This is a genomic window from Flavobacteriales bacterium (assembly GCA_020435415.1).
Lineage (GTDB): Bacteria > Bacteroidota > Bacteroidia > JACJYZ01 > JACJYZ01 > JACJYZ01.
The window spans coordinates 1-57,671 of sequence record JAGQZQ010000003.1; the positions used below are offsets into that span (position 1 = coordinate 1).

Genomic DNA, 57,671 nt, shown 5'->3' on the forward strand with positions numbered 1-57,671 from the left:
TTTTCTTCGGAATAAATTCTTGATTTTCTAATGCGGGATAACCCCAGCTAATACATATAGTTCAGCGCCAAAAGCGCTTCCTAATGCATAATCTGGGGTAAATGGCATTGTATTTGTCTGGATTTTGTAGATTGTAACAAACAAACGCTACCACATGAAAAGAACACTGACCATGGCCATAGGCACAATGATGTTCCTGGGCCTGACCATAAATGCACATGCACAAAGCCCGGGTGCACCCGGTACTCCGGTTGATAAAAAACTTGAAAAGCAACAAGGCAACAAACCTGTAAAAAAGCAGGCGGACCAGAAACCTCAGTCCACGCCTAACACACCTAAAAAAGAAGAACCGGCACCCACTTCACCACAAGACAACAAACCGGCCCCTCAAAACCCGAATGACAAAAAAGGAAATCCACCCGCACCGGTGAGCCCGGAAAAGAAAATGGGTGGCCATGATCATGATCATAAAGGAATGCAGGGACACCATGAAGGTCATCCGCATGGAAAAGATAAAATGCATGGCCCACCCGATTGGGCGCCGGCACATGGTTATCGTCGCCGCTTTGTATACTTCCCCAAACAAGAGGTCTACTACGATAACGAAAAGAAAGTGTATGTTCAGAAAGATCCTGCGAAGCCCAATACATGGAAGGAGATAGAGGAAGTACCGGAGAAAATGAAGAACATCGACCTTAAGAAAGAGGTGAAAGTGGAGGTTGAAGAAGAAGTCAACAAAATAGATGAGATCCACCAGGATATTAAAAAGAAGTACCCGGTGACCTACAAACCTTCATCCACCGCACCGGGTAATGAATAACCCTGATTCCCCACCTGTAGGGACAGTCCGGAAGCGTGTTGCTTTCGGACTGTTTATTTTTGCAGCGATTGTTAAGTAAATGGACAAACTCAAAATAGCCCGGCTGGAAAAAAACGGCGGCCCGGAAATCTTTCGCAGCATTCAGGGAGAAGGTCCCCATGCGGGACAGGAGCGCACCTTTGTCCGCCTTTCATTATGCAACCTGCATTGCGTATGGTGTGATACACCTTACACATGGAACTGGCAGCAGACCAACTTCAGACATGATGACGATGAAAAATTCCGGCGTGAAGAGCAGATCATCGAGTTATCTCCTGAGGAAGTGGCGGAAATCATCAGGGAACTCGGGTGTAATAAAATTGTGATCACCGGAGGAGAACCCATGCTTCAACAGGCTGTTCTTGTACCTTTCATGGCATTGCTGCGTGACGTTGATCCGGACTGTTTTTTTGAAGTGGAGACCAACGGCACCATTCTGCCGGAACCTGCCTTTGATACCCTGGTAAACCACTACAATGTGTCACCGAAGATGACCGGTGCGGGGATGACGGAAAAGCAACGCATCAGACCGGAAGTATTGAATGTGTTTTCTACATCACCAAAAGCCATATTCAAATTTGTGGTAAGAGATGAAGAGGACCTCAGGGAAGTGGAGCGTTTTACCGCGCGCTTCATAACTGATCCTTCTGATGTTTTTCTGATGGCGAAGGGAAGGACTGTAGAGCAACTGGATATGATGGAACCTCGCGTACAACAATGGGCTGAAGATCGCAAATGGGGATTCTCTCCACGCCTGCATGTGCGAATGTTCGGAGACAAACGCGGGGTTTAGCTTCCTTACACCCTGACAGGGTTCTGAACCCTGTCAGGGTGTAAGGAGGAATGTGAATTCCGGCGCGAAATTTGTAAATTGACGTGCATTGATCTGACATAAGAACCCAAATTCTCCCAAATGAAACACCTTTCCGCCTCCCTGGTCGTGCTTATGCTTGGGGTTACAACCATCGCCTCCGCCCAGCTGAATTTCAGCGAACACATCGCTCCGATCATCTATGAGAATTGTACTTCATGCCATCGCCCCGGCAACATCGGTCCGTTTCCGTTGCAGACATATGACGATGTGGATGCCTATTCATCACTTATCAGAGTGGCCCTGGAAACCGGGATCATGCCTCCCTGGCCGCCGGATACAAGCTTCCAGCGTTATGCCCATGAACGCCTTCTGACCCAGCAGGAAAAGGATGATATCATCAGTTGGATCGGTAACGGAACACCCCAGGGTGACCCGAACCTGGCGCCACCAATCCCTGTATTTCCGGATGGGTCCGTGTTAGGTACGCCTGACATGCAATTGCAAATTCCGGCATATGCCAGTCAGGCAGGAGCGGACGATGAATACAAGTGTTTCTATCTGGCTACGAATCTTCCCACCGACCGGAAGGTACGTGCGATTGAGATCATACCGGGCAACAGGGCTGTGGTTCATCATGTGCTGGTCTACGCCGGCGATGCGAACAGCGCACCTTCTGACTCTGCCTGTAAAACGCAAGGGTTGAAACTGATGACAGGGTATACACCAGGGGCCGGCCCCACTGTCTTTCCCAATGGTCAGACGGTAAAAATGGGAATGACCCTGGCCGCCAATTCCGTTATCCTGTTGCAGATCCATTACCCTGCCGGAACCATTGGTGAGGTGGATCAGACCGCAGTAAACTTCTTCTTCTACCCGGAAAATGAAACAGGCGTACGCGAGGTGAGTGCCGATGCCATTCTACAGAACTGGACGCTGTTCATTCCTGCAAATACCCAGAAAGATTATACCGCCCAATACCCTGCCGGTACCTCAGTGATTCCGGTAGACTTCTCCGTGTTATCCGTGTTTCCACATATGCACCTTATCGGAGATTATATCGATTCGTATGCTGTAACGGGTCAGAATGATACGGTACCGTTTGCACGCATTCCTCACTGGGATTTTGAATGGCAGGGCTTTTATAATTTCAAGAAGATCGTCAAGCTACCCGCAGGCAGCCAGATGTTTGCCAATGCACACTACAATAACACCACCACCAATCCACATAACCCCAACACGCCACCGAAACTGGTGACAGCTGGTGAGGCAACAACCGACGAAATGTTCCTGGTGTATTTCCACTACCTGCCATATCTTCCTGGAGATGAGAACCTGGACCTGGACTCTCTGTTGAATGTGCCTACGTCGATCAACACCGGTCAAAAGCAGGGTAATGCAGGGCTTTCCGTTTTTCCGAATCCTGCTACCTCGTCTGTTAATATTCAGTTTGAAGTGGCCAAGGAGGGGTCTCAAACCCTGGATGTGGTTAGTGCCAGCGGGCAGGTTATCGTGTCCTGGAACATCACCGGATGGGTTCCTGGCATGCATGAGCTTCGCTGGGATGGCAGGGATTGCTCAGGAAGCAAAGTATCGCCGGGAATATACTTCGTAAGGCACCGTTCACCTGCAGGCCTGCAGACCATACGGCTGGCATGGATGGAATAGGGTGATCGGGTGGATGGAATGCAGGCATTGTGCGCAAAACCATCTCCCATAAAACCCCTTATCCTGATAAAAATCATGCTTTTAAGCCGGGTTTGTGACAAATTCATGACAAAAGAACCGGCACTTCTCTTCATTTTTGTATGGCTGTAGCGCTGACCGAATGAAGAAGTTCAAGATCATTGCATTTACCCACAAAAACCTTCCGCTTGATGAAGTCGGGAAATTTCATTTTTCCGAAGAGGACTGGAAAGACCGTTTCACATCACTGAAGGATTCCCTGAATATTTCCGAGATCATGTATCTGTCCACCTGCAACCGGGTGGAGTTTCTTATCAATTCGGAAGAAGCGGTAGATGATACCCTGCTACATCGCTTCATTTCAGAGCTACAACCTTCCTGGTCATCGGAGCGGATAGAGGCGGTTGCTGCGGGTACCATGGTGTACCGTGAACAGGACGCATTGAAACATATTTTCCAGGTCACCGCTTCCATGGACAGCATGGTGGTAGGTGAAAGAGAGATCATCACACAGGTTAGAAGTGCGTTTGAAAAATGCAGGGACCTGGGTCTCACCGGGGACCTGATACGCCTGGTCATTCAGCATGCTGTCCAAACAGCAAAGCGCATCTTCACTGAGACACACATTGCGGACCGGCCTGTTTCCGTTGTGTCTCTGGCTTATCGTCGTCTTCGTGAGTTTCAGCTGAATGGTTCAACCCGTTTTCTCATCATCGGTGCAGGTCAGACCATTGCCTCCATGGCCAGCTATCTGAATAAACATGGTTACGAACATTTCTCCGTGTTCAACCGCAGCAAAGAAAATGCGGAGAAGCTTGCCGCATCATTGAACGGCAAGGCATATTCACTCAGCGAACTTCAGGACTTCAAGGAAGGTTTCGACGTCATGATCACATGTACCGGCGCTACAGAACCCATCGTTACCGAGAATGTTTATCGCGATCTCCTGGGAGACGACGAACATCAGAAAGTCATCATCGATCTGGCCATTCCGCATGACGTGGATCCTGCCATCAATACGCGTTTTAATACCAAGTTCATCCAGGTCAATCACCTGAAAGCCGTAGCCGCAGAAAACCTTGCGGAAAGAGAAAAGGAAGTGGCCAATGGCAACCTCATCATCGATCATGAGACGGATGCATTCATGCAGGTACTTCGCAGCCGCCGAGTTGAACTGGCCATGCAGCAAGTTCCTGAAAAAGTGAAGGAGATCCGTGAGCACGCGCTGAACAATGTGTTTGCAAGGGACCTGGAAGGCATGGACGACAAGTCCAAAGAAGTCCTTGACCGCATGCTCAGCTACATGGAAAAGAAATACATCAGCGTACCTATGCGGATGGCACGCGATATTATTCTTGGCAATGAGGCATAAACAAGTTTGCCCATTCATAGTCCCCTCCTCGATTGTTGATTTCCTGCAATGAATAAAACATGGATCATAGGATCCAGGGGCAGTGACCTGGCCCTCTGGCAGGCCCGCTTTCTCGAAGAAAAATTAAGGGCGCTCGGTGCCACCTGCACCATTCGCATTATCAAAACACAGGGAGATGCCATTCAGGATCTTCCTTTTGACAAGCTGGAAGGGAAAGGTTTTTTCACCAAAGAAATTGAGGAAGCTTTGCTGGCCGGGGAGATAGACATCGCCGTACATTCTCATAAAGATCTGGAGACATCCGATGTTCCGGGATTGGTGATCGCTGGCGTATCATACCGTGAAGATCCTTCCGAGCTGCTTCTGGTAAGAAAAGAATCCGTTGATCATTCGATGTCTTTGGCCTTGAAGAAAGGCGCCGTGCTTGGCACTTCTTCCGCGCGGAGAAAGAATCAGACCATGCTCTTCCGGGATGACCTGCACATCAAAGACCTCAGAGGCAACGTTCCAACCCGTGTTCAGAAATTACGCGATGGAGATTACGATGCCATCCTGCTGGCACGTGCAGGTGTGGACCGCCTGAAACTGGATCTGGCCGATCTGCATGTGGAAGTGCTGGATGTCAGAAAATTCATTCCTCCTCCGGCACAGGGGGTTTTGGCATTTCAGGTGAGGGAAAACGATGCCGAAGCCAGGGAACTTATCGGCCAACTGAACAATCCAGAAATAGCGCGGATCATCGGTCTCGAGCGTGAAGTTTTACGTTTACTGCAAGGTGGTTGCCAATTGCCTCTCGGGGTGATTTGCAGGAAAGAGGAAGATCGGTATGCTGTTTGGGCATCCCTGGCCAGTCAGCATTGTCACACCCCCCGAAGATACTTCACACAACTGACCGATAGCGAATTGACCGGTGCGAGGATCCTGGAAGGCCTCGTGAAGCCCGTGCCGGCAAAGGTGCTGATCACAAGAGAACTGGCACCGGATTCGGTTTTTGTAAAATTACTTGAATCCGCTGGTGTTGAGATCACCTGCCGGTCGTATATATCCTTCGCTGAAGTTGGCTTCCGGGACGTACCGTCCACGTCCTGGATTTTCTTTTCATCGAAAAATGCTGTCCGTTTTTTCCTTGGAAAAGCGGGTAATCCGCATGGAGCAAAGATTGGTGCCATTGGTGCAGCCACCGCAGCGGCCATCAGAAAAGCGGGCTTTGATGTGGCGTTCACTGGTGAGGGAAACGATACCATGAAGATCGGGAAGGGCTTTGCAGAACGGGTCGGGCATGGAACCGTGTTGTTTCCTGTCTCGGATATCAGCCTTCGCAATGTTCAACAATGTTTCCCGGAAGAGCAGGTAAAGGATCTGGTCACCTATCGTACGCTGGCCAGAAATACGACGCCCTTGCCAGACGCGGATGCGCTCGTCTTTACCAGTCCATCGAATGTCAAGGCATACTTGAAACAACATCAGGTTCATCCGGACCAGAAAGTGATCGCCATGGGAAAGACCACCGCCGGTGTATTGGAAGATGCCGGTGTGTCGGGCGTCATACTTCCGTGGGGGCCGGAGGAAGTGGCACTGGCAGATGCTGTTTTGAGTTAAAAGAGAAAATCATGCAAACACAACGTCCTCGCAGACTAAGAAAGAGTGCGGCCATTCGTTCACTGGTGGCAGAAACCCGGTTGTCCCGGGAAGCATTGATCTATCCCTACTTTGTAATTCCGGGCATCGGAAAAAAGGATGCCATTAACGCCATGCCGGGTATTAGCAGATTCAGTAAGGATATGCTGTTAACGGATGTGGAGGAAGGTCTCCGGTTGGGACTGAATAAGATCATTCTCTTCGGAGTGGGAGAAGAAAAGACAGAAGATGCATCCTCATCTTATGCAAAAGGTAGCGTGGTGGCAGATGCCGTACGCCTTCTGAAAAAATCCTTCGGTAAGGATCTGGTCGTGATCACCGATGTATGTCTTTGTGCTTATACCACCCATGGTCATTGCGGATTGATCGAACATGATCATGTAGTGAATGACGCCTCCGTGGAGGTTCTGGCGAAGATGGCGCGTGCCCACGCAGAAGCCGGTGCAGACATGGTGGCACCCTCAGATATGATGGATGGAAGGGTGGGTCGAATCCGCGCGATGTTGGACAAACATGGACTTGAAGAGACTGGGATCATGTCGTATGCGGTGAAATACGCATCTGCATATTACGGACCCTTTCGTGAAGCCGCAGACTCCGCACCATCATCCGGTGACCGGAAAAGTTATCAGATGGATGTCAGGAACCGGCGTGAAGCATTACGTGAAGCGCAGCTGGATGAAGAAGAAGGTGCGGATATTCTCATGGTCAAACCTGCACTCGCATTTCTGGATATCATCCGGGATGTTCGTGAGAACACGGACCTGCCTGTTGCCTGCTATAACGTGTCCGGAGAATATGCCATGGTAAAGGCCACTGCCGCTGCCGGCCTGGTGGATGAACGCCAGATCGTTACTGAGAACATGACCGCCTTTCATAGGGCCGGTGCGGATATCATCCTTACCTATCACGCCAGGGATATCGCTGCGAACAATTGGTTCTGATCCGGTTTTTTGTGGCCGGGGTTTTTCGCTAAATTTCACGCCACGGAATGAATCAGGTCAAACATATTCCCGAAAAGGACAGACTTCTTCTTATTGCATTCCTGTGTTCCGGGTTTGCGGCCCTGGGCTATGAGTTGATGTGGACACGCTTACTCGCATTGGCTTTGGGCAATGAAAGCATGGGAGTGTCCGGTGTTCTCATGGGCTTTTTCGGTGGCATGGCACTTGGTGCCTGGCTTGTCAATAAACGAATCAGCCAGTCACCAAGCCCGGTCAGGTTGTTTGCCATCCTGGAATCGGTGATCATCGTTTATGCATGTATCAGTCCGTTTCTTTTTAAAGCCGTTGCTAAATGGTTGCCTGTTCTGCTGGGGCCTGTAGCAGGGAACAATCACTCCATTGTCGCATTGATCATCACTGTGCTTTTTTCAGGCCTGATGCTGTTACCTGCCACTGCATGCATGGGCGCAACACTCGTCGCACTCACCGAGGCACGCAAAAGAATCGTGGGTTTACAGCAGGGTCGGGGCCTTGCACGTCTGTATGCTGCGAATACATTGGGTGCTGCATTGGGCATCGTGGTGACCGTTTATCTTTTTCTACCTGCAGTGGGGTTTGTTGTCACGGCCATTTTGCTCGCATCGGCAAGCGCGATTTCTGTTCTGCTTGCTTTGATATGGGAGAAGAAATTTACCATTGAACAGTTTACCGTTCCGGAAAGTGATGTGAAAAAAACATCTGCCAGATCAGGCAGAAAAGATTATGTACTCGCATGTCTGCTTGGTCTGGCCGGCATTGGAGTAGAGATTGCAGCCATGCATCTGATGGCGCAGGTATTGGAAAATACGATCTACACCTTCGCGAATATCTTAACCGTTTACCTGGCCGGAACTTTTACGGGTGCATGGTATTACCAGCGCAAGGCACGGGGTAATGGAGATGTGAACAAGGTTGCTGGTAAATATTTTCTGATGCTGATGCTGGCTGTTGCCTGGTGTGCGGTGATGATGCGTGTGGCGGATGGTCTTACAGATTATGCACGTGGAAACGGCATGGTCATGGCATGGATATGTGAATGGAGTTACGCAGCACTGGCATTGTTTCCCGTAACGATATTCATGGGCTTTACCTTTTCCTGGGTGATCGGTCAATTCGAGCAGGCGGACCTGGGAAAAGCCTATGCATTGAATACGGTGGGAGGAAGTCTTGCATCCATCATCTTCGGCGTACTAGGTGCACCGTTGCTGGGATTCTGGTATACACTGTATCTGGCCATGGCTGTCTATGCGGTGGTTCATGCGAAGTGGTTCGGATTATCGGGGAAGAAATGGGTAGCTCCTCTGATATGTGCGGTATTCTGGGTCATTGGTCCGCACCGTCCGTTATTCGAACCGGAAGATCAGTGGAAGGTTCTTTTTCAGAAAGACGGGCATTACGGTACCGTTGTAGTTTCGGAACGACCCGATTCGAGGACCATGGATGGTGTTCCGGAACGCCGTCTGCAGGTAAACCGTCACTTTCGCATGGGAGGAGGCGCATCCTACGCTGAAAAAAGAATGGGACACTTTTCAATGCTGCTCGCGCCTGAAGCAAAAGAAGTACTCTTTCTGGGCATCGGAACCGGAGCTACCCTGGGAGCCGTTGTCCAATACCCAGTCGCTTCGGTGGATGCCGTGGAGTTGGTGCCTGAGGTGACCGAAGCGTTGGAATGGTTTGATGCGCCATCCAATAATGTGCGCAATGATCACCGGGTACATATCCTCGCAGCCGACGCCCGACGCTATGTGGCAGCACAGAAAGAATCGTACGATCTGATTGTGGCCGATCTGTTCCATCCGGGAAGGGATGGTGCGGGTAACCTGTTCTCCCTCGAACATTTTCAAACACTAAGAAAGCATTTGAATCCAGATGGCGTGGCGATCCAGTGGGTTCCTTTACACCAGTTCGACACCGATAATCTCAAGGTACTAATCCGCACGTTTCTTTCTGTGTTTGAAGATGCACATGCATTCCTTGCGCTTTACAATCCGGAAACACCCCTGTTGGGATTGGTTGGATTTAACGGTCGTCACACATTTCCGGACCACGCAACGCTGGATAAAAACCTGTCGCCGGAACTGCCCGGAGGAAGAGCGATCAGAAACGCCCGCGACTTCTGGGCTGCATACATGGGCAATGCAGGCATGCTGACTGCATTTGCCGGAGAGGGACCGCTCAACACCGACCTTAAGCCATACATTCTGTTTCACGCACCCGATCTGGTGTACAAACATGGGGAAATTACCACGGCAAGTGTGACGGCGCTTATGAAATTCCGGACGATCTTCACGAGGGAGATGGTGGGCGATTCGGTATTGTATGGTCAATCGGCTGCCACCTTTGCGGCAGCACAGTATTTTATGGACGGACAAATTCAAAGCATTCTGGACGGTACATATTCCATCAGTCATGCGTCACTACCTTATTTTCTGAAATCGTACCAGGCTGACCCGGACTTTGCTCCGGCTGTGGGAAAATTAATGCAGTTCGGACAGGAAGGATCGGGGCAGGCAGAGGCCATTCTTCCCTATCTTCAGGAGAAGGAAAGAAGACGGTTGCTTAATTCCCGGAATTAGGAAGGGGAGTATTCCGGTCACCTCTGATCGTCATCTGATCCACCCGGAGTTCCGTTTTTCCGGCATTCCAGATGTACACCTTCAGTATGTCTGAAGTGTGCCAACCGGGCGGGATGGTCATGGTCACAAAAGGATGTATCCACCCGATGGGGTCCGATCGGAATTGACGTACCTGCTTTCCCAGGATATAGGTGTCGGCGTTGGTCCCATCCTTTTTCCAAAGTGAAATGGTTAAATGGGCATCGCCGTTTGGTGGCGGCATCCAAACATCCGCATTGACATAGATCTGATCACCCGGTTGTAAAGGATCCATTGGCATTTCATAGGTAATGCCGAATTCCTCCCCGTCAGCAAAACGGTACATGGGCCCGGCTTTTCCTAAAAGGGAATCAACCACATGGTCTTGCGGATAGTTCCAACCGGGATTATCTGTAAGGCCTGTACCGAAGTCCAGTCTGGTATCCAGCAGCCATTCACTTTCCGAACGGTCGCCGGCTTCCTGCGAATAGAGTTCCACCCCGGCACCCAGAAAATACGTTGCCTTTTGCCGGTAAGGAAAGTAGTTTCTCACGGTGGTATTGATCTCTATGGGTTGCCATCCCATCACCCAGGTATTCAGCACCATTTTTTTATCTGTAACCTGCATCAGGCTATCAAGCTGACCGATGTCCAGGTCATGGGAATTATACATTTCCGGAAAAACATCCCACTGGTTGAGGTAGAATTGCAGATACTTCACGTGATGTACATTGGCAAGGACCAGGGTCTGATCAGTGCCTGTTTCATCAACTATTTCTTTGATCTGCCTTGCGACACCTTTAAACTCTCCCTGGGTTTTCTGATAGTCATAAATTGAAAACCCTAACATGGTAGAGCATAGCACCAGCACTGAAAAGGTAAGAGCCACCGGTTTTACATACCACACAAACCGATCCCCTGCAAATGAGAACATGAGAAGAAGAAAGAACGGAAATGAAAACAGCAGGGCCCGGGGCTGTAGGATGGGGTTCACCTGGATGGAATACAGGTATCCGAAAGCGGCAGGTACAAATGCCCACAGCAAGAGCGCCATGCGAAACCGCTTCAGATCCTTGTCATGCCCCACGCGGAAAAACGCTATGACAAATGCCAGTGTGATGATGATAAGCATCCAGGACTGGTTCATCACATCCCAGAGAAAGTCCTTAAAAAAGGAAGGCTGCGGTGGTCCGAGCCATCCCTCCTCTCCTCCTATTCCCCCGATATGGAGGTGCAGAAAGGTAAGCGATAAGTGAGGCAGAAAGACCAAAGCAGCCAGCACCCACGGGATGCAATAATATACCAACGCACGTTTCCGAAGGAATAAAAGACCGCTTGCCCCAGCTATCGCTGCTGATAAACCGGCAAAATAATGACTGTAAAGACACCCTGCTGCAGCGATCATCATCAACGCATAGACATGCCATTTCCGTTCACCCAGAAGAACAATGCGGCACCAGAACCAGGCCAGCATCATCACAAACATCAAACCGATGGCGTAAGGGCGGGCATACTGGCTGTACTGAACCGGAAAGGCCAGAAAGGCGAGAAGTGCGGTAACCGCAAAAGCAGTATGTTCTGAAAGAAAGCGGCGCGCTATCAGGGAGAAAAAAACAACAGCCAGGGTTCCGGCGATGGCGAAGGGCAAACGTACGATCCATTCATCATATCCGAAGGCATGGAGCCAATAGTAAATGAAAACCTGGACACCGGCCGGATGTACGTCGGTAAGGATCCCATGGGTAAACAAGCTGTTAAGATCATTGAAATCTGCCCGTGTAATAGCGCTCAGTTCATCATTGATGAAAGAGAAATCCCCCAGGTGGATGAGACGCACAACGGCGGCAGCAATCCAGAGGATCCATATGGGAAGGGAGCGTTTCAGCACGAACTCATTTGTATTTACATGAGTCCAAAATTACAGAAACCATATAAACCAGATTGACAGTTTTTTATGTGTAATTTGGTGATGTATGATTTGGTGATGTGTGACGCAAACCAGAAACTACAAACCCGGGGCAACCCATGCCAACCGGTGGATCAACCTTAACCCCTAACCGTTAAAAACAAAATCAATACAGAATTTGCGGCGCTACATATCGCCGCCACCGTCGAAGTCACCTCCCTCGGAACCGTTTCTTCCGCGGTCTTCCTTCTTTTTTTGGTTCAGGCGGTAGCTGAAAGTGAGTGTGGTGGTGCGTGATTGCCATTGGAAATCCGTGTATGAAGAAAAGTAATCCCCATGGCTCTCAAACCGTCTGCGTCTGGTATTGAGTATATCGCGCAGTCCGAGGGTGAGGGTACCATTGCCTTTCAGGATATCAAGGGCAGCGCTGGCGTCCCAGTTGTACATGGCAAGTCTCTTTCCCTGGGCGGTGGTGCTGGGAGAACGGTAGTTGAAAGATGTTTGGATGTTCAGTTTCTTTTTCACTTTCCACTTCGAACTGAACCTTGAAGACCAGGCGTAGGCATCGTTGTAGTACCTCACATCCTCATAAGTACCGTCAGAAATGGCGCGGTAGAAATTAAAACTACCGTTCATATTCCAGTTTTTCATGGGTTTGTAGGAGATGGTAAACTCCAGTCCGAATGCATTTTCATACCCCAGGTTGATGGGGAACATGCGGGTAACACCGATGGAGTCGTTGACGACAACCCGCTCGATCTCGCCATCGGTATGCCGGTAATAAACACTGGAAAGAATGGAACCTTTGTCTCCCTGGCTCAGCCAACCCAATTCCATAGAGTGCGTGAATTCTGGGTTGATGTTCGGGTTTCCGGAGAAAATATTCCGGCTATCAGCCAAACCGAAAAACGGGATCAGCCACCAATGTCTCGGGCGACTTACCCTGCGGCTGTAGCTGAGTTGGATGGACCGGTCTTCGGTAAATTCGTAAGAAAAATGAGCGGAAGGAAAGAAACTGGGGAATACCCTTTTATTCGCATAGTTGTTTTGGGCGTACACCGTGTTCAGCTCTGCCTGCTCAAAACGCAGCCCTGCCTGATACGAAAACTTGTTCTTCTTTTTACCTGCCATGACATAAGCGGCGTACACATTATCCGTATAGGTGAGCGTGTTGTTGAATTCGGAATTCACCACCCAAGTCTGATCGCTGAGTTGATCTTCCAGGGAGTAGTCATACGTGACATCCTTCAGGTTGATCTTCACCCCGGCTTCGAACTTGCCATCTTTGCCCAGCGGATAAATGTAGTCTGACTGAAACAGCCAGGTGGTCTGGTCATTGACTTGTGATGTTCGCTGATAGATATCCTCCACCCCGGCTTCGGAGGATTTTTCAGTAAGGTCAGCCAACTCTTCTTCACCGTTGTTTTCCCATTTCAGATCAATGGTCCACAGCTGTTCTTCTTTTTCAAAGGTCTTTCGGAAATTCAGATTCAGTTCCGCATTCTGATCCGTTGCGTTTTCATCTTCTTCTCTCCAAACGGTTCCCGTACGCGTCCTGAGTGAGTCAAAATCCTGGTATGTATTTCGGGAGATATTTCTGCCCTGGGAGGGGTTAAAACCACCGGACAATGTCAGGGAGGATTTTTTTGTCAGATAAAAGTCGGTACCCAACCGGATGTTGTGTGATAAGCTGGTCCTGTTTCGATCCTGGATGCGATCGTAGTAGTAGGTCGTATCAGGATAGAAAAAATGCTGATTCATTTCTCCCCCGCCCTGCCGATCCTGGTAACCTACACCGTACGTGAGAAAGTAGTTGAATTTCTTTCTGCGCACATTAAGTGTTGCAGAAAGGCCATAGTTGGCAGGATATCCTACGCGGGCTTCTATGCTTCCATTGAATCCCTGGGTCTTTTCTTTTTTAAGCACGATGTTGATGATACCCACCTCACCTTCGGCGTCGTATCGGGCGGATGGATTGGTGATCACTTCCACGCGTTCCACCAGGTCGCCTTGTAGCATGCGGAGCGCATCCGTGCTACTCAGTCCGGTGAGGCCGGAGGGTTTTCCATCGATCAGGATTCGTACATTCTCGCTTCCCCGAAGACTCACATTGCCTTCCACATCCACCTCTACGGAAGGGATGTTATCCAGAACTTCGGCCGCCGTTGCACCGCGGTTATTCAGGTCCTGACCTACGTTGAACACACGTTTATCCAGCTTCAGTTCCATCTGTGGCTTGTCGGCTTCGATGGTTACGGCCTCCAGATCCGTAAAGCTGGATTCGATCTTAATATCTCCCAGGTCAACATTCTTATTCACCTGGATATCTGAAATGAATCTGTCCTTGTAAGAAAGAAACCGGACCATCAGATAGTATCTGCCTTCCGCAGCGCGGATGCTGAATTCCCCCAGATCATTGCTTGCAGCACCGGTAACCAGGCTTGAATCGGAGGGCAGATAAAGTGCTACCGATGCATAGGCTACCGGATGTCCGGCCTGGTCCACAATGCGGCCTTTCACCTCGTGGTTCGCCACGCCATCATCCGCCTTAACGGTTACAGCTACTGCCAGCAGGCATAGCGATAGGGTAAAACATCTGAGCGAGTCCCGAAAGACTGACAAAAGGCGCATGATGGAATGTGTTTGTTGACTCAGGCGACAAAGGTAAGGCGAATAAACAGAATCATCCAGCCACGGAAGGTTTTTGCGATGAGCGTTGACGATCTCACGACCAGTTCGGGTGAAACAACGGCGGGAAATGCGATGGTAAATGTAAGAAGTTCACGGGCCTCGAAGTGGTTATTCCACTACTGTTGAGTGGCTTAAGGAAAATGGACATTGAAGATATGGTCGTTCGGAATTATTACAGAGGCGCCAGGGGATTTTTTTTAGTCCGTATTTAGCGTGGACATAAACAATCAGTTACACCTTTAATGGCTCATGTTTCAATTAAATACAAAGATTGGTATTGGCTCTATTATCCTTTTAAAAGTGATTTCACCATTTGTATGAAATACATCTATTCTTACGAATGAACAAAATTAAAATTACAAAAATGTAATATTGCGACAATCAAATCAAGTTTCACTTAAATCAACAAAACAATGAAAAAAGTAGTGCTCATGAGTACGGTTGTCATACTTGGTATGACAGCATGTAAAAAAGAAAAAGTGGCAGAGGTTGCAGCTGTAAGCCCGACACAGGTTCCGGAATGGTTGGCCGCAGAAGCCGGAGGGTTGTGTATTCATTATGGATACGAATTGCTCCAAAACTCCCAGGGAGATTATGCCTGCCTCGTTGGAAAGTTGGAGAACTGCGCGAAAATAGGCCCTTGTCCGGCAACTCCGGGAAACAAGCGGGACAATGACCGGAAGCAATTGATAAGAGAGTTCATCCATGCGTTTGATTTGAACAATGTATCTTCGTTCTTTGACATTCCCGGATGGCAGGAATTGTTTCCGGGTGTGGCATCGGATCATGCGTTACTCGGAAAAATAAAATCCGGTGAGATGATCTTCCAACGTTCACAATCCTCCGCAGGTAGTACAGTATTCCAACTGGTTACATCTGGTTCTGGAAAGCAACAGTTATCGCAGACAGTAGCCATCGAAATTGAGGGTTAGGAAATGATACAGGTTCTGAATTTCCATGCATTGAAATGTGCATTTTGGCTTTGTTTATTTATGGCTGTATGCACCAGATGCAGTCCACAGAATAATCAGCTAGCACATGTCAGGGACTATGTGATCACGCCCGTGGAACGCGGTCAGGTGGTATTGTATGATCTGCTTGACACGGATTCTGGTGTGTTTGCCTTGACCTGGAACGCACCATTGCGTGATGTCACTTTTCACGCTTTGTCTGATTCCGGTTATGAATCACACGTGTCTCTGAAGGTTTTCGAACCTTCAATGTTTGGGAGTCAGGAAAACCTGTACATTCTTCCGCACAATCGTGATAGTTTGTTTGTAGTGCCTGAAATAAGTACGTCGGTATACCTGCTTGATCACCAGGGAGCCGTGCAGGATACTTTCAGGTTGGATCGTCTGAGTCCATCAGGAAATGACAGATACAGGCTCTCTGTAAATCTGTATAGCCCTATGTTATACATACCTCCGTACCTGTATTTGTCCATGGTGAAAGAGAGGGAACCCGGGTCGGAACGAACGAATGATGGGTGGTACCCGGGTACCCTTCCTTTCAAAGTAGTGAATATCAAAGGTGATAGTCTTGTCGCTGATTCCATACCCGTGAGTTGGCCGGAATTGAAAAATGAGAACATGCAGTTTTCCCTGATCGGGCCTATGTGCACGCAGTTGCCGGATAGTCAACTGATCTTTCATTATACCAACGTACCGTTGCTACAGAGATGGGACCGGGACAATGGGTTGGAAACATATGATCCGCAGGGAAAGTTCTTTGGGAGAATTCCGCATTATGATGAGGAATCGGCTCGCGCGGATCTGGACTATATCCGGCGATTCATTCTGGAATGCCCTTCTTATTTGTACCTGGTTTACGATCCTTATCGACATCTCTATTTCCGGTCGTACTACCCCGAAATGAGGTTGAAAATAAAAGATGATATGTTACCAAGACCGGATGATCAGTCGTGGTATTTGATGGTGATGGATGAGCAATTCAATGTACTTGATGAGATTCCTATGACATCAGACTATAACCCATACTTCATCAAGCCGGTGCGTGAGGGGTTGTTGATCGCGCAAAAGAAGACGAACCGATTTTCCAACCAATTCTCTATTTCACTTTTTACATACCATCAACGATGAAATGGTTTCAAAAATCCATAGTTGCACTTTTCCTGCTCATGGCTTGTCACAGTGCCAGGGAAAGAAACATGGTTGAGCAAAGGCAGATGTTTGCCTCTTTCGTGAAGGAGCAATATCAGTATGAAGTCCAACCTGGTGATGTATTCATTCTCATACCCCGGCTGATCTGTAAAGGTTGTGTGCAAATGAAACTCATTCAGCTGGAGGAGATGCTGGCCTCAGATACCCTGGAGCATACCCGCATCATCACTTCAAATCCGGGGATAGTTTCCGATTCCCTGGAACAACGTATCGTTGTATGGAAGGACAAGGAAGGCTGGCTCGATCGCGTGAACCTGCATATTGCAAATATGACCATGGTGCACATCGGGCCGGACGGGAATTTTCTGATTCGCTCCATCCCAACCACAGATAATCAACATGTGAAGGTATGGCTGGAAATGCCGGACAAATAAATCAAATTCAACTTTTTCAGTTGGTTCAGTGGTGCTAAGATGTAGTTGATTTTCATTTCCGGAGATAAGAAGGAGATCCTGTTGGATGACCAACGGCAAATACGTTCGATCGTTGTAAACTTTTAGTAGAATTCATACATTCGTTCGGCCTTCTTTTTATATGAACTTACTCCCAATGCCATGAAAAACCGGGTACTATTACTCGCGTGTATAGCTTTATCATGTGCTACACATGCCCAGGTTATTAACAATATCCATCTTTCCAATCCTGCAGCAAAAGACATCCTGGAAGGGAACTATACGCCATCAACTTACAGCGCCTCCAATGTAATCGAGCATCCGGAAACCATCCTTGACGGACTGATACAGGATATTCGCCCTGACTCGTTGCATTCCTACATGGAACACCTGGGCACCTTTGGCAACCGCAATTCCGGATCGGATACCTTATCGGATACCATAGGCATAGGTGCGGCAAGGAACTGGGCCCTGGCAAAGTTTGATGATTTCAGTTCAGCCAATGAGAACCGCCTGGTGACCTCATTCCTGCAGTTTGAAACCACGATGTGCAACATCCTGGAACATAAAAATATCCTGGCCATTCTTCCCGGTGCAGATGAACAGGCGGGTGTTATTATCATAGAAGGTCACATAGACAGCCGGTGTGAGGATGTTTGCGATACGGCATGTGTTGCCCAGGGAATTGACGACAATGCAAGTGGTACGGCGCTCGTCATGGAACTGGCAAGGGTCATGAGCCGGTATACATTTCAGAAGACGATTGTGTTCATGATTACCACCGGGGAAGAGCAAGGGCTGTTGGGAGCTGAAGCCATGGCAAGATATTGTAAAGACAATGGAATTGATGTGAAGACCGTGCTGAATAATGACGTGGTTGGCGGCGTACTATGTGGTCAGACCGCATCCCCACCAGCGTGCCCTTACAACCAACCTATTGACAGCTTAAACCTGAGACTCTTTTCTTTTGGTGTGCACATGTCGGCCTCCAAGCAACTGGCACGTTTCTCAAGACTGGAATATAACGAAATGGCAAAACCCAAAGAAAGTGTACCGATGGAGTTACATGTGATGGGTGCAGAGGATCGTCAAGGCCGGGGAGGTGATCATAAGCCATTCCGTGAAGAAGGTTATCCGGCCATCCGGTATTGCTCTGCCAATGAAAACGGAGATGCAAACAGCACCGATCCGAACTATACCGACAACCAGCACTCGTCCCGTGATGTTATGGGATATGATACGGATAACGACGGAAAGATCGATTCGTTCCTGGTGGATTTTAACTATCTCCGGAGAAATGCGCTGGTCAATGCCAATACTGCTGTGATGGTGGCTCAGGGACCGGTTCCTATTGATAAACCTGTCTTGGAAGCCGTCCCGGGTGGATTGGTGGTCACACTAACAGATCCCAACAACTATGGCAAATACAGGGTGGCATGTCGTTATAATGTGTCGCTTGACTGGGATACTTTGGTCACTTTTGATGGCGTGCTTACGGATACCATCTGGGGTTTACCGGACCTGAAAGAAAGGATAGATTCAGGGAGCGCGAACAACACCTGGTGGATCAGCGCTGCATCCATGGATTCTCTGGATATTGAGAGTTTGTTTTCCAATGAATCTTCCAAATCAGTCACCACCGGCCTGAATGACATTCCGGAAGAGGCCTTACCCCCATTGGAATTACTACAGAACCGACCCAATCCATTTGAAGAGGGCACCACCATTTCCGTTGCGGTGCACCGGCCGGTGAATTATGACAAAGCAGAGATTGTCATCGTTGATCTTGCGGGCAAAGAAGTGGCAAGAATGCCGGTTTCGCTAAAGCTGGCAATGAATGAAGTGGTATTCTGGCATGGCTTCGGCGCTCAGGGCACATACCTTTATAGTCTGGTTGTCGATGATCGGATCGTAGAGACCAAACGGATGTTATTTGCATTCTGATGATGTTGCTTAGTGGTAATCAACCACCAATGTACGTTGGGGACTTTCATAAATCCCCCGGATCACCCATCTGTTTCTGAAGATACCAAGTTGCGTTTGTTTCAATGAAGTGCCACGCAAGGTGGGTGGAACGGTGTGCTCTTCCATCTTTTTTCCGTCAAGGAACATGGTGAGTTTACATAATGATTCGGGTTCCTGGGTCAATACGAGAAGGGTATCTTGCCATTCCATAAAGTCAATGATCTTTCGGTTCAGGGCATTCTGAAAATCCAGTACATAATTCAATGGGCTGTCGAAGTCTTCTAACTTCCGGGTTCCAGGAGAAACCTTGAAGATGCTTAGGCTGTCCAGAAGCTGATCCATATCCGAATCATTGTAACGACGTATCCATCCGGTCCGGGATTCAGCCACCATCAATCCATTTGATCCGTGTCTCACCATCGGAGATTCATAGAGGTAACCCAGGTGGTTTTCTATAAAATGGTTATCCAGTCTACCAGCGAGTCTTATAAAATTTCCGGTCGCGGTGAATTCCGCCAGCACAGGCAGATGCTTTTCAAAGGCGGGATTGAACGGGTTGAACCAGGGTTCATATTCCGAGGTGTCTGCGAGTGAGCCAACGGCCGGCCAACCTTTACTGAGTGGCATCCAGATGCTGCCCGTCTCCATATCAAACCAAGCCGAAGTATGATCTAATGTAAACATGGAATCCGGCATAGTGTCGATATCTGTGAGTGACAAATACGTGGAGTCATTAAGGTGTTTTTCCACAAATGCGATGTGATTGCTATAGCTGATCTCCTCTTCATCAAAGGTCACTTCAGGAAGTGAAGCGGAGATCAGGAGCGTGGAGTCATTCCGAAATACGGATGAGAAGTACATGCTATTTAATATATGGTTGCTCCGCAGGAAGGTCAGGTATTTGTCCGGCAGTTCATCGGATATGAACCATGTTTCTTCACGTGTCCCAGGCGACAGGGATGTTATGAACTTTCCGGATTCCAGGTCATAAACGAGGATCCCAAGACTGAGGTCATCGTTGAGTGCAGCAAACCTTCCGGATGGGCTGTAGGAGGCACCAAGTATCCTGGACAGGGGATAATCGGGATGATCTTCCAATTCGGTTATCCGGATCCCGGTGAAGTTGGAAATATGAGTGGATGGTGATTTGGCCGGATCATTATTCGGTGGCTCGCCAACCGGTTCAATCATTTCGTTTGCGTGTGTGATTTGCATGGTCGTCTGACTATTTACGTTCATTCCCATCAGGCTCCATGAGCCGTATAATTCTCCGGTCTGAACATTGCATTTGATCAGGAAGGGCACCGATAACGGCCTGCCGGTAAAGCGATAGTGTTGTAACAAACTATCACTGGTTTGTGTGATGATATAGTCTGTTTGAAATGGACGGTTTTTCAGGTAGGCGATGTGTGCTTTCTCCCTGGGATAAAATGATGCAAGCATGACGTCCGATCGGATACCTGCTTCGCGAAGGTAGGTGACCAAAGGATTGATACTGCCTTCACAACGTGGACATGACATGGGCCTGATGAGGATCAAATAAGCGGTATCCGTATTAAAATGGATTCCGGTCTTTCTCAGAAAACTTTTCATGGCATGCGAAGCTCCTGCGTATGGCAACATGTTTTGCAGCGACTGTCCATAGAGATGTGTTTGAGTCAGCCAGCAAAAAATTAGCAAACCGTAACGTAGAAAAGAAGGTATAGGGGCAACCATATGTTTCAGGATCAACACGGCAGGGTTGAACGGGGAGATTCCAACAGGAGGGCTATTCTGCGATCTCCCCGGTCCAACCCAATCCGTATGTTCATTGTTCAAACTTTGCTATTAACTATTGCAGTGAAGGAATTTGTGATGAGGGCAATTGAAGCTCACTGCCGGAGATTCCCGTACTACTCCCTTCAATCACCATACCTGGGGTCAGGAATTCTCTTGGAAACCGATACACGATCATACCTGTTTCCGGATTTGCAGCATACAATTCTGCATCCTGAGACATTTCCTTATCTCCATGATCAATCCCTGGCCCGACCAGCTTGTTCCACATGAAAATAACGCAGTCGCTGATGCTGCACTGCACAATGGCGCAAGTCTCCCTGCTTCTCAAAGGGCATACCTTTACATCACTGCCACTGGTCACCACTCCTCCGCTTCCGGTGATCTTCAGCTTGATGGCCCGGGCATCGTAGGATGAAGCACAGAGCAGTCCCAGGATCATCATCCATCCAAAAATATTTCGGCTGTTCATCGTTGTAGGGAATTTTGCATGGGTGGAGTGAGTATTTGAGCCAGATGCATGCTTCCATCGGGCATCCGTACCTCAGCCCAGACATATCCGTTGTCAGTCCTTATTTCTGTCATCACGGTGATATAGGCGCAGACTTCGGAGGCGCTAACAGGACAGACGCGCGTAGTATTATCGTTGTCGTTGGAAATAATTCCCCCTTTGCCGTAAACGGTTACCTTGATCTGTTCCTTAGCAGGAAGATCTGTGTTATGAGGCGTAGCCTTCATGGACAAGGTGGACGCTAACATGCCCGTGAATGCGAGCATGAAGGTTGTCATTTTTCTTTTTTTCATAGGAATATAGATTTTGGTTAAACATCGAAAGCAAAGGTAGAGGTGCAGTTACGGGGGTGGAGAGAAAGTGACGTGGGAACTTACGGGTGTAAGAAAATCGGTTTACAATTTATTAAGTCGGCCGTGTAACATTTTGGGGAGCCAGCCGTTTCACTATATAAAGGTTTAATCGCCACATCGATTATTTAGGGTTTTGAGGGTCCTGTCTGAAAAGGCGGGACTTTTTTTTGTCCGGGATGGCTCCCCTTCGATTTTTCTATATGGGCTGCTTGAACAATGAAATTCTTTTAGGAAATTTGACCGCCTTTTTGAAATGATTTTCAGCCGGGGTAGCTCAGGGGTAGAGCGACGCTCTCGTAAAGCGTAGGTCGTGGGTTCAAATCCCATCCCCGGCTCATTTATCGCCGGTGGTGGCTCGAGAATGGTCATTAGACATTAGTCAATAGCCATTGACCAACCCCCAATCGCCTTTCTATTTTCTAATGTCTATTGTCTTCTGACTAACTACTAACTACTAACTACTTGGTACTAGTACTAGTCTACATTGGGAACAGCCAGGTCACGGGATTCAGTTTTTCTGATCCGCCCTGCATGGCTTTTCTGATTTCAAAGTGCAATTCCGTTTTTCCTTCGGTATCATTGTTCATGATCAATCCAATATCTTGTTTGGTCTTGATCTGATCGCCTTTTTGCACATACACCTCTTCAAGTTTGGAGTAAACTGTGAGGTATAGACCATGCCTTACCAGAACGGCTTTTCCTGATCCGGGTACCGTGATGACAGCAGTAACCTCACCATCAAAAACAGCCCTGGCCTTGCTGCCTTTTTCGGTGACGATGTCTATGCCGTTGTTATAGGTTTTTACGCCAAGTACCGGATGCACATGTTCACCGAAAGAACTGCTGATCTCTCCCTGAAGGAGCGGCCATGGTAACTTTCCTTTGTTCTTTTCGAAATTATCTGATAATCTTTGGGCTTCCGGTGTCAGATTGAAACGGTTCCTTTCTCTTATTTCTGAGGCGATGATATCTTCAATTGCCTTTTGAAGTTTCTTCATATCCGCTTCTTTCCGGCGGATATCATCCCTGAGGGATTGTTCCTGACGTTGAAGTTTGGTAAGGGCTTGGCCCTGTTCACTCTTTTCAGACTCCAGGGCTACACGTTGGTTTTCTTCTTCTCCCAACAACTTTTTCTTTTCCGATTTCTTTTCTTCCAGCTCTTTCTTTTTTTGCTCCAGTGCCTGTTGTGTTGAGATGATCAGTCCGGCCTGTTTTCTTTTATACTCATTGTATTGTTGCAGGTAACGGATACGCCGGTATGCCTGGTAAAAGTCGTTTGATGAAAAAATAAAAAGCATGCGATCGTAGTGGCTGCGGTTTTTATATGCGTTACGTATGATCCCTGCATACTCCTCTTTCAGGTTCACCAGGTCATTTTGCAGAGACTCAATCACAGCTGCAGTTTCAATGATCTCATCATCCAGCATCCGTACTTCTCTTCTGATCAATACCACCAATTGTTTTCGGCTGTTGATCTTTTTCTCAAGGATCACCAGTTGGATCAGTGAGATGTCTTTGGTCTCTTTGGTCTTTTGCAGTAGTTTCTTCTGGTAAGCGATGTTCTGTTCCAGCTTTTGTTTTTCCTTCTGCAGCTGTTCTTTCTTGTCCTTATCCTGGGCAAAACCGGTCATGCACCCTAGCGTCAGCCAGATGGTGGATATGAGAAGCAGAATATGGCGTTGCATGACCATCAGTCGGGCACATTGAATGGGAAACGCTGGGGTTTATTCAAGGTAACTTTTGAATGTGCCAGCCTGACATATGTTTTCTCCTTGTCATTGATATCCACTTCCAACTCATGAGGAAACCATTGGCCATCAATCTCCTTGAACTTGGAATAATTGGTTTCGAATTTACGATTCTCAGCGAGGTCATTCATCAACACCCGAATGATACGGAAATGGTCCGGCTCTATGCGGATATCGTGCTTGATGACTCCAAAGTCGCTGTCGTCTTTATCATTGATTGACTTTTTCAAACGGTGACGGTTCACCGTTCCGAGGTTATAGAATTTTTGATGCTCTGTAGCTTTGAAGACGGAATCTGCATAGTGGGGGTAATAGTTCCCGGTGATAATGGATTGAAGAAAGGAGAAGTTAAGATCCAGGTCTACGCCTATCAGTTTGGATAAAGAGTTGAAATCGCCCTCGAAATATTTTTGATCTTCCGGGGCAAGACGGTTGATGAATTTGATGGAGTCCGGGGTGATCATGGCCCGTGCCACCTCTATCCCCAACATGGTGGTGATGGATACCCAGATCACACTGTCCTTCCTCATGCGAAGGTTGGCACTGAACGAATGGTTTGTTTTACCGATGGTGGCTTGAGCTGCGATACGGGTACTCAGCCATTCGAATTGCAATTGGCTTTCTCTGAGTTTCGTAAAGAGATCGACCGGACTTTTATGTTCGGTAATAGTTGTAGCGGTCTTTTTTGTTGTTCGGCAGGCGGGTAACATCAGACCCAAAAAGGGGATCAGAAGGATAAAAAGGAAACGCTGCCCCTTTGATATGGGTTGTAACAGAGGTAATCTCACTTCTTTATTGGTCGTAGTATCTTCGGTCGTTGATCTTTTTCTCAAGCAACTGTGAAGGCAATCCAATAGCGCGTGCCTTGTGCCAGTACTCCAGTGCTTCTTCGGTTCTTCCCAGCTTGAAAAGAATATCTCCGTAATGTTCAAGGATGGTTGGCCTGTCTTTATCGGATAACTCCATGGCTTTCTTGATCCACTTCTCCGCTTCTTCATATTTCTCCAAACGGAACATCACCCAACCGTAGGTATCCAGGAAAGAAGCATTGTTTGGCTCAATAACCGTGGCTTTTTCCGCCATGCGTGCGGCCTTGTTCAGGCTATCGCCGCGTAATGAAAGATAGTAGCTGTAATTGTTCAGAACGTAAGCATTCCTTGGTTCCAGAGTCAGGGCTTTTTCATATGCACCATCCGATTCACGGTGTTGATTGAGGCCGTGATAAGCGTCGCCAAGATTGGTAAAAAACTGGCCTTTTACCACCGCATCATCCTGCGCGAAATCAAGACCGGCATTCAAGACATCTACGGCCTTTTTAAAATCTTTGGTTTGAATGTTGGCAAGTCCGTTTAGAAGATAAATGAGTCCCTGGGTTGGAAAGAGTTCCAACGCTTTTTGGCTTTCCTCGGCCATTGCCGGGAAATCTTCTAATTCGGATTCTATGATGAGCAGCTGTTTCCATACTGCAAATTTCTCGTGATCCAGGGAGATGGCTTTTCGGAATGCGTCACGTGCTTCTTCCAGCTTGTTCTCTCTGTACAGAAAGTCACCATACATAGCAAACGCTTTTGGTTCATTGGGGTGTGTGCGGACCATGATATCGCAAAGCTCCATGGCCTGGCCTGTAAGTGCGGGATAAGTTTCGGAAATAGAATAGTACGAAAGAAGAATCTTGATCTTGGTGTCTATGTTCGCATTTTCCTGTTGGAATCCGGCCTTGAGTTCTTCAAAAGATTTATCATCCTGGCCAATGGAGCGGTAATAGTCGGCCAACGAAAAATGTACGATCGGGTTTTCAGGGTCCACCTCCTTCAGCTTCAGAAATGCCTTCAGCGCTTCTTCCTCCATATCGTTGGCGAAATAAAGCTCGGCAAGCATGCCATAATATCTTCCTTCAGCCGGATTAGACTGGATCAGTTTGTTAATCTCAGCCACTGCTTCAGTCACCTTTCCCATCCGAAGGTACAGGCGTTCCTTTTGTACGATCAGATCTTCATCAAGGCCCATACGGTCTTCAACTTCCTGGTATGTTTTAATGGCAGCCTCCAGTTTGCCCGCGGTGATCTGCACTGCAGCCAGTTCATATACATATTCCAGGTTTTCAGGATCATCTTTCAGCAGGCGGCGGTATACACTTATGGCATCTTCATACAGCCGGTTGTTCATGCAAACCTTGGCAAGCAACAGCTGGTACCATTTGTTTTGTGGGTCCAGGCTCACCGCTTTTCTGGCAAAACCCAGGGCATCTTCATAACGGCCGGTGTTGTTGAAGACGGTGGCCAGCTCGTACATCACGGCATGGTTGGCCGGATCGATGCGAAGACATTGGTTGTAAAGATTAACCGCGATGTCAAGGTTTCCAAGGACCTTCTCTTTGGCCGCCGAATAAAAAAGCCGGGTAACTGTAAGTTGATCCTTTTCATCAAGGACCTTGGTTTTTGATGATACGCCTGACTGCGCAACCTCATGCGATTTGCATCCCGTGCCCACAAGTGTTGCAGTGAGGATTAAAAAAAGGTATGGACGGATCAGGCTTTTCATTTAGTTTTTCACTGTCGTGTAATCGCCGATGCTCAGGTCTGAAGCCTCATGCTCGAGGGAAACATGGTTACCGATCATTGAATTACTGATCACTAGTCCCTTTACCACAGAATCTTCCTGAACAATGCTATTATGGATAACGGCATCTGTGATGGTTGTATTTTTCCCCACAGATGTGTGCGGTCCGACGACGGCATTTTTGAGGGTCACATTATCCCCGATAAAACACGGAGGGATAATAACACTGTTTTCCTGCTTGATGTTTTGACTCACCAGTGACTTGTCGCGAAAGCGTTCCAACATGCGTTGATTGGTATCCACGGTAGCATTTTTATTTCCGCAGTCAAGCCATTCGCTTACTGTTCCGGGGGCGAAGCGGGCACCTTTGGCTTTCATGTTCTCCAGTGCACTCGTCAACTGATATTCTCCCTTATCCCTGACATCGTTATCGATCAGGTACTGGAGTTCACTGTGCAGGGTTTCACCACTGCCGAAATAATAAATGCCGATAATGGCGAGGTCTGAAACGAAGGTCTGGGGTTTCTCCACGAAGTCGGTGATCACCTGATCATCATTTACTTTCACCACACCGAATGGCCTGGGATCTTCCACCTTGTGTACCCATATCACACCGTCTTTGCTTTCATCCAGTTTAAAGTCCGAACGGAACAAGGTATCTGCAAATGCCACGATCACTTTGCCTTTCAATGCACTCTCTGCGCATAGGATGGCATGTCCTGTACCGAGGGCCTCTTCCTGGTAATGAATGGTTCCTTTGGCGCCATGGGAAGCAGCAATGTTTACCAGGGCATCTTCCACTTGCTTTCCGAAATCACCGATAACAAAAGCGACTTCCTCTACTTTCTCCTGGCACATAGCCACAAGGTCCTCAACCAGCCACTCCACAATCGGTTTTCCGGCCACCGGGATCAGGGGTTTGGGTATGGTGAGCGTGTGAGGTCTCATCCGTTTTCCCATTCCAGCCATTGGTATAATAATTCTCATAATTCGTATTTCTTAAATCTCAAATCTTAACTCTTAATTCCGAAGGTCGTTTCTAATGTTTACCTGTATGACCGAATCCACCGGCACCGCGGGATGTTTCTTCCAGGGCCTCACTGACCTCCCAGGTCACGCTTTCATGACGTGCGATGACCATTTGCGCAATGCGCTCGCCATCCCGAATCACAAAAGGTTCATTGGAAAGATTCACCAGGATTACACATACCTCTCCGCGGTAATCGGCATCGATGGTGCCGGGGCTGTTGAGAACGGTAACCCCTTTTTTGATGGCCAGTCCGCTTCTGGGTCTTACCTGTGCTTCAAAGCCCTGGGGAAGAGCAATGAACAGACCGGTTGGTATCAATACACGACCCAGTGGTGCCAGTGTAATGTCCTCTTCAATGTTGGCGCGTAAATCCATTCCTGCAGACTGTACGGTCTCATATTCAGGGAGCGGATGCCGGGATTGGTTTATGATCTTAATTTTTGTCATGTTGAGGGCGTCGGAGTGTTTTTAGTTTTTCAAGCAATTCCGGATTGGTGGATATGACCGCCAACAGATAGACGAAGATAAAGAATGTATTGGCAATTTGAGCCATCCAGAACGGCATTTCCGGCATGAAACCGTTCAGGTAATACAATCCCAATGCCAGTATAATGTATCCGATTACTTTGGGCAGGTGGTATGGCACGGGCAGATGTTTCTTACCGATCCAATAAGATAGGAATGCCATGGACATGTAACAGACCAACGTTACCCATGCAGATGCCATATAGCCATATGCGGGGATCCAGAAGTAGTTCCCTACGATGGTGATGGCTGCACCGCAAACCGTGATCATGGCGCCGGTGAAGGTCTTCTTTCTTAATTTATACCAGATGGACAGGTTATAAAAGAAGCCCAGAAATACATTGGCCAGCAGAATGATTGGAACCACCTTCAACCCCACGTGATAACGCTCACCAATAAGTGTTTTTACAATATCCATGTAAACCATGATGGCCAGGAAGATCAGTCCGCAAACAGCAGAAAAGTATGTCATGATGTTGGCGTATGTCTTCAGCGCGTCTTTTTCTTTTTCATGGGAGAAATAGAATGGCTCTGCTGCATAGCGGAACGATTGCACGAACAGTGTCAGGATCATGGCCAGCTTATAACATGCACCGTAAACGCCAACGGCGGCCATCCTGCTTTCAAAATCCAGAGGAAGCCGGTACTTGAGCATCAGACGGTCCAGGGTCTCGTTGATTGAACCCGCAACCCCCAGGATCAGCAACGGCAGGGCGTATACCAGCATTTCTTTCCAGATGTGCAGGTCAATACCGATTCGAATTTGTCCGGACCATATAAACAAGAGGAGAAGGGTTGCAGAACTGGCTACCAGGTTGGCGATAAAAATATATCCGACTCCGGCACGTGGTCCCAGAAACAATCCGTTGAATCCCAACGTCTCCGAAAACAAGTGGGGCGCTGCCAATATGAAGAGCAGATTCAATCCGATATTGATACTGATGTTGACCAGCTTGATGGTGGCAAATGCCGTGGCTTTGTTTTCGGACCGGAGTTTGGCAAACGGAATGGCTGAGATGGCATCAAATGCAATGATCATGGCAAACCACACAACATATTCCGTGTTGTCCGGATAGCCTAGTACGGCGGCAATCTGTGATGAGAACATGACGGCTGAAACCAGAAAGATCAGCGAAGTCAGTATCAGCGAAGTCAATGCGGTGGCATATACCTTTTTCTTATCCAGCGTGCTTTCACTAAACCTGAAGTAGGCAGTTTCCATGCCATAGGTCAGGATGATGATAAGCAATGCCAGATAGGTGTACATCTCTGTGACCACACCGTACTCATGCTCGGGCAGAACGTGCGTATAAAGAGGGATGAGCAGAAAATTCAGGAACCTCCCGATAATACTGCTGAGGCCATAGATGGCCGTTTGTCCTGCCAGTTTCTTAAGTGGATTCAAAGGATATACGGTACGCTTTTGTAAAGGTATGATCCCGACACTTAGTGCCTGATCTCAAATGTTGCATAGGATTGCGATACAGGATGCTCTTCAATGGCCAGATTGTCAACACGTGCATTCTCCGGACCTTTTCCGCACCACTTAATGAACGCATCAATCAGGCTCTCTTCGCCTTGTGCTTCTATCCATACATCTCCTCCGGCCTCGTTCCTGACAAAACCTGCAATGCCCAGTTTTTGTGCTTCATGTTGTGCGGACTTCCGATAATACACCCCCTGGACTTTCCCTGAAACCCTGATGGAGATATGTTTTACCATTATTTTCCGGGGAATTGTGGTTTCCGCTTTTCCAGAAAAGCGCTGGTCCCTTCTTTAAAGTCTTCCGTCCCGAAGCATTTCCCGAACTCCTCAACCTCGGTCACAAAGCCGTCCTCCCCATCCTTGAAATGTGCATCCAGACAGCGTATCACACCTTTTACTGCCACCGGGGATTTGGAAAGTACCTTATCAAGGAGTTCCCGTGTTTTGGTCATTAATTCTTCCTTGCTTGTCAGGGCATTCAGAAGACCAAGCTTCAATGCTTCTTCGCCGGTGATCATGTCTCCGGTCATCAGGAGTTCTGCGGCTTTGGTTTTTCCGACATATTGGATCAGTCTCTGGGTACCACCATATCCCGGGATCAAACCCAGGTTCACTTCTGGTTGTCCGAAGCGTGCATTTTCCGAGGCAACCCTCAGATGACAGGCCATGGCAAGCTCGCACCCGCCCCCGAGGGCGAATCCGTTAATAGCAGCGATCACGGGCTTATGGCAATCCTCAATCATTTTGAAAATAGCCTGGCCGTTCGCAGCAAACGCTTTTCCTTCTTCCGGGGAGATATCTAAAAATTCCTTGATATCCGCGCCGGCAACAAATGCTTTTTCTCCGGCACCCGTGATGATGATACCTTTTACTTCCTGGTCATCACTTGCTTCGAGCACCACTGATCGGATCTCTTCAAGGGTAGCCCTGTTCAAGGCATTCAGCTTATCAGGGCGGTTAATGGTGAGGGTGAGAATTCCGGCTTCCACATCCGCCAGTAAGTTTTCATAAGTAACGCTTTCCATATATCGAATCGGTTTATGAGTGGTTGCGATGGGTTTCCACCCAATCGCGTATGTAGTTCACAATGACCCCCGTTTCCGTTCCCGGTGCGAACAATTGTCCCACACCCATTTCTGCCAGCTTTTTCATATCGTCATCCGGTATGATGCCACCTCCGGTGAGTAGAACGTCATCCAACCCCTTATTATTCATCATTTCCTTGATTTTCGGGAATACTGTCATGTGCGCACCGGATAAAATGCTGATCCCTATCGCGTCCACATCCTCTTGCAATGCAGCGTTCACCACTTTTTCGGCGGTTTGTCTGAGTCCGGTATAGATCACTTCCATCCCGGCATCCCTCAAAAATGAGGCAATTACTTTTGCGCCACGGTCATGCCCATCCAGGCCAACTTTGGCGATCAACACACGAATAGGTCGGTTCATAATAGGGGGCTTGCGCTTTTGACAAATGTAATAATTTGTGCCAAAGCCGCACATGGTGCGGGGGTGCCAACTTTACGCTTTTACCCGGGTAATCAGGTCTTCCGCCACCGCACGGGTCTCGTGGTCGGTTTGGAGCAAATCATCAAGACCAGGTTTTGCTATAAAGGGGACTTGAGCCAAGCACTGTTCGATGACCCCGGGAATACCGGTAAATGGAATTTGTTCATTCAAAAAAGCAGCTACGGCAATTTCGTTGGCGGCATTCATGACACAGGGACTGTTGCCTCCCTGTTTCATGGCATCGAATGCAAGCCTGAGACATCGAAAGGTCTCAATATCGGGTGATTCGAATGTGAGTTCCGGATATTGCATGAAGTTAAACCTTGGGAATTCAGATTTCATACGATTGGGGTATCCCAGGGCATATTGAATGGGCAGTTTCATGTCTGGCAAACCCATCTGCGCTTTCATGGATCCGTCCTCAAATTGCACAATGGAGTGAATGATGCTTTGCGGATGAACGATCACTTCGATCTGCTCGGGTCGCAAACCAAAGAGCCATCGGGCTTCTATCACCTCCAACCCCTTGTTCATCAGGGTTGCGGAATCAATGGTCACTTTTGCGCCCATGTCCCAGTTGGGGTGATTCAATGCCTGTTCAGGTTTGATATCCTGAAGTCCGGAAGCCTTTCGGCCCCGGAATGGTCCACCGGAAGCGGTCAGTACTACCTTCTCGATGGGGTTGTGAAACTCTCCTGCCAGACATTGGAAGATGGCTGAGTGTTCGGAGTCAATCGGGTAAATATTCACACCCGCTTCTCTGGCGGTTTGCGTAACGATATCTCCACCTACCACCAGTGTTTCCTTGTTGGCAAGCGCAATGGTTTTTCCTGCACGAATGGCTCGGAGTGTAGGTTTCAGGCCGGACGAACCGACGAGGGCGGTCAACACCAGGTTGATCTCTTCCATCTCCACCACCTGTTCCAGGGCATCGGATCCGGCGTATACTTTGATATCAAAGGATTCCAGGGCATCCGATACTTGCCGGTAAGCATCCTTATTTCCGATAACGACGGCATTGGGCCGCCATGCAATCGCCTGTTCAATTAATAATGCTGCATTGTTTTGGGCTGTCAGTACCTCCACTTCGAAATGATCACGCTGCCCGGCGATCACTTCAAGTGCCTGTGTACCGATTGATCCGGTAGACCCAAGGATGGCGATATGTTTCTTTTCCTGTACCCTCATGTGATGCGCAGGCTGCAAAAATAGGTTTTATTGTGTTGATGACTATCTGTACTCTAAATGATCCAGCCTCCGGACAGCAGAGCGTCGGCTATTTTTCGATCGTTGGACAACCGCGGTACCTTGTTCTGCCCGCCCAACTTCCCGATAGACTTCATGTATCCGATAAATCCTTCCTGTTGTACAGTCCGCACCTCCAGCGTTCTCAGGATATTTCCGTCCAGCAGATCCTTATAGTAGATATTTTGTTGTTGCATGAGGGCATCCAATCTGTTTCGGAACCCTTCCGGATCCGATGGAGGGATGCTGAATTCAACAAACCATTCGTGGTATGGCAAACCGTCTGCAGGCTTTACCTGGGGAGCCACGGTAAATTCACGGATCTCTGCATTGAACTCCGTGGCGGCGATCTGCATGGCACGATCCACTTCCTCGCCAATGACGTGTTCACCGAAAGCACTTATAAAATGTTTGATACGGCCGGTCACGATCAATCGGTAAGGGTCTGTGGAAATGAATTTAACCGTATCACCGATGCTGTACGCCCAAAGGCCGGCGTTGCTGCTGAGAACAAGGGCATACTGAACACCTGTTTTTACTTCCTGCAGTGTTAACCGTGTCGGGTTTTCATTGTGTACTTCATCCAAGGGGATAAACTCAAAAAAGACCCCGCTGTCCACGTTCAACAGCAAACCTTCTTCATCATGCCGGTCCTGGAAGGCAATAAATCCTTCCGAAGCTGGATAAAGTTCGATGGTATCCACGTGGCCACCGATCAGCTTATCAAAACCTGCTTTGTACGGAGAGAAGTTCACCCCACCATGTACAAAGAGGCTGAAGTTTGGAAATATATCCAGGATGGTTTCCTTTCCGGTAAACTTGAGCAGTTTTTCGAAATACATCTGCACCCAGGACGGGATGCCGCTGATAAGGCGCATGTCTTTGTCCACAGTCTCCCGGACAATGGCATCAACCTTCATCTCCCAGTCCTCTATACAGTTGGTGTCATATGAAGGAAGCTGGTTGCCCCGCAGATATCCGGGTACGTGATGGTTTACAATACCTGACAGGCGACCGGTAAGGATACCATTGGTTTTTGCCAGTTCGGGGCTGCCTGACAAGAAGATCATTTTTCCTCCCACGAACTTTGATTTCCCGGTGGTAGCAATATAATTCAACAAGGCATTTCGTGCGGTATCAATGTGGTTGTGGATGGATTCAGAAGTGATTGGAATGTATTTGGTTCCTGAGGTGGTTCCTGAGGTTTTGCTCAGGTAGATGGGTTTACCGGGCCACAAAATATCCGAGTCACCATCCTTTACCTTTTCAAGCCATGGTTTAAGATTTTCGTAGTCTCTAACGGGTACGTGTTTCTTGAAATCCCGGGGCGCTGAGATGTTTCCAAATCCATGTTCTTTGCCAAAGGCTGTTTGTGCTGCCGTCGATATCAGGTGATTGAACACGGCGGCCTGTGCCTGATCCGGCCGCTCCACACTTTTCATCATACGCTGCCGGATAAACTTTGCAACGGGTATGCTGAGGGTGGATTTTAAACTCATATCGTTCAGAATAAAATATAATCCTGGGGGTTCACAGCCTGTCCGCTGTGCCAGAGTTCAAAGTGAAGATGCGGGCCGTTGGTTAGTTCACCGGAATCACCCATAATGGCGATGGCCTCACCCGCTTTGACAAACTCGCCGGTCTTTTTTAACAATACGGCGTTATGTTTATACAGAGAAACCAGGTTATGCTTATGCTGAATAGTGATGATGTAACCGGTTTCTGACGTCCAGGTTGAGAGGATGACCTTCCCGTCGAGGGTGGCCTTTACCGGTTCATTGGCTGCTGAGACGATGTCGATACCATAATGTTTTTCCTGCGCATCAAATCCACTGGTGATCAAACCTTTTACCGGGGTATAGAATAACATATCTATGCGTGATCCCGAACTCGGAACGGGTTCATTGAAGGCCAGATTGAATTTATCCTCGGACTCAATTTTTTCAATCAATTCCGATTCTGCCTTGGACCTGGACAATTCTATATTCTGATAATCTGAAGGTACCGCAGAAGTGCCGGATGGTAAGATGGTGTCTTGTCCGGTGGTGTCTTCACCTGCCAAGATATGTTGCAGATTTCCGAAATACTGTTCGTATAGCCTGAGTTTCTCTTCCAGGGTATCGACGGCCAGTGCGTTTCCTATGGCTTGTTTTCGCAGTTGGATGGCTGTATAACCCGGCACATATTGCCTAAGCGGGGTAAATGCAACCAGCGTAATTCCCAAAGCGATCAGAAGAATGGTAAAAGTTCCTATAAGTGCATACACATTGATGGGTGTGAGTTTAAGAGACATCTTTTCTTCAAAGGTGTCGTCATTCATCACCACCAACCGGTATTTATTCTTGAGGCGTTGCCGCAGTTTTTTCTTAGGTGCTTCCTGCATAAGTTTGCAAATATCTTAAAAACAACAGACAAGCGGATGTTTATCTGTAAAGCACTGCCCCGGGTTATTTCTGATTTGTGACTGGCAATTCATAACTTTCTGTTATCAGGATCATGTGGAATATATGCGTTTTTTGCCCCCTACAAATGGTCCCGGGAAAATAAAAGCCAAGGGATACTGCCCAAAATAAAATAAATTTGCGTGGCATCAGTTCAAAGAACCGTGCGTAAAGTTTTCACATACCATTATTTCATCGTAGGCATTTCCCTGCTTATGTTGGCATCGTGTTCAACAAAGAAGAACTCTTTTGTCAACCGCAATTACCATAACCTTACGGCAAGATACAATGGCTATTTCAATGCAAAGGAAAGCGTAAAGGAAGGCGTTGCCGGACTGGAGAAAGGCCACATTGATGATTATTCCGTCGTGCTTGATGTGTATCCCGATGGTTCACAGGAAGTGGCTCAGGCATTTTTTCCGCAGATGGACCGGGCCATCAAGAAGTGTTCTCAGGTGATCCAGCGCCACTCGATGGACATTAAGAAGATCGAACATTGTAACTGGATCGACGACAGTTTCCTTTTGATGGGTGAAGCCCAGTTTTACAAGCAGGAGTTTGCAACAGCGTTGGAAACATTCGACTATGTAGCAAAGCGCTATGACAAGAACGAGATCAAACATGACGCCAGGCTTTGGCTGGTTAGAACATATGCCGAACTGGGGCGCTTTGATGACGGACTCCTGATTCTGGATATGATCAAGAACGACAAGGATTTTCCGAAAAAACTCAAAGGAGAATACGAGACGGTCTATGCGGATTTCTTCCTGAAACAGAAGGATTATATCAATGGCGCCATCCATCTTCAAAAGGCGATCTCCCTCACGCGCAAAAGGAAAAGAAGGGTCCGTCTGATGTTTATCCTTGCCCAGATATATCAAAAAGATGGTGAATACAAAAAGGCCGGCAGACTCTTTGAACAGGTGGTGAAGTTGAACCCGCCCTATGAGATGGCCTTTAATGCGAAGATCAATCATGCACGTGCGTTGGGAGCGGACGGCGGAAAGGCCAGCGCATCGGCAAAGGCGAATATCCGCAAGCAACTGGATAAGATGTTGAGGGATGACAAGAACATCGAGTATTTTGATCAGATACATTATACCCTTGCGCAGATGTCGCTCAGCGAAGGAAAGACAGATGAAGCATTGCAACACCTGGAGAATTCTGTCAGATCAAGCACCGGGAACCCCAAACAGAAAGGACTTTCCTATCTGCTGATGGCGGATGTCCACTTTGACCTGCGCGACTATCCGGAGGCCCAGGCTTATTATGATAGTTCTGTGACGCAACTTCCGGCGGAATATGAAAGGTATCAGGAAGCCCTCAACAAGAAGAACAGCCTAACCGGCCTGGTACGTAATCTGAATGTGATCATGGTGGAGGATAGCCTTCAGCGGATCGCAAAGATGGGCGATTCGGAAAGGGATGCGTTTATTGAGGATCTGATCAGGGAAGCCATCCGCGAAGAGGAGGAGAAGCAGATAGAAGAAGAAGAGCGTGCGAGACGTTCCCGGGAACTCATCACCCAGAATTCCGCGCAAAAGAATGCCAATACCAATCCGGGCAGTATCGGTGGGTGGTACTTCTATAACCCCACCACCCTGGCCAGTGGCCTGGCAGAGTTCAAGACACGTTGGGGAGACAGGCCCATGGAGGATAATTGGCGCAGGTCCAATAAAAATACCTTCGGAGGATTCTCCGAAGAGGAAGAAGCAGATAGTCTGGAAGCGAGTAAGACCAGAGACCTTAAGGTTAAGAACATACGTGACAAACAGGCTTACCTTAAAAATATTCCTATCACCGAGGAAGCCATGGCACAGTCTGAAAGCCGTTTGATCGAAGCATACTACCAGCTTGCCATCATTTATAAAGAACGACTCGATGATCAGGATGAGGCGATCAGTACCTTCAAGGAATTGATGAAGCGTTATCCGAATAATAAATACCGCGCCCCCGTATCCTATTTTCTATATCTGCTATTATCTGAAAAAGGACTGGATGCTGATGCATCGGAGTACAAGAATATCTTACTGTCTGAGTTTCCGGAATCTGAATATGCACAGCTGATCTCCAATCCTAATTACGTTCAGGAAAAGAAGATGGAGCAGGCGGAAGCGGTCAAGTTGTATGAACAAAGCTTCCAGGCTTTCAAGGAAAAGAAATACCAGGTAGTTCTGGACAATTATCAAATGGCTGACTCACTCCATAAGGGTGGCGCTTATGCTCCGAAGTTCGCCTTGCTTAATGCCCTGGCCATCGGAAATACCAGGGGTACGGACTCCGTATTTGTGGCCGCACTTGAAGAGGTATCCACCCAGTATGCATACGATGATGCCGGTAGCCGCGCTGCGGAAATACTTGAGGCCATGAAAACCGCCAGGACAGCGGAATCAGAAAAGGATACAACAGCTGTCATCAAAGAAACGACGGATTCTTTAGGCAGTTATGAAGTGAATATGGATGAAGTACATTATTTTGTGATGGTGGTACCTAGCGGTAAGGAAAGTATTGATAAGCTGAAGACGGAGCTTTCGGATTTCAATGCCAAGTTTCATGGCCTTGAGAAATTTACCATCTCAGCGATGATCCTGGATCCTGCGCGTCAGTTGATCATGGTGAAAGGCTTTGAAAACGGCAATAAAGCCAAGGGATACTATCTCAATGTCAACAGGCAGTTCGAACCGTTAACGGAAGGCTCATTACAAGGCGCGCCAGCATTCGTGATCTCCGCTGCCAACTTCATCCGTTTCTATCAGCAGAAGGATGTGGAAGGTTACCAGGCCTTCTTCAAGCAAAAATTTCCGCTTTAAGTCAGGTTTTCAGAAAGGATACGCATCTCCGCTACCGGCGAGATTTTCTCATAAAGTATCCGGTATACCGCATCGCAAATGGGAATATCTACCTGGAACTTTTTATTGATTTCCTGAATGCAACGTACGGCATAATAGCCTTCAGCGATCATATCCATTTCCATCTGCGCCGACTTCACCGAGTATCCTTTCCCGATCATATTGCCAAAGGTCCGGTTGCGGGAAAACTGAGAGTATGCGGTTACCAGGAGATCGCCCAGATAGGCCGAGCTTTTGACATCCCGGTGAATGGGGTGTACTGCATCCACGAAGCGTTCAATTTCCTGGATGCCATTGGCGATCAGGACCGCCTGGAAGTTGTCGCCATAACCCAGGCCATGGCAAATACCACTGGCGATAGCGAATACGTTCTTCAGCACGGCGGAGAGCTCGGTCCCGAAGAGGTCATCGGTTGTGGAAGTCTTGATATACCTGCATGCGAGGAGATCGGCCAGAACAGATGCCTTTTTTTCATCCTGGCAACCCACGGTCAGGTAGGATAATTTTTCCAGGGCCACTTCCTCTGCATGACAGGGCCCGCAGATGATGCCGATGTTCTCATAAGGCACACGAAATTGCTTATGGATGAATCGTGCAGGTATGGCATTGTATTCCGGAACAATACCCTTGATGGCTGAGAAAACGATCTTGTTTTCCATGCCTTCCACCGGAAAGTCTTTGAACACACCCAGCAAAAATGCGGAAGGCACAGAGAGAATCAGATGGGTGCAATGATCCACGACCTTCTGGAGGTCGTTCTCCATGCGGATCTGCTCGGGATTGAATTCAACCGAACTCAGGTATTGCCGGTTGTGATGGAAGCGCTCCATGTGCGCAATGGCCTCGGGGTTGCGCATCCACCAGGTGATCTCCTTTACATTGTTGCAAAGAAGTTTCGCGAGGGCTGTAGCCCAGCTACCACCACCTATTACGCCTATTGAAATGTTTGAGGACAAATGGACTTTCCGTTGTGAGAGCCACAAAGATAAAAATCATTGCGGGTTCGGGGAAGTTGAGATCAAAAGACCTCTGCTCACTTCAAGACCTTGAAGTGAATAAATGCTGATTAAGGTTTGTCAGACAATGTGATGAACATTTTATCGCCTTCTTTCTTAACCTGGACACGCTCCTTCTCCCTCAATCCTTTAATGGCTTTATCCCATTGGTTCTTACTGAGATTAACCTTGTCACGAAGCTCATCAAGGGAAATGCTGTTGCTTCCCATGACTTTCAGTACCAATTCTTCTTGCTCTGATAATATGGGCTCCACCAAGTGAGACGGCACAGCGTTGATAAATTTTTCTGCAAGTGCTGCATCTCCTTCCGGATCAAGGCCTGTTGTCGCTGGTATCATTTCTACACGTTTCTCCGGCCTCATCTGAGGGAAGAACAACACATCCTGGATGCTGTCGCTATCGGTCATGATCATAGCCAGGCGGTCAATACCGATGCCGATTCCGGCGGTTGGTGGCATGCCATATTCGATGGCACGGAGGAAATCCTCGTCCAGGACCATGGCCTCTTCATCGCCGCGCTTACCAAGCTCCAATTGTTCTTCGAAACGCTTGCGTTGGTCGATGGGGTCGTTCAGTTCCGAGAAAGCATTGCAGATCTCTTTACCGTTGCAGATAGCTTCGAAGCGTTCCACCAATCCTTCCTTGGTGCGGTGTTTTTTCGCCAGTGGCGACATTTCCACAGGGTAGTCGGTGATAAAGGTTGGTTGAATGAGGTGTGGTTCGCACTTCTCTCCGAAGATCTCATCGATGATCTTGCCTTTGCCCATGGACTTGTCTACATGTATATCCATGGACTTGGCGGCCGCCCTCAATTCATCCTCGTTCATTTCGGAGATATCCACACCGGTAAAATGTGCAATGGCCTCATACATGGTGTATCGTTTCCAGGGGCGCTGGAAGTTGATGACGTGTTCCCCCACCTGTACCTCGGTGGTACCATGCAGGTCCATCGCGACTTTTTCGATCAGGGTCTCGGCGAGGTTCATCATCCATTCATAATCCTTGTAAGCCACGTACAGTTCCACCTGGGTGAATTCCGGGTTGTGGAAGCGGCTCATCCCTTCATTCCGGAAATCTTTCGAGAATTCAAACACGCCGTTGTACCCGCCTACGATCAGGCGTTTCAGGTATAGCTCATTGGCGATACGCAGGTACAGGGTCATGTCAAGGGTATTGTGATGCGTCTTGAACGGTCGGGCGGCAGCGCCTCCGTATATTGGCTGCAACACCGGTGTCTCTACTTCAAGATAACCCTTGTCGGCCAGGAAATTCCGCATGGAATTCACCATACGGGTGCGTTTGATGAAGGTGTCCTTAACCTCATGATTCACGATCAGATCCACATAACGCATGCGGTAGCGCTGGTCAGGATCTGTGAATGCATCGTGCACGTGACCTTCGTGGTCGGTTTTGACAATAGGCAATGGTCGGAGCGATTTGCAAAGCAGTTTCAGCTCGGTTACATGGATGGAAATGGTTCCGGTGTTGGTGGTGAACACATAACCTTTGACACCGATGATATCACCGATATCCAGTAATTTTTTGAACACGGTATTGTAAAGGGATTGGTCTTCTCCTTTACAAATTTCATCTCTTTTGATGTAGACCTGAATTCGTCCGGTGGCGTCCTGCAATTCTGCAAACGAGGCATTGCCCATGATCCGGCGGGACATGATCCGTCCGGCCATGCTGATATTCTTATAATGGATCTTGTTCAACTCGTAGTGATCCAGAATTTCTTTGGCTGAAGTGTTGACCTCAAAAGCTTCGGCAGGGTAGGGATTGATGCCCAGCTCGGTCAGTTTTTCAAGAGAATCTCTCCTAATGCGTTCTTGTTCGCTCAGTTCTTTGGCCATTTTCGTTAATTTTGCGGTTACCGGTTGCGGACCGTTCCGTGGCGTTGTCTTCACCATTCATATTCCGTACCGGAAGTTACAAATGTAAAACATCGTGCCTGAAGTAGTGCAGGCTTTTAAAATAATGGCGGAGATCCGCCTGAAAATTGACAGCTTATGACCATGCGAGAACTGATCAGCAACTTCCCCAACCAACTTCGGGAGGCCATGTCCATTGGAACTTCAACCCCCTTGCGTGAAGCGGATAAAACCTTTGACAACGTATTGATCACTGGCTTGGGTGGTTCCGGTATCGCCGGGACCATCATTGCGGAACTGACCGCGCAACATGTGAAGATTCCTGTCACCGTAAACAACGACTATTTTATTCCGGCATTCGTAGGACCCAGAACGTTGGTGATTGCCTCTTCTTATTCGGGAAACACCGAAGAAACGCTCGAAGCATTTGAACATGCCCGTAAGCAAGGTGCACACATCGTGTGTATCACCTCAGGCGGAAAGATCGCACAGCTTGCCGATGAGTATGGTTTCGACAAGATCGTTATTCCCGGTGGGATGCCACCGAGGTCTTGTTTCGGATATTCACTCACCCAACAATTTATCATCTTCAGTCATTTCGGTCTCATCAATCAGGCTATGGTGGATGCTTTGAAGGGCGTTCCGGATTTTCTGGATGCGAATCTCACAGAGATCATGAAGAAAGCCGAAGAACTCACAAACTTGTTGTATGGACGTATGCCGGTCATCTATGCCGGAGCAGGTACGGGAGGCGTGGCCATCCGTTTCAGACAACAGGTGAATGAAAATGCAAAGATGCTGTGCTGGCATCACGTGCTTCCGGAAATGAATCACAACGAACTCGTTGGATGGGCCGGTGGCGACGATGAAAAGGCCGTGGTCGTTTTTCGTAATGAGACAGACTACAAGAGCACCCAAAAGCGAATGGATGTCAGCAAGGAAGTGATCCTGAAGTATACCCCGCATTACACTGAGGTGTGGTCCAAAGGTCAAGATCCCGTGACCCGTGCGCTTTACCTGGTGCATCTTGGCGACTGGGTATCGTTACTGTTAGGGGAAAAGAAGGGCGTGGATGTCGTGGAGGTGAATGTGATCGATCACCTGAAATCCGCATTGGCGGCTATCTGACAAAAAATATTCTACCGGCCAGTATGGAAAAAACCTTATTCGTTGATCTGGGAATGAAAGCGTACCAGCCCGCCTGGGACCTTCAGGAGGAGCTGTTCTCCCGGATCATCGCATGGAAAATGCAATCCAGAAACGCGGGAACACCAACCGCTCCCCCGCCCCACTATCTGCTTTTCTGTGAACATCCGCACGTTTATACACTGGGTAAGACAGGAGCGGACGAAAACTTATTGATCAACAATCAGGAACTCGCGGAGAAAGAGGCCACCTATGTTCGCATTAACCGCGGCGGAGATATCACTTATCATGGCCCCGGTCAGATCGTGGGCTACCCTATCCTGGACCTGGAACGTTTTTTTACGGACATACATCGTTATATGCGCTCACTGGAAGAAGGGGTGATCCGCACGCTTGCAGACTATGGCATTGAGGCGGGACGCATCGAAGGCCTCACCGGTGTATGGCTGGATCCGGAAGATCCTGGTAAGGCCAGGAAGATATGCGCCTTGGGAGTGAAGTCCAGCCGCTGGGTTACCATGCATGGCTTTGCCTTTAATGTGGACACCGATCTGAGTTATTTCGGTCATATCGTACCTTGCGGAATTACCGACAAAGGAGTGACCTCCATGGCCAAAGAGCTGAATGCACGTCCGGATATGGAAGAAGTGAAAGCGCGGTTGAAGGACCACCTTGCGGATGTATTCGGTATGACCCTGGTTCCTACAGAAGAAGCGGAATTGAAAGTTCACCCGAGTGAAAAAGAAGCTTCATGAAGAAACGCCTGATCATCACCCTGATCATCCTCACAGCACTGGCAGCTGTTATTCATTTTACCGGAAACAATTATCTGTATTCCGCCGTCTACCACAATTTTGCTAACATCGACGATTACCGGTTCTTCCCAAACCGAACCATTGATGCCGGGCAACCTCAGCCCTGGCCTGTTTCAACCCAATACAACACAGGTGCATTCACCCCATCGGAACAGGAAAACATAGAATCACTGGACCCTGTAGCGTTTCTTGTTTTCCGAAACGATTCACTATTGTTCGAACGCTACTGGGATGGACTGGATCAGAATGGGATCTCCGGTTCCTTTTCCATGGCCAAGTCTGTGGTTGGTGCACTGATCGGGGTCGCCATCGGAGAAGGTCGGATCCGGAATGTAGACCAACCGGTAGGAGACTTCATCCCCTCATTCAAAGAGGGAGATAAAGGCAAGATCACCATTCGCCATCTTCTTACCATGTCCAGCGGCCTGGATTGGGATGAAAGTTATGCCAGTCCGCTATCCGTTACCACCCGTGCTTACTATGGCGATAATATCCCCGTGCTGGTGGATGAAATGAAAGCCATTGAACCACCAGGTGTCGACTATAAATATTTGTCCGGCAATACGCTGGTTCTGGCAGAAGTGATACGCCAGGCAACCGGAAAGAAACTGAGTGATTACCTGTCTGAAACACTTTGGAAACCCATGGGTGCGGAACATGACGGCTTGTGGAGTACGGACAGGGAAGGGGGTACGGAGAAGGCATATTGCTGCATTACGGCAACAGCCAGGGACTTTGCACGTATAGGAAAATTGTACAAGGATGGTGGTACGTGGAACGGCCGGCAGCTTATTCCTGCTGAATACATCGCGGAATCCATCCATCCGGCGCGTTTAAATGATGAAGGGCATCCGTTGGAACGATATGGATATGCGTGGTGGCTTCTGAACCACCATGGGATGAAAATATTTTATGCCAGGGGAATTCTCGGGCAGTATGTATTTGTCATCCCGGAGCATCAGGTGATCATCGTCAGGTTGGGACATCACCGTAACAGTGAATACGTTCAGGGTCACCCTTTGGATGTGATACAAAATATTGAAACCGGTCTGCGTCTTGCCGGTATCTCTGGCCATGAGGAGTAATGATTTTGCAGACCAGCCAATTTGATTTGAAATGAAGAAAGACATAAAATTTCCTGATGTAGAAGATGTGGCGATGGTGGTGGCAAGGGAAGGAGATCATGTAGATGATGCCTGGAATGTATATCTCATCAACATGAAGAAAAAACCGATATCCAGGGTGATGATCACTTCCAAGGGATATGGTGAGAGCGGAGGCCGTGAAGTAAAGACCTCTACCCTGCGTCACTTTTTTGAAGTAATCAACCCGAGGAGTTTTGTAAAAGTGGAGTACTTTCCGGACCATCTGTTCGGTGTAAGCAATGAGTTCTGGCTGAGTTTTTACCTGGATGGCCTGCTCCATGACAAAAAATATATCTTTGTTACCGGAAGCATTTCCGAAGAAAATCTGATCACGATCCCGCTGTTGAAGCTGCCGGGCGTGATGATCAAGTAACACCCGTCAAAGGCCAATCCCATGCTCGACCACATCAACCTGGACAATGTGTTGTTTTTGGATATTGAGACCGTTCCATGCTGGTACAATTATGAAGATTTGCCTGATGCATATCGCGCATTGTGGGAAAGAAAGGCATTGTCACTTGCCCGGGGGCAGGAGGTGGAACCTGAAGATGTGTACGAACGCGCCGGAATCTATGCGGAATTCGGAAAAGTGATATGCATTTCGGTGGGTTTCGTTACCCCTGTCAATGGCCAGCCAGGGATCAAGATCAAATCATTTGCAGGAGATGATGAACATGCGTTGCTGAATGATTTTGCCAACCTTCTGAACAGCCATTATAACAAACCGCAACACTTGCTTTGTGCACATAACGGCAAGGAATTCGATTTTCCTTACCTCGCCCGGCGCATGCTGATCCAAGGTATCCGGTTGCCCAGGATTCTCGACATCGCGGGAAAAAAACCCTGGGAAGTCAATTTCCTTGATACCATGGAACTGTGGAAATTCGGAGATTACAAGAACTACACTTCCCTCAATACCCTTACCACGGTTTTCGGAATCCCGACCCCGAAGGATGACATCACCGGAGCCGATGTGGCCCGTGTGTATTGGGAAGAAAAGGACCTTGAACGGATTGTTGTTTACTGTCAGAAAGATGTGGTTGCCATGGTACAACTTCTGCTCAGGTTCAAGGGTATGCCTGTTATTTCCGAAGACAACGTACAATTCATTGGCTCCTAACAAAACTTTGTGGTTGGTTTTTCGTAGACGTATGTCATTTCTTACCTTTAGAATGAACCATTTATTAATTACCAATCATTGAACCGGGGCGATACAGGAATGCAAGGAAAGAAGCTGGTTGAGATCAGGGATCTGGTGACCGAGTTTCGTACCGAAGACGAGTACGTAAAGGCGGTCAATGAAATTTCATTCACCATCAACAGGGGTCAGACCGTGGGTGTGGTGGGTGAGTCCGGTTCCGGGAAGTCCGTTACCGCACTTTCGGTCATGCGTCTGGTTGCCAGTCCACCCGGCAAAATCTCCAAAGGTGAGATTCTATTCGACAGTCCCACCATCGGTCCAGTGGATCTGTTAAAGCTTTCGGAGAAACAAATGCGAAGCCTGCGTGGCAATGAGATCGCCATGATCTTCCAGGAGCCGATGACCTCACTCAACCCGGTGATCACCAATGGAAGTCAGGTGATGGAAGCCATCATGCTGCACCAGAATGTAGACAAGAAAGAAGCGAAGGAACGCACCATTGCCTTGTTTGAAGAGGTGCAACTTCCCAGGCCTGAAGTAATCTTCAAAAACTATCCACACCAGATATCAGGTGGACAAAAGCAACGGGTGATGATTGCCATGGCCATGTCGTGTAATCCGTCCGTACTGATTGCTGATGAACCCACCACCGCCCTGGATGTTACCGTACAAAAGACCATCCTGGATCTGATGAAGAAATTGCAGCAACAGCATGACATGGGCATCCTGTTCATCACCCACGATCTTGGTGTGATTGCTGAACTGGCGGATCAGGTGGTGGTGATGTACAAGGGTAAGATCGTAGAGCAGGGAACTGTCTGGGATATCTTCTCGAATCCACAACATCCATATACAAAAGGCTTGCTTGCCTGTCGCCCGCCGCTGGATAAAAAACTCCATTGGTTGCCAACGGTCTCCGATTTTATGAAGGTCGGGGGAGATGGTGTAATGACGGAAAGTACCAATACCGTTGAAGAAGTATTATCACGGTTTGAAGTTTCCAGGGATGAGCAAAGGCAGCGGGAACTCGGACTATACGGCAGGGATCCCTTGCTGAAAGTAAGAAACCTGAAAACATATTTTCCTGCCGGCAATGGTATGTTCGGCAAAGGGAAAGACTATACGCGGGCGGTAGACGACGTGACCTTCGATGTTTATCCCGGAGAAACACTTGGCCTTGTAGGCGAGTCGGGGTGTGGAAAAACCACGCTTGGCAGGACCATTCTCCGGCTCATTGATCCGACGGAAGGAGAGGTGTATTTTGATGAACGGCCCATCCATTCCATGACACAGGATGAGCTCCGCCCGATCCGCAAGGACATACAGATCATCTTTCAGGACCCGTATTCTTCTCTTAATCCGCGCATGACCATTGGTGAGGCCATCCTGGAGCCCATGCGTGTGCATAAGATCGGTGAGTCCGACAAGGAGAGAAAGGGGAAGGTGATTGAATTGCTGAAGCGTGTGAATCTGCAGGAAAGTCATTACCACAGGTATCCCCATGAGTTTTCCGGTGGCCAGCGACAACGTATCTGCATTGCCCGTGCGCTGGGTTTGAAGCCCAGATTTATCATCTGTGATGAGAGCGTTTCGGCGTTGGACGTTTCCGTGCAGGCGCAGGTGCTGAACCTGTTAATAGAGCTACGCGAGTCGTTCGGCTTTACGTATATTTTTATTTCCCATGACCTCTCGGTCGTAAAATTCATGTCTGACCGGATGATCGTCATGAACAACGGAAAGATCGAAGAGATGGGGCCTGCGGAAGAGATCTACCATCGCCCGCAATCAGACTATACCAAAAAACTTATCAATGCCATTCCCAAAGGTCGCCTGGAAGATATCCAGCAGGCGATGAAGGTGAAGGGACAGGGATAGACGCGAATTTTAGTTCCGTTCCATGCCATTTTTCACGGGATCGTATCTTTAGGCCTTCATTCCGTTTTACACGGACTTATCCGAAGGCATGCACATCATCCGACTCTTACGCCCTCAACAATGGATCAAGAACCTGATCCTTTTCTTTCCGGTGTTCTTTGCCGGGAAGATCACGGATGTTGGGGCCATTCAATGGGTATTATTGGGCGTCCTGGCATTTTGCCTGGCGGCATCTGCAGTTTATATTCTTAACGACTGGATGGACCGCGAAGCGGATAAGCTTCATCCCGTGAAGCGTTTCCGGCCCATCGCATCAGGTCATGTGGCTGCCGGACAAGCTGTCGTCACGATGATACTTTTGGCTGGCTCTGCCCTAACCATCGCCTTTATGCTGGATCAGACTTTCCTGCTGATTCTTGCTGGTTACCTGTTACTCAACATCAGTTATACCATGGGCCTGAAACACGTGGCCGTATTGGATGTAAGCATTGTGGGGCTCGGCTTTCTCATTCGTATTCTGGCCGGGGGTGTACTGGCGGACGTAGAGATCTCCAGGTGGATCGTGCTGGTATCATTTGTTCTGGCATTGTTCCTTGCCATTGCTAAAAGACGGGAGGATGTGTTGCTTCATCAGGAAAGCGGTGAGGTCACCAGGAAGTCCGTTACCGGTTACAACCTGCCCTATATTTCCGGCGCGATCATCCTGATGGCCGCTGTGGTGATCGTCGCATACATGATGTATACGGTATCACCGGAGGTGATCGCACGCACCCATTCTCCGCATCTTTATCTCACCACGATCCTGGTGATCATTGGCGTATTAAAATACCTCCAGTTGACCCTGGTGGAAAACAAAAGTGGTGATCCAGTCAGACTGTTACTCGGTCAACCGTTCCTTTTGGTGCTGGTGGTGGCGTGGTTGGCAATCATGTATTTGATGATCTACCTATGAACACGGCAACCAACTGGGGAAACTACCCGGTGGTCCGGGCCGATTGGTATGAAGGAAATCAACCGGATAAAATAAAGGACTGGCTTTTTGCCGAAGACGATCCGGTGATCCCACGCGGACTGGGCAGGTGTTACGGAGATTCATCGCTGGGTGAACGCATCTGGTCTTCCAACGCACTGGATCGTATTCTTGCCTTTGATCCGGTAACCGGCATGGTGCGGTGTGAAGGAGGGGTCAGTCTGGACAAGATCATCACCACCTGCCTTTCTGCGGGGTGGTTTATTCCGGTCACACCGGGTACGAGGTATGTGACCATCGGCGGTGGCATTGCCTCTGATATCCATGGCAAGAACCACCATTCGGAAGGTACATTTTCCAGGCACGTATTATCACTGACGTTGCTGGCTCCCGATGGTCGCATCGTGACGTGCAGCCCTTCCGAACAGCCGGAACTTTTTCACGCAACAAGTGGCGGCATGGGGCTCACGGGCATCATCCTGCAAGCCACCATGCAGCTTAAAAAGGTGGAAAGCGCATGGATCAAACAGGTGAATAAAAAGGCAGCCAACCTGGAAGAGGTGATGGCTTTGTTTGACACGCACATTGCTTCGACCTATTCAGTGGCCTGGATTGATACCCTGGCCAGCGGAAAGAACCTCGGGCGCAGCATCCTGATGCTGGGTGAACATGCACTTGCATCCGAGGTTACCGGCAATCCCTTTGAAATACCGGCAAAACGCAAGATCACCATTCCTCCTTTCTTTCCTTCCTTTCTTTTGAATCGTTTGTCCGTTACGGCCTTTAACAAATGGTTCTATTTCAGGAATGCGAATCGCGGTGAGTTCCTGACAGACTACGATGAATATTTTTATCCTTTGGATAGCCTGCTGCACTGGAACAGGATATACGGCAAGAAAGGGTTTACACAATATCAATTGGTGGTCCCGATCGAGTCGGGTAAAGAAGCGCTTACAAAAATTCTTGACGAATGCAGATCAGCCGGCTATGCCTCCTTCCTTTCTGTCCTCAAGTTATTCGGAGATCAGGCACCGGGTATGATATCCTTCCCGAAAAAAGGCTATACCCTCACCCTTGATTTTCCGCTGAACAAAGGACTGTTGCCATTTCTCGAACGCCTGGATGCCATCGTGAAGGATTACAACGGACGGTTGTACCTTGCTAAAGATGTCAGGATGTCTGAACAAATGTTCTTTGATACCTATCCCGGTGCGGAGGATTACAGGAACTTTCTGAAGCAATGGGATCCGGACGGTCGTTTTGCTTCCCTGCAGTCCCGGCGGATCGGATTGAGTAAAATACAAACCACAAATCACAATGGTTCATCCATGGAAAAGAATACAAAGTCGGTATTGGTGATAGGTGCTTCTTCCGGCCTGGGAAGGGCATTGGCCAAAAAGTATGCACAGGAAAAGTGGGAGGTGACCCTGGCATCGAGAGATGTTGCCGCACTGAATTTGCTGGCTGGTGAGATCGAAAAGGAATCGGGAAAACGTCCGGCAGTGGAAGCCATGGATGTTGCCGCTATGGAGACACACCGCAGTATGGCGTCAAGGCTTGCACCGGATACCGTTATCTGCTGTGCGGGATATCTCGGAAACCAGGAGAATGCAATGGAGGATCCGGAAGAGTTCAGGAAACTGATGGACACGAATTTTTATGGGCCAGCCTCTCTTTTCAATGAATGGGCGCGGGTTTTTGCGCGAAGAAAAAGCGGCTGTCTGATAGGCGTGAGTTCCGTTGCGGGTGACCGTGGACGGCAAAGCAACTATGCTTACGGAAGTGCAAAAGCAGGCTTCACCGCATATCTGTCGGGTCTGCGAAACCGCCTTCAACCCGACAATGTGCATGTGATGACGGTCATTCCAGGCTTCATGAGAACCGCCATGACCGAGGGCCTGCCACTCCCGGCACCACTGACCGCATCTCCGGAACAGGCGGCTAATGACATCTACAAAGCCCACATGCGCAGGAAAAATGTGGTCTACACTTTATGGATGTGGAAGTACCTGATGATGATCATCAAAATGATCCCGGAACCCGTCTTCAAGAAACTAAAGCTCTGATGCCACGTACCCTGGCTCTTTTTGATCTGGACGGGACCCTCACCGAGAAGGACACACTCCTGGAGTTTATCCGGTATGTTCACGGTGAAGGTGGATTCCTATCCGGTATGGCGCGTAATCTCCCGTGGTTGGCGGCCTACAAGTTGCATTTGATCCCGAACTGGAAGGCGAAAGAAAAAGTGTTGAAGCATTTCTTTGGCGGAATGTCAGCGGAGGAATTTAAAGAAAAGGCGTCCGCATTCGGCATGACCGTCCTCCCCGAACTGATCAGAAAAGACACCTTGGAAAAGCTCAGACAACATGAACGGGATGGTGCCGTTATCGCTGTGGTGACCGCTTCAGTTGAAGCATGGGTGAAGCCCTGGACAGAAACCATGAAAATACATTGTATTGCCAGTGACCTTGAAGTGGTCAGTGGCGCGATCACCGGCAGGATCATTCCTGCAAACTGCTACGGGCCGGAAAAGGAGCGCAGGGTACGTGCCCATTTTAATCTTAATGAATTTGAACGCATATTTGCCTACGGCAACAGCCGGGGGGATCGGGAATTACTGGCCATGGCAAATGAGGGCTTCCACATAAGATAAACACTTTGTAGTTTTTGTCTATCAAAAATAAATCAGAAGAATGGATGCAGCGTATCTCGGATTGGACCGGGAATAACGCTACCTATATCTGTTGGTTTTTCATCATCCTGAGTTTTTGTCTGCGTATGCTGCACGTGGGTGATGAGAGCCTGCACCTGGATGAAGCTGTCAGCGTTTATCACTCCCAACAGTCTCCTGCGGTTTTTATGGATATCCTCAAGGATGATCCCAATCCGCCGCTATTCAATCTTCTGATCGCCGGGTGGGTGCGTCTTTTCGGTGTTTCCCTGGTATCAGCACGCATCATGTGCACTGTCCTGAATGCCCTTACCATCGGTGTGTTCTTTCTTTTTCTGAGGAAAAATGCAGGTGGGATATCTGCAATACTGGGCGCCTCCCTGCTGACTTTCTCAAATCTTCAGCTGGCATTTTCCCACGACGCGAGAAGTTTTACACTTGTAGGATTTCTGGCGGTGATCTCCATGTACCTGTTCATGGAATTGTTTTTCCGCCGAACCTTAAGAAAAACGATCCTGTTTGCGGTGGTCAACAGTTTATTGATGTACACGCATTATGCTTCAGTGTTCCTTTTCGTCGGTCAGTTCATGACCGTGTTGTTATGTGTGCGGGATAAAAAGACATGGTATTATTACCTGGGAAGTCAGTTAGGATCGGTCTTGTTATTTGCACCCTGGCTCAAGTTTGTAATCGGGGTTTCCGGACGTGAACCGTCATGGATTCCTGTACCCCGGTTGTTAGACATACGCTACATCTACCAGGACTTTCTGAATGGATACGATTCGTTAAGGGTCATCATATTGATTACGCTTCTGGCAGGCATTTTCTTCATCAGGAGTAAGTGGAGGTCCGGCACCATGGATAAGGATCGTGTGCTGGTCATATTAATGCTCGGATGTGGATACATATCGGTTATCGCAGCATTTGCCTTCTCCCAGGTTAAGTCTTTGTTTTTGCCCAAATACCTGATGTACACGGTCATCGGTCAGGTAGGACTGTTGGCTGTATTGCTGGGTAGAACGACCTCCATACCAACAGCAGCGAGGATGGCAGGTGCAGCTGCGGTGTTGTGGTTTTACATCAGTGCATTTAACGTACACCCGACGAAAGGGGAAGACTGGAAACATGCGACGTCATTCATCAAAAGCACCATCAAACCCGGAGATGCCATACTGGTGGCACCCTGGTGTACCTATCTGCCGTTCACCTACTATTATGATCCGGAGGCTTTCAGCGAAGACGAGCATACCATTCCGCTCATGAATGAACGTGATGTGTTTTTCATCAGCGCATTGAACGTTGAGCGCGATACGTTTGTCAGACCTTATCAAAGGGTGTTTTATGTGGAAGCGCATCAGGCCGATCTTGGTGGCGTTGGTGAAAACATTTCTGGCGAACTCAAGCGAACCATGACGCCGATTATCGAGCGGTTGTTTCCAAGCATTAAAGTGAGGCTGTATGAAAACCGGACCGAACCGGATTCGATGGCCTGGGAGTTGCTTGCGAAGGAGGTCCACAACCTGGAAGTGCCGCTTGGTGAGACGCATTGGAATAACGAAAACACCATCACAGATGAAGTGGCCTTTGAAGGGAGTCGTTCCTCCAGGGCATACAGCGACATGCCTTATGGCATCTGTTATACGGACAAGTTCGACAGGATATATACCGGCAAGGGTATGGTAAGGGTCGTGCTCGATCTCCAAAGCATGAGCAGGCATCCCGTGAATACGGGCATTGCAGTGCAGGTGATTGATCAGTCCGGAAATAAGGTAAGAGAAGAATACTTTAACACCGATCATCTTCCGGGTCAGGAAAATAAATGGCTGCCCGGTCACTTCAATTTTGCACTTTTGCCTTCCGAGATTCGTGGGTCGGAATTGAAGATATTTGTCTACAATCCTCAGGAAGAACCGGTTTATGTTGATAACTTTGAGGTGAAAATCTATGGAGAAAAGTAACGGACAAGAATACAACTGCTGCATCATCGGTGCAGGACCTGCGGGCCTGGGTACGGCCTGGGAGCTGGTTAAGAACGGCGAAACAAATCTGATCATCATCGACAGGAATGAGGTGGTGGGCGGACTGGCAAGAACGGAAATACGGGATGGCGCCAGATTTGATGTGGGACCGCACCGGTTCTTTACCAAGAATGAGGAAGTGAATGCATTGTGGAAGGAAGTGCTCGGGAGCGACTTTATCCCTGTAGACAGGCTTACCAGGATATATTACAAAGGCAAGTTTTTCAATTATCCCATCAAGGCACAGGACGTATTGTTGAAGTTGGGCCCACTAGAGTCGTTTCAGGCCATGGTCTCCTACGGCCTGGCACGTATCAAACCAAAAAAGAAAGCGAACACTTTTGAAGAGTGGATCTCACAAATGTTTGGTACCAAGCTCTACAAAACATTTTTTAAAACTTACACCGAGAAGGTGTGGGGGATTCCTTGCAGTGAGATCGGAGCGGAGTGGGCGGCACAACGCATCAAAGGGTTGAATTTCGTGCAGGTGGTAAAAAATGCCCTGGCCGGCAGCGGTAAAGGAAAGCCTAAAACACTCGTGGATCAGTTCGACTATCCCGTAGAAGGAGCGGGCCAGATGTACGAGAAGATGGCGGAGCGCGTCGTGGAAAAAGGAGGAAAGATCCTGATGAATACGACCGTGAAGAAATTTGTGATGGAGAACGGTGCCCTGACAGGCGTGGTCGTTACAGACCAAAGCGGACAGGAAGCCACCATCAAAGCCAGACATTTCTTCAACAGCGCACCCATCACCCACTTCTTTCACTTGTTGAATCCGGCACCTCCTGCGGAACTGAATGATGCCGCCAATGCGCTCTACTACCGGGAACACATCACCGTTAATTTTCTCATCACCGGAGAGAATCTCTTTCCGGATCAGTGGATTTACGTCCATGCACCCGAGGTAAAAGCCGCACGCATTGCGAACTACAACAATTTTTCCGACAGGATGACATCCAAACGATCGGAGACGGCCGTTAGCGTCGAGTACTTCGTGTTCAAGTCTGACGATCTATGGAAGATGTCCGATGAGGCGTTGGTGAAACTGGCCGGCAGGGAAATGGAGATGATCGGGCTGTGCAAGGAGAAGGATATCATCAACGGCTGGGTGGTTCGTGAGACGGAAAGTTATCCTACCTACTACCTGGGCTACGAGGAACCTTACAATGCACTTCGGGATTACCTGGACGCCATTCATAACTTGAGCCCAATCGGACGCGGAGGTCTGTACAAATACAACAACCAGGATCATTCTACCTATAGCGGACTCCTTGCTGCACGCAATTACCTCAAGCTTCCGGGAAGTCCGTATAACCTCTGGAACATCAATATAGATGCAGAGTATCACGAGAGCGCCGAACGCAGCGTATAATGCTTTAAGCAAGTCTGAATGCCATGGACAGGAGGGACAAGGAACGAGGTGTACATGCCGATAATTTCTGGTTCCGTGGAAAAAAGTCTCTGATCCAAACCCTTCTTCGTGCTTACGTGCCTGTGCCCGGTGTTAACATCCTGAATGTGGGTGCCGGCACGGGAGATGATATGCATGTGATTCACCCTTTTGGAAAGGTATATGCCACGGACCCGGATGAGGCATCGGTAGCCATGATTCCGGAACAGTATTGTGTAGAGAAGAAGGTGGCCGATGCCCTGCATCTCCCTTATTCAGATGGGACGTTCGACATTGCGCTTGCTTTTGATGTGCTGGAGCACATAGAAGATGATCATGCGGCCATCGCGGAGATAAGACGGGTACTGAAAAAAGACGGACTGTTCATTTTATCCGTGCCTGCCATGCCTGAGCTGTTCGGTGCACATGATCGTGCTCTGGGCCATTTCCGCAGATATGATCAGGATATGCTGAGGTCCGGCTTTGTGCATGGATGGGAGAATCTTCTATTGAAGTGGTGGAATACCACACTGTATCCTCTGGCTGCCAGGAAAAGAAAGAAGGACAGGGCAAAAAAAGATGAAGTGGAAGCACCGCGGTTACCTGCCGTTATTGATCGGGTGTTCGGATATATTCTGCAACGCGAATCCCAGGCGATTGTTCATTCCAAAGCCCATCGCGGCCTCAGTCTGGTTGCTGTTTTCAGGAAGAGATAACGTCATTCAGCTTTTCGACCGGAGTCCTCGGATGGTCCGGAACATCTGAAAGCCGTCGCGAAAAACATTCACTTTGGATCCGGCAGTTTCATTCCAGTGCACCGGCAATGACACGATGGGAATATGGTTGTGATGGATGTTCATCAATACCTCTACATCATGCGCAAAGCTGTAGTCATTCAGATTTTCAAAAGCCGCTCGCGCAATTGCTGTGGGGTAGCATTTGAATCCGCATTGGGTATCATCGAAAGGCATGCGGGTGTACATACGAACCAGTCGATTAAAGGCCAGCCCAATGCTTCTCCGGAACCAGGAATAGCGGACGATCCGGTGTTGGATGCCCTTCTCCCTTGAGCCTATGTAGACCTTATTGTCTTCCTCCCCTATCCAACCTTTTTCATTCCAGTACCTCCACTCTTCCGGTCCTGTTGCCAGGTCCGCGTCCAATGTAATGCACCAGGGGGTTTCACATTGCTGTATTCCCTGATAAAGCGCCCAGCCCTTCCCCTTGTTGTTGGGGTAGCTGATGGTACGAAAAGGAATGCCGGGCGACAGCGTTTGCAGGTGTTCACAGAGATCATGCAGGCGTGATTCCGTATCATCGGTACTTCCGTCGTTCACGAAAATGATGCCGGGCTGATCCGGGTGAATGGCGTACAGGTCACCTAATTTTCTTCGGGTAACATCCAGGCGGTGGGACTCATTGTAGCAGGGAATGATGAACGTTATTTCTGACGAAGAGATCATGATGAAAGGCAGGCCTGATCAGGCGGTGGCCAGCTTCATGAATACATCGAGTGCTGCAGGGTTTCTCATGGCATCTTTGCTTACCGCCTTTTTGGGATCCATACCCATGAGAATCTTCTTTACGGGAGCTTCCATTTTCTTGCCGCTGATGGTATACGGAATCTCAGAAACCTCTATGATCTCATCGGGAACGTGTCTTGGAGAATATGCACTTTTCAACGTAGCGTTGATCTTATCTTTCATGGCATCGTTCAGCGGATGCCCGGATGACATAACCACGAACAGGGGCATGTAATATGAGCCGCCATCTTTCTCAAGGCATACCACCAGGCTATCCGCCACTTCCGGGATGCTGTCCACAGCACTATACACCTCACTGGTGCCTATGCGCACGCCGCCCCGGTTGAGGGTGGCATCGGAACGGCCGTAAATGATCAGGCTGCCATGATCGGTAATGCGAAGCCAGTCGCCATGACGCCAGATTCCGGGATACATTTCAAAATAACTGGCGCGATATTTCTCCTGGCCTTCATCGTTCCAAAAGAAGACCGGCATGGAAGGCATGGGCTGTGTGATGACCATCTCCCCCACTTCATCATAGATCGCTTCACCATCGTCATTAAATGCCTCCACAGCGCAACCGAGCATGCGGCATTGGATCTCCCCTTTGTGTACAGGTAGCAAGGGCGACCCGCCGACAAAGCCGCTGCATATATCGGTACCACCGCTCAATGAAATGAGCCACATGTCTTGTTTGATGTGGTCGTACAACCACTCGAACGCTTCGGGTGGTAATGGCGACCCGGTGGATCCAACGGAGCGCAATGCAGGAAATTTATTTTGCCCCGCATACGACACCCCTTTCTTCATGCAGGCAATATAGTAGGCGGCACCTCCACCGAAGTGATTGATGCCTGCCTCTGCAGCAAAGTTCCAGAGTGCATGAATGTCGGGCCAGGCGGCGGCTCCCTCGTAGATCACCACGGTGGATCCATGAAGCAGTGCGGAATTTGCATAGTTCCACATCATCCATCCTGTGGTACTGTACCAGAAGAACCGGTCTCCCGGTTTACAATCCTGATGCAGTCCCAGGGCTTTCAAATGTTCCAGTAAAATGCCTCCCTGACTGTGGGTGATCGCCTTGGGCTTTCCTGTAGTACCGGAAGAGTACAATACCCAGATGGGATGGTCAAAAGAAACCGGAGTGAAGGTGAGTTTCCCCGAAGCTGTCTTGACCACATCATTCCATAACACGATGTTTGGGATGGATGGTAGCGGGGCATCGGTATTCAGATACGGAAACCATACCACATGCTCCAGGGTCGGCAGGGCGCTGACTAGTTCCTGCGCAGCAGCGGTCTTATCAAATGGCTTACCGTTATAACTGTAGCCATCGGAAGTGAACAGCACCTTGGGTTCGATTTGCTGGAAGCGGTCCACCACACTTGCTGTTCCGAAATCAGGTGAGCAACTGGACCATATCGCCCCGATGCTGTTGGTGGCAAGAAAGGCCATCAGTGCTTCCGGTGTGTTAGGCAGAAAAGAAACCACCCGATCGCCTTTGGAGACTCCTTTGTTTTTTAACCAGGCGGCGATGGCAGCAACCCTGGATTCCAGTTCTTTCCATGAAATATGTTGAATGGGATGCCTTTCGGATTTGAAGATGATGGCAGGATGCTGATCATTAGACTGCCTGAACACGTGTTCGGCATAATTGAGGGTACTACCTGTAAACCACCTGGTGCCCATGATGGTCCCGGAGGGCACGTCGATCACCTTTTCATAGTCGGAATGGGAGATGACGTCGTAATATTCCCAGATGGAAAGCCAGAAGTCGGCAATATGATCCACAGACCATTTTCTAAGATCTTCGTAGGATTCAAAGGATAATTTCCTGTGATCCTTGATCCACCGAAGGTATTGGGCCATGTTGGTTTGTTCCTTCCAGGCCGTTGATGGGTTCCAGAGAACGGGTGCACTTTCCATGGGGCGATCAGTTCGAGAACGGGTCATCAAAACCCCCGCTGTCATTATTTTTCTTGTATGATTTACAATCGGTGGTACGGGTGGGCTCTTTGGCAGGTCGCTCGAAGTCTTCTTTGGATATGTCGAGTTTCGGATCTGCATAAACCTTATTCATATAGTATCCCCATATGGGCAGGGCGGTATTGGCACCTTGTCCCAGGTACAGACTGGTGAAGCGCACGCTGCGGTCTTCTGCACCCACCCACACGCCGGTCACGAGATCCGGGGTGATACCCAGGAACCATCCGTCGGATTGGTTTTGTGTGGTTCCCGTTTTAGCTCCGAAGGGCGTCTTGATTCCGGCATACGGTCTTGATCCCCGAAGTCGCATGGCGGTTCCGGTCCACTTGCCTTTGGGGTCACAACAGGCCCCGTTTACCACCGCCTTCAACATGTTCAGCATGATGTAAGCGGTTTCTTCGCTCATGGGTTCTTCACGCTTTTGTTTGAAGCGGTAGATCACATTGCCGTATTTATCTTCAATGTGGGTAAGGTAAATGGGTTCCAGCCACATGCCCTTATTGGCAAAGGTGGAGGTGGCTCCCGTCAGTTCATATATCGTCAGGTCAGCCACACCGAGGCAGAGAGAAGGTACCGGCTCCAACGGACTCGTGATCCCCATTTTTCTTGCCAGTGACACCACGGCCTGCGGACCGTATTGTTTCATCACCCAGGCGGTGGCCGTATTGATGGAGTTGGCCAGACCGTACTTGAGAGAGATCATACCACCGTACACACCGTCGGCATTTTTTGGTGACCAGTCTTCCGGCAGACTAAAGCGATCCTTTTCAAAGATCACCGGATAGTTAGCCACCTCGTGACATGGATCCAGGCCTTGCTGAATAGCCAGTGCATACACGATGGGTTTGAAGGTGGATCCCACCTGTCTTCTTCCCTGGTACACGTGGTCGTACTTGAAGTGCTGGTAATTGATCCCACCCACCCAGGCTTTGATAAATCCGGTATGCGGATCCATGGACATCAGTCCGGCCTGCAGAAAACTCTTATAGTACC

General features: G+C 48.7%; 46 protein-coding genes and 1 tRNA gene (1 of these 47 running past the window's edge). 25 read left to right on the forward strand and 22 right to left on the reverse strand.

The features are described from left to right. The first annotated feature begins 154 nt into the window (after positions 1 to 154). The 7 genes from KDD36_01105 (at position 155) to KDD36_01135 (ending at position 9,925) form a co-directional block, all read left to right on the forward strand. Positions 155 to 820 (forward strand): hypothetical protein, encoded by a 666-nt coding sequence (locus KDD36_01105; GenBank protein ID MCB0395217.1) that lies wholly within the window; start codon positions 155 to 157, stop codon positions 818 to 820. 79 nt (positions 821 to 899) lie between these two features. Further along, entirely contained in the window at positions 900 to 1,652 is a 753-nt protein-coding gene (locus KDD36_01110) for a radical SAM protein (GenBank protein ID MCB0395218.1), read from the forward strand. A 120-nt stretch (positions 1,653 to 1,772) separates the two neighbouring features. Beyond that, the gene (locus tag KDD36_01115) at positions 1,773 to 3,338 is read left to right on the forward strand and encodes a T9SS type A sorting domain-containing protein (protein MCB0395219.1); all 1,566 of its coding nucleotides are present in this window, start codon (positions 1,773 to 1,775) and stop codon (positions 3,336 to 3,338) included. A 160-nt stretch (positions 3,339 to 3,498) separates the two neighbouring features. Then, on the forward strand, positions 3,499 to 4,728 hold the full coding sequence (hemA, locus tag KDD36_01120) for a glutamyl-tRNA reductase (protein ID MCB0395220.1): 1,230 nt from the start codon (positions 3,499 to 3,501) through the stop codon (positions 4,726 to 4,728). A 48-nt stretch (positions 4,729 to 4,776) separates the two neighbouring features. Beyond that, complete coding sequence (gene hemC, locus KDD36_01125; GenBank protein ID MCB0395221.1) at positions 4,777 to 6,327, forward strand: hydroxymethylbilane synthase; 1,551 nt, start codon at positions 4,777 to 4,779, stop codon at positions 6,325 to 6,327. A gap of 11 nt (positions 6,328 to 6,338) precedes the next feature. After that, on the forward strand, positions 6,339 to 7,310 hold the full coding sequence (gene hemB / locus KDD36_01130) for a porphobilinogen synthase (GenBank protein ID MCB0395222.1): 972 nt from the start codon (positions 6,339 to 6,341) through the stop codon (positions 7,308 to 7,310). A 47-nt stretch (positions 7,311 to 7,357) separates the two neighbouring features. Then, the gene (locus KDD36_01135) at positions 7,358 to 9,925 is read left to right on the forward strand and encodes a hypothetical protein (GenBank protein MCB0395223.1); all 2,568 of its coding nucleotides are present in this window, start codon (positions 7,358 to 7,360) and stop codon (positions 9,923 to 9,925) included. Here the strand turns inward: KDD36_01135 and KDD36_01140 are convergent. Further along, positions 9,909 to 11,831 carry a glycosyltransferase family 39 protein gene (locus tag KDD36_01140; GenBank protein ID MCB0395224.1) on the reverse strand — a complete coding sequence of 641 codons (1,923 nt, stop codon included), beginning with the start codon at positions 11,829 to 11,831 and terminating at the stop codon, positions 9,909 to 9,911. The genes KDD36_01135 and KDD36_01140 overlap by 17 nt on opposite strands. 204 nt (positions 11,832 to 12,035) lie before the next feature. Next, entirely contained in the window at positions 12,036 to 14,480 is a 2,445-nt protein-coding gene (locus KDD36_01145; protein ID MCB0395225.1) for a TonB-dependent receptor, read from the reverse strand. A 473-nt stretch (positions 14,481 to 14,953) separates the two neighbouring features. On the opposite strand from KDD36_01145, the gene KDD36_01150 reads away from it, so the two are divergent. The 4 genes from KDD36_01150 (at position 14,954) to KDD36_01165 (ending at position 19,056) form a co-directional block, all read left to right on the forward strand. Further along, positions 14,954 to 15,472, forward strand: a complete 519-nt coding sequence (locus KDD36_01150) for a hypothetical protein (GenBank protein ID MCB0395226.1) — start codon at positions 14,954 to 14,956, stop codon at positions 15,470 to 15,472. A gap of 60 nt (positions 15,473 to 15,532) precedes the next feature. After that, positions 15,533 to 16,639 carry a DUF4221 family protein gene (locus KDD36_01155; protein ID MCB0395227.1) on the forward strand — a complete coding sequence of 369 codons (1,107 nt, stop codon included), beginning with the start codon at positions 15,533 to 15,535 and terminating at the stop codon, positions 16,637 to 16,639. Then, entirely contained in the window at positions 16,636 to 17,094 is a 459-nt protein-coding gene (locus tag KDD36_01160) for a hypothetical protein (protein ID MCB0395228.1), read from the forward strand. The genes KDD36_01155 and KDD36_01160 overlap by 4 nt, the downstream gene beginning before the upstream one ends. Before the next feature lie 180 nt (positions 17,095 to 17,274). Beyond that, complete coding sequence (locus KDD36_01165) at positions 17,275 to 19,056, forward strand: M28 family peptidase (protein ID MCB0395229.1); 1,782 nt, start codon at positions 17,275 to 17,277, stop codon at positions 19,054 to 19,056. A 9-nt stretch (positions 19,057 to 19,065) separates the two neighbouring features. Here KDD36_01165 and KDD36_01170 read toward each other — a convergent pair whose 3' ends face one another. The 3 genes from KDD36_01170 to KDD36_01180 all read right to left on the reverse strand — a co-directional run bounded on the left by KDD36_01170 (position 19,066) and on the right by KDD36_01180 (position 21,657). Next, positions 19,066 to 20,670: a hypothetical protein gene (locus tag KDD36_01170; protein ID MCB0395230.1), complete on the reverse strand. Its 1,605-nt coding sequence runs from the start codon at positions 20,668 to 20,670 to the stop codon at positions 19,066 to 19,068. Positions 20,671 to 20,908: 238 nt separating this feature from the next. After that, positions 20,909 to 21,325, reverse strand: coding sequence for a hypothetical protein (locus KDD36_01175; protein MCB0395231.1), 417 nt, complete (start codon positions 21,323 to 21,325; stop codon positions 20,909 to 20,911). Continuing rightward, positions 21,322 to 21,657, reverse strand: coding sequence for a hypothetical protein (locus KDD36_01180; GenBank protein MCB0395232.1), 336 nt, complete (start codon positions 21,655 to 21,657; stop codon positions 21,322 to 21,324). The genes KDD36_01175 and KDD36_01180 overlap by 4 nt, the downstream gene beginning before the upstream one ends. A 323-nt stretch (positions 21,658 to 21,980) precedes the next feature. On the opposite strand from KDD36_01180, the gene KDD36_01185 reads away from it, so the two are divergent. Then, a tRNA-Thr gene (locus KDD36_01185) sits at positions 21,981 to 22,052 on the forward strand. A 144-nt stretch (positions 22,053 to 22,196) separates the two neighbouring features. Here the strand turns inward: KDD36_01185 and KDD36_01190 are convergent. From KDD36_01190 to KDD36_01245, 12 genes are all read right to left on the reverse strand, one after another. Continuing rightward, a complete protein-coding gene (locus KDD36_01190) occupies positions 22,197 to 23,402 on the reverse strand; it encodes a peptidoglycan DD-metalloendopeptidase family protein (protein MCB0395233.1) in 1,206 nt (401 codons plus the stop codon). Positions 23,403 to 23,407: 5 nt separating this feature from the next. Next, on the reverse strand, positions 23,408 to 24,298 hold the full coding sequence (locus KDD36_01195; GenBank protein MCB0395234.1) for a DUF4292 domain-containing protein: 891 nt from the start codon (positions 24,296 to 24,298) through the stop codon (positions 23,408 to 23,410). Next, positions 24,258 to 26,006 (reverse strand): tetratricopeptide repeat protein, encoded by a 1,749-nt coding sequence (locus KDD36_01200; GenBank protein MCB0395235.1) that lies wholly within the window; start codon positions 26,004 to 26,006, stop codon positions 24,258 to 24,260. Before KDD36_01200 ends, KDD36_01195 begins: the two co-directional genes overlap by 41 nt. Beyond that, positions 26,007 to 27,011: an NTP transferase domain-containing protein gene (locus KDD36_01205; protein ID MCB0395236.1), complete on the reverse strand. Its 1,005-nt coding sequence runs from the start codon at positions 27,009 to 27,011 to the stop codon at positions 26,007 to 26,009. It lies immediately after the preceding gene. A 52-nt stretch (positions 27,012 to 27,063) separates the two neighbouring features. Beyond that, entirely contained in the window at positions 27,064 to 27,501 is a 438-nt protein-coding gene (dut, locus tag KDD36_01210) for a dUTP diphosphatase (protein MCB0395237.1), read from the reverse strand. Further along, a complete protein-coding gene (locus KDD36_01215) occupies positions 27,488 to 28,984 on the reverse strand; it encodes an oligosaccharide flippase family protein (GenBank protein MCB0395238.1) in 1,497 nt (498 codons plus the stop codon). The genes dut and KDD36_01215 overlap by 14 nt, the downstream gene beginning before the upstream one ends. Positions 28,985 to 29,025: 41 nt before the next feature. Further along, positions 29,026 to 29,301 carry an acylphosphatase gene (locus KDD36_01220; GenBank protein ID MCB0395239.1) on the reverse strand — a complete coding sequence of 92 codons (276 nt, stop codon included), beginning with the start codon at positions 29,299 to 29,301 and terminating at the stop codon, positions 29,026 to 29,028. Beyond that, positions 29,301 to 30,089, reverse strand: a complete 789-nt coding sequence (locus KDD36_01225; GenBank protein MCB0395240.1) for an enoyl-CoA hydratase/isomerase family protein — start codon at positions 30,087 to 30,089, stop codon at positions 29,301 to 29,303. Before KDD36_01225 ends, KDD36_01220 begins: the two co-directional genes overlap by 1 nt. Before the next feature lie 13 nt (positions 30,090 to 30,102). Beyond that, positions 30,103 to 30,513, reverse strand: a complete 411-nt coding sequence (locus KDD36_01230) for a cobalamin B12-binding domain-containing protein (protein ID MCB0395241.1) — start codon at positions 30,511 to 30,513, stop codon at positions 30,103 to 30,105. A gap of 72 nt (positions 30,514 to 30,585) precedes the next feature. Further along, positions 30,586 to 31,761 (reverse strand): 1-deoxy-D-xylulose-5-phosphate reductoisomerase, encoded by a 1,176-nt coding sequence (locus tag KDD36_01235; protein MCB0395242.1) that lies wholly within the window; start codon positions 31,759 to 31,761, stop codon positions 30,586 to 30,588. A gap of 53 nt (positions 31,762 to 31,814) precedes the next feature. Further along, on the reverse strand, positions 31,815 to 33,317 hold the full coding sequence (locus KDD36_01240) for a GH3 auxin-responsive promoter family protein (protein ID MCB0395243.1): 1,503 nt from the start codon (positions 33,315 to 33,317) through the stop codon (positions 31,815 to 31,817). 5 nt (positions 33,318 to 33,322) lie between these two features. Further along, entirely contained in the window at positions 33,323 to 34,201 is an 879-nt protein-coding gene (locus KDD36_01245; GenBank protein ID MCB0395244.1) for a M23 family metallopeptidase, read from the reverse strand. Between the two features lie 201 nt (positions 34,202 to 34,402). On the opposite strand from KDD36_01245, the gene KDD36_01250 reads away from it, so the two are divergent. Next, entirely contained in the window at positions 34,403 to 37,069 is a 2,667-nt protein-coding gene (locus KDD36_01250) for a tetratricopeptide repeat protein (GenBank protein ID MCB0395245.1), read from the forward strand. Here the strand turns inward: KDD36_01250 and KDD36_01255 are convergent. Together KDD36_01255 and lysS are read right to left on the reverse strand one after the other, a co-directional pair. After that, on the reverse strand, positions 37,066 to 38,052 hold the full coding sequence (locus KDD36_01255; GenBank protein ID MCB0395246.1) for an NAD(P)H-dependent glycerol-3-phosphate dehydrogenase: 987 nt from the start codon (positions 38,050 to 38,052) through the stop codon (positions 37,066 to 37,068). The two genes, KDD36_01250 and KDD36_01255, sit on opposite strands and share 4 nt — an antisense overlap. A gap of 122 nt (positions 38,053 to 38,174) precedes the next feature. Beyond that, positions 38,175 to 39,980, reverse strand: a complete 1,806-nt coding sequence (gene lysS / locus KDD36_01260; protein MCB0395247.1) for a lysine--tRNA ligase — start codon at positions 39,978 to 39,980, stop codon at positions 38,175 to 38,177. A gap of 162 nt (positions 39,981 to 40,142) precedes the next feature. On the opposite strand from lysS, the gene KDD36_01265 reads away from it, so the two are divergent. From KDD36_01265 to KDD36_01320, 12 genes are all read left to right on the forward strand, one after another. Then, complete coding sequence (locus KDD36_01265) at positions 40,143 to 41,126, forward strand: bifunctional phosphoglucose/phosphomannose isomerase (protein MCB0395248.1); 984 nt, start codon at positions 40,143 to 40,145, stop codon at positions 41,124 to 41,126. A 23-nt stretch (positions 41,127 to 41,149) separates the two neighbouring features. Beyond that, a complete protein-coding gene (gene lipB, locus KDD36_01270; protein ID MCB0395249.1) occupies positions 41,150 to 41,899 on the forward strand; it encodes a lipoyl(octanoyl) transferase LipB in 750 nt (249 codons plus the stop codon). Beyond that, positions 41,896 to 43,044: a serine hydrolase gene (locus KDD36_01275; protein ID MCB0395250.1), complete on the forward strand. Its 1,149-nt coding sequence runs from the start codon at positions 41,896 to 41,898 to the stop codon at positions 43,042 to 43,044. Before lipB ends, KDD36_01275 begins: the two co-directional genes overlap by 4 nt. 31 nt (positions 43,045 to 43,075) lie before the next feature. Next, positions 43,076 to 43,477: a hypothetical protein gene (locus KDD36_01280; GenBank protein ID MCB0395251.1), complete on the forward strand. Its 402-nt coding sequence runs from the start codon at positions 43,076 to 43,078 to the stop codon at positions 43,475 to 43,477. A 21-nt stretch (positions 43,478 to 43,498) separates the two neighbouring features. Then, a complete protein-coding gene (locus tag KDD36_01285; protein MCB0395252.1) occupies positions 43,499 to 44,224 on the forward strand; it encodes a 3'-5' exonuclease in 726 nt (241 codons plus the stop codon). A gap of 99 nt (positions 44,225 to 44,323) precedes the next feature. After that, on the forward strand, positions 44,324 to 46,120 hold the full coding sequence (locus KDD36_01290) for an ABC transporter ATP-binding protein (protein ID MCB0395253.1): 1,797 nt from the start codon (positions 44,324 to 44,326) through the stop codon (positions 46,118 to 46,120). A gap of 88 nt (positions 46,121 to 46,208) precedes the next feature. Then, the gene (locus KDD36_01295; protein MCB0395254.1) at positions 46,209 to 47,072 is read left to right on the forward strand and encodes a decaprenyl-phosphate phosphoribosyltransferase; all 864 of its coding nucleotides are present in this window, start codon (positions 46,209 to 46,211) and stop codon (positions 47,070 to 47,072) included. Then, positions 47,069 to 49,156 carry an SDR family oxidoreductase gene (locus tag KDD36_01300; protein MCB0395255.1) on the forward strand — a complete coding sequence of 696 codons (2,088 nt, stop codon included), beginning with the start codon at positions 47,069 to 47,071 and terminating at the stop codon, positions 49,154 to 49,156. Before KDD36_01295 ends, KDD36_01300 begins: the two co-directional genes overlap by 4 nt. Next, on the forward strand, positions 49,156 to 49,743 hold the full coding sequence (locus tag KDD36_01305; GenBank protein ID MCB0395256.1) for an HAD-IB family hydrolase: 588 nt from the start codon (positions 49,156 to 49,158) through the stop codon (positions 49,741 to 49,743). Before KDD36_01300 ends, KDD36_01305 begins: the two co-directional genes overlap by 1 nt. 14 nt (positions 49,744 to 49,757) lie before the next feature. Next, a complete protein-coding gene (locus KDD36_01310) occupies positions 49,758 to 51,719 on the forward strand; it encodes a glycosyltransferase family 39 protein (protein MCB0395257.1) in 1,962 nt (653 codons plus the stop codon). Continuing rightward, the gene (locus KDD36_01315) at positions 51,706 to 53,151 is read left to right on the forward strand and encodes an NAD(P)/FAD-dependent oxidoreductase (protein MCB0395258.1); all 1,446 of its coding nucleotides are present in this window, start codon (positions 51,706 to 51,708) and stop codon (positions 53,149 to 53,151) included. The genes KDD36_01310 and KDD36_01315 overlap by 14 nt, the downstream gene beginning before the upstream one ends. Positions 53,152 to 53,174: 23 nt before the next feature. Beyond that, positions 53,175 to 53,885 (forward strand): class I SAM-dependent methyltransferase, encoded by a 711-nt coding sequence (locus KDD36_01320; protein ID MCB0395259.1) that lies wholly within the window; start codon positions 53,175 to 53,177, stop codon positions 53,883 to 53,885. Positions 53,886 to 53,891: 6 nt separating this feature from the next. Here KDD36_01320 and KDD36_01325 read toward each other — a convergent pair whose 3' ends face one another. The 3 genes in view from KDD36_01325 to KDD36_01335 are tightly spaced (at most 18 nt apart) and all read right to left on the reverse strand, a layout consistent with a single transcriptional unit that may run on beyond the window. Next, positions 53,892 to 54,632 (reverse strand): glycosyltransferase, encoded by a 741-nt coding sequence (locus KDD36_01325; GenBank protein MCB0395260.1) that lies wholly within the window; start codon positions 54,630 to 54,632, stop codon positions 53,892 to 53,894. Between the two features lie 18 nt (positions 54,633 to 54,650). After that, on the reverse strand, positions 54,651 to 56,645 hold the full coding sequence (locus KDD36_01330; GenBank protein ID MCB0395261.1) for an acetoacetate--CoA ligase: 1,995 nt from the start codon (positions 56,643 to 56,645) through the stop codon (positions 54,651 to 54,653). After that, positions 56,626 to 57,671, reverse strand: partial view of a transglycosylase domain-containing protein gene (locus KDD36_01335; GenBank protein ID MCB0395262.1) — the 3' portion only. It continues 1,378 nt past the right edge of the window; only the last 1,046 of its 2,424 coding nucleotides appear in the window; its start codon lies off the right edge, out of view; the stop codon is at positions 56,626 to 56,628. The genes KDD36_01330 and KDD36_01335 overlap by 20 nt, the downstream gene beginning before the upstream one ends.

Excerpts from the sequence above, each read along its gene's own strand:
- KDD36_01280 (MCB0395251.1), top strand. The coding sequence starts at position 43,076 with ATGAAGAAAGACATAAAATTTCCTGATGTAGAAGATGTGGCGATGGTG.
- KDD36_01330 (MCB0395261.1), bottom strand. The coding sequence starts at position 56,645 with ATGACCCGTTCTCGAACTGATCGCCCCATGGAAAGTGCACCCGTTCTC.
- KDD36_01200 (MCB0395235.1), bottom strand. The coding sequence starts at position 26,006 with ATGAAAAGCCTGATCCGTCCATACCTTTTTTTAATCCTCACTGCAACA.
- hemC (MCB0395221.1), top strand. The coding sequence starts at position 4,777 with ATGAATAAAACATGGATCATAGGATCCAGGGGCAGTGACCTGGCCCTC.
- KDD36_01305 (MCB0395256.1), top strand. The coding sequence starts at position 49,156 with ATGCCACGTACCCTGGCTCTTTTTGATCTGGACGGGACCCTCACCGAG.
- KDD36_01295 (MCB0395254.1), top strand. The coding sequence starts at position 46,209 with ATGCACATCATCCGACTCTTACGCCCTCAACAATGGATCAAGAACCTG.
- KDD36_01225 (MCB0395240.1), bottom strand. The coding sequence starts at position 30,089 with ATGGAAAGCGTTACTTATGAAAACTTACTGGCGGATGTGGAAGCCGGA.
- KDD36_01110 (MCB0395218.1), top strand. The coding sequence starts at position 900 with ATGGACAAACTCAAAATAGCCCGGCTGGAAAAAAACGGCGGCCCGGAA.
- KDD36_01155 (MCB0395227.1), top strand. The coding sequence starts at position 15,533 with ATGGCTGTATGCACCAGATGCAGTCCACAGAATAATCAGCTAGCACAT.
- KDD36_01115 (MCB0395219.1), top strand. The coding sequence starts at position 1,773 with ATGAAACACCTTTCCGCCTCCCTGGTCGTGCTTATGCTTGGGGTTACA.
- dut (MCB0395237.1), bottom strand. The coding sequence starts at position 27,501 with ATGACAAAAATTAAGATCATAAACCAATCCCGGCATCCGCTCCCTGAA.
- KDD36_01315 (MCB0395258.1), top strand. The coding sequence starts at position 51,706 with ATGGAGAAAAGTAACGGACAAGAATACAACTGCTGCATCATCGGTGCA.
- KDD36_01290 (MCB0395253.1), top strand. The coding sequence starts at position 44,324 with ATGCAAGGAAAGAAGCTGGTTGAGATCAGGGATCTGGTGACCGAGTTT.
- KDD36_01105 (MCB0395217.1), top strand. The coding sequence starts at position 155 with ATGAAAAGAACACTGACCATGGCCATAGGCACAATGATGTTCCTGGGC.
- lipB (MCB0395249.1), top strand. The coding sequence starts at position 41,150 with ATGGAAAAAACCTTATTCGTTGATCTGGGAATGAAAGCGTACCAGCCC.
- KDD36_01145 (MCB0395225.1), bottom strand. The coding sequence starts at position 14,480 with ATGCGCCTTTTGTCAGTCTTTCGGGACTCGCTCAGATGTTTTACCCTA.
- lysS (MCB0395247.1), bottom strand. The coding sequence starts at position 39,980 with ATGGCCAAAGAACTGAGCGAACAAGAACGCATTAGGAGAGATTCTCTT.
- KDD36_01205 (MCB0395236.1), bottom strand. The coding sequence starts at position 27,011 with ATGAGAATTATTATACCAATGGCTGGAATGGGAAAACGGATGAGACCT.
- hemB (MCB0395222.1), top strand. The coding sequence starts at position 6,339 with ATGCAAACACAACGTCCTCGCAGACTAAGAAAGAGTGCGGCCATTCGT.
- KDD36_01325 (MCB0395260.1), bottom strand. The coding sequence starts at position 54,632 with ATGATCTCTTCGTCAGAAATAACGTTCATCATTCCCTGCTACAATGAG.
- KDD36_01150 (MCB0395226.1), top strand. The coding sequence starts at position 14,954 with ATGAAAAAAGTAGTGCTCATGAGTACGGTTGTCATACTTGGTATGACA.
- KDD36_01180 (MCB0395232.1), bottom strand. The coding sequence starts at position 21,657 with ATGAAAAAAAGAAAAATGACAACCTTCATGCTCGCATTCACGGGCATG.
- KDD36_01170 (MCB0395230.1), bottom strand. The coding sequence starts at position 20,670 with ATGAAAAGTTTTCTGAGAAAGACCGGAATCCATTTTAATACGGATACC.
- KDD36_01235 (MCB0395242.1), bottom strand. The coding sequence starts at position 31,761 with ATGAGGGTACAGGAAAAGAAACATATCGCCATCCTTGGGTCTACCGGA.
- KDD36_01230 (MCB0395241.1), bottom strand. The coding sequence starts at position 30,513 with ATGAACCGACCTATTCGTGTGTTGATCGCCAAAGTTGGCCTGGATGGG.
- KDD36_01300 (MCB0395255.1), top strand. The coding sequence starts at position 47,069 with ATGAACACGGCAACCAACTGGGGAAACTACCCGGTGGTCCGGGCCGAT.
- KDD36_01190 (MCB0395233.1), bottom strand. The coding sequence starts at position 23,402 with ATGCAACGCCATATTCTGCTTCTCATATCCACCATCTGGCTGACGCTA.
- KDD36_01135 (MCB0395223.1), top strand. The coding sequence starts at position 7,358 with ATGAATCAGGTCAAACATATTCCCGAAAAGGACAGACTTCTTCTTATT.
- KDD36_01265 (MCB0395248.1), top strand. The coding sequence starts at position 40,143 with ATGCGAGAACTGATCAGCAACTTCCCCAACCAACTTCGGGAGGCCATG.
- KDD36_01320 (MCB0395259.1), top strand. The coding sequence starts at position 53,175 with ATGGACAGGAGGGACAAGGAACGAGGTGTACATGCCGATAATTTCTGG.
- hemA (MCB0395220.1), top strand. The coding sequence starts at position 3,499 with ATGAAGAAGTTCAAGATCATTGCATTTACCCACAAAAACCTTCCGCTT.
- KDD36_01285 (MCB0395252.1), top strand. The coding sequence starts at position 43,499 with ATGCTCGACCACATCAACCTGGACAATGTGTTGTTTTTGGATATTGAG.
- KDD36_01160 (MCB0395228.1), top strand. The coding sequence starts at position 16,636 with ATGAAATGGTTTCAAAAATCCATAGTTGCACTTTTCCTGCTCATGGCT.
- KDD36_01240 (MCB0395243.1), bottom strand. The coding sequence starts at position 33,317 with ATGAGTTTAAAATCCACCCTCAGCATACCCGTTGCAAAGTTTATCCGG.
- KDD36_01165 (MCB0395229.1), top strand. The coding sequence starts at position 17,275 with ATGAAAAACCGGGTACTATTACTCGCGTGTATAGCTTTATCATGTGCT.
- KDD36_01175 (MCB0395231.1), bottom strand. The coding sequence starts at position 21,325 with ATGAACAGCCGAAATATTTTTGGATGGATGATGATCCTGGGACTGCTC.
- KDD36_01275 (MCB0395250.1), top strand. The coding sequence starts at position 41,896 with ATGAAGAAACGCCTGATCATCACCCTGATCATCCTCACAGCACTGGCA.
- KDD36_01220 (MCB0395239.1), bottom strand. The coding sequence starts at position 29,301 with ATGGTAAAACATATCTCCATCAGGGTTTCAGGGAAAGTCCAGGGGGTG.
- KDD36_01245 (MCB0395244.1), bottom strand. The coding sequence starts at position 34,201 with ATGCAGGAAGCACCTAAGAAAAAACTGCGGCAACGCCTCAAGAATAAA.